This window comes from Duganella fentianensis, from assembly GCF_009857835.1.
GTDB lineage: Bacteria > Pseudomonadota > Gammaproteobacteria > Burkholderiales > Burkholderiaceae_D > Rugamonas > Rugamonas fentianensis.
Genome location: NZ_WWCL01000002.1, coordinates 113,881 through 170,387, shown reverse-complemented (window position 1 = coordinate 170,387; position 56,507 = coordinate 113,881). Strand labels below are relative to the sequence as shown.

The 56,507-nt window shown below is 61.3% G+C and carries 52 protein-coding genes, 4 tRNA genes and 1 pseudogene (2 of these 57 only partly in view); 21 read left to right on the top strand and 36 right to left on the bottom strand.

What is annotated here, in order from left to right; translation table 11 throughout:
- Positions 1-709, bottom strand: the 5' portion of a protein-coding gene (locus GTP23_RS08595) for a fumarylacetoacetate hydrolase family protein (RefSeq protein ID WP_161034814.1). The gene continues 311 nt to the left of window position 1, outside the view; the window shows 709 of its 1,020 coding nt (coding positions 1-709); its start codon is at positions 707-709; the stop codon falls past the left edge of the window.
- On the bottom strand, positions 706-1,242 hold the full coding sequence (locus tag GTP23_RS08590) for a VOC family protein (protein WP_161034813.1): 537 nt from the start codon (positions 1,240-1,242) through the stop codon (positions 706-708). Before GTP23_RS08590 ends, GTP23_RS08595 begins: the two co-directional genes overlap by 4 nt.
- Positions 1,243-1,331: 89 nt before the next feature.
- On the opposite strand from GTP23_RS08590, the gene GTP23_RS08585 reads away from it, so the two are divergent.
- Positions 1,332-2,246 (top strand): LysR family transcriptional regulator, encoded by a 915-nt coding sequence (locus GTP23_RS08585; protein WP_161034812.1) that lies wholly within the window; start codon positions 1,332-1,334, stop codon positions 2,244-2,246.
- A gap of 7 nt (positions 2,247-2,253) precedes the next feature.
- Positions 2,254-2,826 (top strand): gamma-glutamylcyclotransferase, encoded by a 573-nt coding sequence (locus GTP23_RS08580; RefSeq protein WP_161034811.1) that lies wholly within the window; start codon positions 2,254-2,256, stop codon positions 2,824-2,826.
- A 14-nt stretch (positions 2,827-2,840) separates the two neighbouring features.
- Here GTP23_RS08580 and GTP23_RS08575 read toward each other — a convergent pair whose 3' ends face one another.
- Complete coding sequence (locus GTP23_RS08575) at positions 2,841-4,001, bottom strand: PA0069 family radical SAM protein (protein ID WP_161034810.1); 1,161 nt, start codon at positions 3,999-4,001, stop codon at positions 2,841-2,843.
- A 163-nt stretch (positions 4,002-4,164) separates the two neighbouring features.
- Between GTP23_RS08575 and GTP23_RS22735 the strand changes: the two genes are divergently transcribed.
- The 4 genes from GTP23_RS22735 to GTP23_RS08555 all read left to right on the top strand — a co-directional run bounded on the left by GTP23_RS22735 (position 4,165) and on the right by GTP23_RS08555 (position 10,404).
- Complete coding sequence (locus GTP23_RS22735; protein WP_229256013.1) at positions 4,165-4,749, top strand: PEPxxWA-CTERM sorting domain-containing protein; 585 nt, start codon at positions 4,165-4,167, stop codon at positions 4,747-4,749.
- Between the two features lie 290 nt (positions 4,750-5,039).
- A complete protein-coding gene (locus tag GTP23_RS08565; RefSeq protein WP_161034809.1) occupies positions 5,040-5,657 on the top strand; it encodes a DUF2760 domain-containing protein in 618 nt (205 codons plus the stop codon).
- 5 nt (positions 5,658-5,662) lie between these two features.
- Positions 5,663-7,522, top strand: a complete 1,860-nt coding sequence (locus tag GTP23_RS08560) for an Hsp70 family protein (RefSeq protein ID WP_161035546.1) — start codon at positions 5,663-5,665, stop codon at positions 7,520-7,522.
- Positions 7,519-10,404, top strand: coding sequence for an Hsp70 family protein (locus tag GTP23_RS08555; protein ID WP_161034808.1), 2,886 nt, complete (start codon positions 7,519-7,521; stop codon positions 10,402-10,404). The genes GTP23_RS08560 and GTP23_RS08555 overlap by 4 nt, the downstream gene beginning before the upstream one ends.
- A gap of 2 nt (positions 10,405-10,406) precedes the next feature.
- Here the strand turns inward: GTP23_RS08555 and GTP23_RS08550 are convergent, their stop codons facing one another.
- The 8 genes from GTP23_RS08550 to GTP23_RS08515 all read right to left on the bottom strand — a co-directional run bounded on the left by GTP23_RS08550 (position 10,407) and on the right by GTP23_RS08515 (position 19,572).
- Positions 10,407-11,132, bottom strand: a complete 726-nt coding sequence (locus GTP23_RS08550) for a tRNA-uridine aminocarboxypropyltransferase (RefSeq protein WP_161034807.1) — start codon at positions 11,130-11,132, stop codon at positions 10,407-10,409.
- An 11-nt stretch (positions 11,133-11,143) separates the two neighbouring features.
- Entirely contained in the window at positions 11,144-12,733 is a 1,590-nt protein-coding gene (locus GTP23_RS08545) for a methyl-accepting chemotaxis protein (RefSeq protein ID WP_161034806.1), read from the bottom strand.
- 68 nt (positions 12,734-12,801) lie between these two features.
- A complete protein-coding gene (tssA, locus tag GTP23_RS08540) occupies positions 12,802-13,665 on the bottom strand; it encodes a type VI secretion system protein TssA (protein ID WP_161034805.1) in 864 nt (287 codons plus the stop codon).
- Between the two features lie 13 nt (positions 13,666-13,678).
- Complete coding sequence (tssH, locus tag GTP23_RS08535) at positions 13,679-16,315, bottom strand: type VI secretion system ATPase TssH (RefSeq protein ID WP_161034804.1); 2,637 nt, start codon at positions 16,313-16,315, stop codon at positions 13,679-13,681.
- 91 nt (positions 16,316-16,406) lie between these two features.
- On the bottom strand, positions 16,407-16,898 hold the full coding sequence (locus tag GTP23_RS08530; RefSeq protein WP_161034803.1) for an Hcp family type VI secretion system effector: 492 nt from the start codon (positions 16,896-16,898) through the stop codon (positions 16,407-16,409).
- 31 nt (positions 16,899-16,929) lie between these two features.
- Positions 16,930-18,426, bottom strand: a complete 1,497-nt coding sequence (gene tssC, locus GTP23_RS08525) for a type VI secretion system contractile sheath large subunit (protein WP_161035545.1) — start codon at positions 18,424-18,426, stop codon at positions 16,930-16,932.
- Between the two features lie 10 nt (positions 18,427-18,436).
- A complete protein-coding gene (gene tssB, locus GTP23_RS08520) occupies positions 18,437-18,937 on the bottom strand; it encodes a type VI secretion system contractile sheath small subunit (protein ID WP_161034802.1) in 501 nt (166 codons plus the stop codon).
- Positions 18,938-18,969: 32 nt separating this feature from the next.
- Positions 18,970-19,572 (bottom strand): tetratricopeptide repeat protein, encoded by a 603-nt coding sequence (locus tag GTP23_RS08515; RefSeq protein WP_161034801.1) that lies wholly within the window; start codon positions 19,570-19,572, stop codon positions 18,970-18,972.
- Between the two features lie 198 nt (positions 19,573-19,770).
- On the opposite strand from GTP23_RS08515, the gene icmH reads away from it, so the two are divergent.
- Positions 19,771-20,553 carry a type IVB secretion system protein IcmH/DotU gene (gene icmH, locus GTP23_RS08510; RefSeq protein ID WP_161034800.1) on the top strand — a complete coding sequence of 261 codons (783 nt, stop codon included), beginning with the start codon at positions 19,771-19,773 and terminating at the stop codon, positions 20,551-20,553.
- On the opposite strand, the gene GTP23_RS08505 is transcribed toward icmH, so the two are convergent.
- From GTP23_RS08505 to GTP23_RS08490, 4 genes are all read right to left on the bottom strand, one after another.
- Positions 20,554-21,339: an OmpA family protein gene (locus GTP23_RS08505; RefSeq protein ID WP_161034799.1), complete on the bottom strand. Its 786-nt coding sequence runs from the start codon at positions 21,337-21,339 to the stop codon at positions 20,554-20,556.
- A gap of 12 nt (positions 21,340-21,351) precedes the next feature.
- Positions 21,352-22,329, bottom strand: a complete 978-nt coding sequence (gene tagF, locus GTP23_RS08500; protein ID WP_161034798.1) for a type VI secretion system-associated protein TagF — start codon at positions 22,327-22,329, stop codon at positions 21,352-21,354.
- Entirely contained in the window at positions 22,326-26,033 is a 3,708-nt protein-coding gene (tssM, locus tag GTP23_RS08495) for a type VI secretion system membrane subunit TssM (protein WP_229256012.1), read from the bottom strand. Before tssM ends, tagF begins: the two co-directional genes overlap by 4 nt.
- A gap of 106 nt (positions 26,034-26,139) precedes the next feature.
- Positions 26,140-26,976 (bottom strand): M15 family metallopeptidase, encoded by an 837-nt coding sequence (locus tag GTP23_RS08490; RefSeq protein WP_161034797.1) that lies wholly within the window; start codon positions 26,974-26,976, stop codon positions 26,140-26,142.
- An 85-nt stretch (positions 26,977-27,061) separates the two neighbouring features.
- Here GTP23_RS08490 and GTP23_RS08485 point away from each other — a divergent pair, with 85 nt between their 5' ends.
- Positions 27,062-27,883, top strand: a complete 822-nt coding sequence (locus tag GTP23_RS08485) for a hypothetical protein (RefSeq protein WP_161034796.1) — start codon at positions 27,062-27,064, stop codon at positions 27,881-27,883.
- A gap of 4 nt (positions 27,884-27,887) precedes the next feature.
- Here GTP23_RS08485 and GTP23_RS08480 read toward each other — a convergent pair whose 3' ends face one another.
- Together GTP23_RS08480 and GTP23_RS08475 are read right to left on the bottom strand one after the other, a co-directional pair.
- Positions 27,888-28,373: a DUF4188 domain-containing protein gene (locus tag GTP23_RS08480; protein ID WP_161034795.1), complete on the bottom strand. Its 486-nt coding sequence runs from the start codon at positions 28,371-28,373 to the stop codon at positions 27,888-27,890.
- Between the two features lie 56 nt (positions 28,374-28,429).
- Positions 28,430-29,245: an AraC family transcriptional regulator gene (locus GTP23_RS08475; RefSeq protein WP_161034794.1), complete on the bottom strand. Its 816-nt coding sequence runs from the start codon at positions 29,243-29,245 to the stop codon at positions 28,430-28,432.
- A gap of 98 nt (positions 29,246-29,343) precedes the next feature.
- On the opposite strand from GTP23_RS08475, the gene GTP23_RS08470 reads away from it, so the two are divergent.
- The 6 genes from GTP23_RS08470 to GTP23_RS08445 all read left to right on the top strand — a co-directional run bounded on the left by GTP23_RS08470 (position 29,344) and on the right by GTP23_RS08445 (position 34,968).
- Positions 29,344-30,513, top strand: coding sequence for an FAD-dependent oxidoreductase (locus GTP23_RS08470; RefSeq protein ID WP_161034793.1), 1,170 nt, complete (start codon positions 29,344-29,346; stop codon positions 30,511-30,513).
- Positions 30,514-30,657: 144 nt separating this feature from the next.
- Positions 30,658-31,302 (top strand): hypothetical protein, encoded by a 645-nt coding sequence (locus tag GTP23_RS08465; RefSeq protein ID WP_161034792.1) that lies wholly within the window; start codon positions 30,658-30,660, stop codon positions 31,300-31,302.
- On the top strand, positions 31,299-31,997 hold the full coding sequence (locus GTP23_RS08460; RefSeq protein ID WP_371866790.1) for an ABC transporter ATP-binding protein: 699 nt from the start codon (positions 31,299-31,301) through the stop codon (positions 31,995-31,997). Before GTP23_RS08465 ends, GTP23_RS08460 begins: the two co-directional genes overlap by 4 nt.
- Positions 31,987-33,219 carry an ABC transporter permease gene (locus GTP23_RS08455; protein WP_161034791.1) on the top strand — a complete coding sequence of 411 codons (1,233 nt, stop codon included), beginning with the start codon at positions 31,987-31,989 and terminating at the stop codon, positions 33,217-33,219. Before GTP23_RS08460 ends, GTP23_RS08455 begins: the two co-directional genes overlap by 11 nt.
- Positions 33,212-33,946 carry an outer membrane lipoprotein-sorting protein gene (locus tag GTP23_RS08450; RefSeq protein ID WP_161034790.1) on the top strand — a complete coding sequence of 245 codons (735 nt, stop codon included), beginning with the start codon at positions 33,212-33,214 and terminating at the stop codon, positions 33,944-33,946. Before GTP23_RS08455 ends, GTP23_RS08450 begins: the two co-directional genes overlap by 8 nt.
- Entirely contained in the window at positions 33,943-34,968 is a 1,026-nt protein-coding gene (locus tag GTP23_RS08445; RefSeq protein ID WP_161034789.1) for a hypothetical protein, read from the top strand. The genes GTP23_RS08450 and GTP23_RS08445 overlap by 4 nt, the downstream gene beginning before the upstream one ends.
- 15 nt (positions 34,969-34,983) lie before the next feature.
- Here GTP23_RS08445 and GTP23_RS08440 read toward each other — a convergent pair whose 3' ends face one another.
- The 4 genes from GTP23_RS08440 to GTP23_RS08425 all read right to left on the bottom strand — a co-directional run bounded on the left by GTP23_RS08440 (position 34,984) and on the right by GTP23_RS08425 (position 38,710).
- Positions 34,984-35,775, bottom strand: a complete 792-nt coding sequence (locus tag GTP23_RS08440; protein WP_161034788.1) for a LytR/AlgR family response regulator transcription factor — start codon at positions 35,773-35,775, stop codon at positions 34,984-34,986.
- A 3-nt stretch (positions 35,776-35,778) separates the two neighbouring features.
- Positions 35,779-36,849: a sensor histidine kinase gene (locus GTP23_RS08435; RefSeq protein ID WP_161034787.1), complete on the bottom strand. Its 1,071-nt coding sequence runs from the start codon at positions 36,847-36,849 to the stop codon at positions 35,779-35,781.
- Positions 36,850-37,024: 175 nt separating this feature from the next.
- Positions 37,025-37,426, bottom strand: a complete 402-nt coding sequence (gene yiaA / locus GTP23_RS08430) for an inner membrane protein YiaA (protein ID WP_161034786.1) — start codon at positions 37,424-37,426, stop codon at positions 37,025-37,027.
- Positions 37,427-37,474: 48 nt separating this feature from the next.
- Complete coding sequence (locus tag GTP23_RS08425) at positions 37,475-38,710, bottom strand: hypothetical protein (protein ID WP_161034785.1); 1,236 nt, start codon at positions 38,708-38,710, stop codon at positions 37,475-37,477.
- 206 nt (positions 38,711-38,916) lie between these two features.
- Between GTP23_RS08425 and GTP23_RS08420 the strand changes: the two genes are divergently transcribed.
- From GTP23_RS08420 to GTP23_RS08410, 3 genes are all read left to right on the top strand, one after another.
- Positions 38,917-39,741 carry a delta-class carbonic anhydrase gene (locus tag GTP23_RS08420; protein WP_161034784.1) on the top strand — a complete coding sequence of 275 codons (825 nt, stop codon included), beginning with the start codon at positions 38,917-38,919 and terminating at the stop codon, positions 39,739-39,741.
- A gap of 159 nt (positions 39,742-39,900) precedes the next feature.
- A complete protein-coding gene (locus GTP23_RS08415) occupies positions 39,901-40,743 on the top strand; it encodes a substrate-binding periplasmic protein (RefSeq protein WP_161034783.1) in 843 nt (280 codons plus the stop codon).
- A gap of 109 nt (positions 40,744-40,852) precedes the next feature.
- Positions 40,853-41,368, top strand: a complete 516-nt coding sequence (locus GTP23_RS08410; RefSeq protein WP_161034782.1) for a hypothetical protein — start codon at positions 40,853-40,855, stop codon at positions 41,366-41,368.
- A gap of 44 nt (positions 41,369-41,412) precedes the next feature.
- Here GTP23_RS08410 and GTP23_RS08405 read toward each other — a convergent pair.
- The 3 genes from GTP23_RS08405 to GTP23_RS08395 form a co-directional block, all read right to left on the bottom strand.
- A tRNA-Asn gene (locus GTP23_RS08405) sits at positions 41,413-41,488 on the bottom strand.
- Positions 41,489-41,553: 65 nt separating this feature from the next.
- Positions 41,554-43,740, bottom strand: coding sequence for a TonB-dependent receptor (locus GTP23_RS08400; RefSeq protein WP_161034781.1), 2,187 nt, complete (start codon positions 43,738-43,740; stop codon positions 41,554-41,556).
- A gap of 371 nt (positions 43,741-44,111) precedes the next feature.
- Positions 44,112-44,804 carry a DUF3334 family protein gene (locus tag GTP23_RS08395; RefSeq protein WP_161034780.1) on the bottom strand — a complete coding sequence of 231 codons (693 nt, stop codon included), beginning with the start codon at positions 44,802-44,804 and terminating at the stop codon, positions 44,112-44,114.
- Between the two features lie 419 nt (positions 44,805-45,223).
- Between GTP23_RS08395 and GTP23_RS08390 the strand changes: the two genes are divergently transcribed.
- Positions 45,224-46,081, top strand: coding sequence for a substrate-binding periplasmic protein (locus GTP23_RS08390; protein ID WP_161034779.1), 858 nt, complete (start codon positions 45,224-45,226; stop codon positions 46,079-46,081).
- Here the strand turns inward: GTP23_RS08390 and GTP23_RS22585 are convergent.
- Positions 46,064-47,140, bottom strand: a complete 1,077-nt coding sequence (locus tag GTP23_RS22585; RefSeq protein WP_202412100.1) for a DUF6447 family protein — start codon at positions 47,138-47,140, stop codon at positions 46,064-46,066. The genes GTP23_RS08390 and GTP23_RS22585 overlap by 18 nt on opposite strands.
- A gap of 192 nt (positions 47,141-47,332) precedes the next feature.
- Positions 47,333-47,408 (bottom strand) — tRNA-Asn (locus GTP23_RS08380).
- A gap of 107 nt (positions 47,409-47,515) precedes the next feature.
- On the opposite strand from GTP23_RS08380, the pseudogene GTP23_RS23075 reads away from it, so the two are divergent.
- Positions 47,516-47,656: pseudogene (locus GTP23_RS23075) on the top strand (HNH endonuclease); the annotation flags it as partial.
- A gap of 135 nt (positions 47,657-47,791) precedes the next feature.
- The gene (locus GTP23_RS08375; RefSeq protein WP_229256011.1) at positions 47,792-48,424 is read left to right on the top strand and encodes a hypothetical protein; all 633 of its coding nucleotides are present in this window, start codon (positions 47,792-47,794) and stop codon (positions 48,422-48,424) included.
- Between the two features lie 156 nt (positions 48,425-48,580).
- Here the strand turns inward: GTP23_RS08375 and GTP23_RS08370 are convergent.
- From GTP23_RS08370 to GTP23_RS08360, 3 genes are all read right to left on the bottom strand, one after another.
- Positions 48,581-48,656, bottom strand: a tRNA-Asn gene (locus GTP23_RS08370).
- 145 nt (positions 48,657-48,801) lie between these two features.
- Positions 48,802-48,877 (bottom strand) — tRNA-Asn (locus GTP23_RS08365).
- 121 nt (positions 48,878-48,998) lie between these two features.
- Positions 48,999-50,201 carry an amino acid aminotransferase gene (locus GTP23_RS08360; RefSeq protein WP_202412098.1) on the bottom strand — a complete coding sequence of 401 codons (1,203 nt, stop codon included), beginning with the start codon at positions 50,199-50,201 and terminating at the stop codon, positions 48,999-49,001.
- A 114-nt stretch (positions 50,202-50,315) separates the two neighbouring features.
- Between GTP23_RS08360 and uvrB the strand changes: the two genes are divergently transcribed.
- Positions 50,316-52,400, top strand: a complete 2,085-nt coding sequence (gene uvrB, locus GTP23_RS08355; RefSeq protein ID WP_161034777.1) for an excinuclease ABC subunit UvrB — start codon at positions 50,316-50,318, stop codon at positions 52,398-52,400.
- Between the two features lie 18 nt (positions 52,401-52,418).
- On the opposite strand, the gene GTP23_RS08350 is transcribed toward uvrB, so the two are convergent.
- The 7 genes from GTP23_RS08350 to GTP23_RS08325 all read right to left on the bottom strand — a co-directional run.
- Positions 52,419-53,360: an alpha/beta hydrolase gene (locus GTP23_RS08350; protein ID WP_161034776.1), complete on the bottom strand. Its 942-nt coding sequence runs from the start codon at positions 53,358-53,360 to the stop codon at positions 52,419-52,421.
- Between the two features lie 13 nt (positions 53,361-53,373).
- Positions 53,374-53,562, bottom strand: coding sequence for an SdpI family protein (locus tag GTP23_RS22730; protein ID WP_267874501.1), 189 nt, complete (start codon positions 53,560-53,562; stop codon positions 53,374-53,376).
- Between the two features lie 3 nt (positions 53,563-53,565).
- Complete coding sequence (locus GTP23_RS08345; protein ID WP_229256010.1) at positions 53,566-54,009, bottom strand: DUF1648 domain-containing protein; 444 nt, start codon at positions 54,007-54,009, stop codon at positions 53,566-53,568.
- Positions 54,006-54,293, bottom strand: a complete 288-nt coding sequence (locus GTP23_RS08340) for an autorepressor SdpR family transcription factor (RefSeq protein WP_161034775.1) — start codon at positions 54,291-54,293, stop codon at positions 54,006-54,008. Before GTP23_RS08340 ends, GTP23_RS08345 begins: the two co-directional genes overlap by 4 nt.
- Before the next feature lie 75 nt (positions 54,294-54,368).
- The gene (locus GTP23_RS08335) at positions 54,369-54,965 is read right to left on the bottom strand and encodes a MarC family protein (RefSeq protein WP_161034774.1); all 597 of its coding nucleotides are present in this window, start codon (positions 54,963-54,965) and stop codon (positions 54,369-54,371) included.
- 143 nt (positions 54,966-55,108) lie between these two features.
- On the bottom strand, positions 55,109-55,654 hold the full coding sequence (locus GTP23_RS08330) for a phosphoribosyltransferase (protein WP_155434884.1): 546 nt from the start codon (positions 55,652-55,654) through the stop codon (positions 55,109-55,111).
- 14 nt (positions 55,655-55,668) lie between these two features.
- Positions 55,669-56,507: the 3' portion of an adenylosuccinate synthase gene (locus GTP23_RS08325; protein WP_155434883.1), read on the bottom strand. It continues 472 nt past the right edge of the window; 839 of the gene's 1,311 nt are visible here — the last part of the coding sequence; its start codon lies off the right edge, out of view; it ends in the stop codon at positions 55,669-55,671.

Genomic DNA, 56,507 nt, shown 5'->3' with positions numbered 1-56,507 from the left:
CCTCGCCCGCATTCGGCTTGCCGAAAGGCTGGTGATTGAGTTCCACCAGCAGCGGCAGATGCACTTTGCTGTCGGCCCAGTGTGCGCCCAGTTCATCCGGCGTGACGGCCACCGGCGAGAAGGCGCTGGCCGGCTTGGACTGGAAGAAGCCGAAGCCTTTGGCCAGTTCGTTAGGAATCAGGTTACGCAGCGAGACATCATTGACCAGCATGACCAGCCGGATCGCCCTGGCACTATCGTCCAGGCTCGCGCCCATGCGCACATCGCCAGTAATCACGGCCACTTCGGCTTCCAGATCGATGCCCCATTCTTCCGACAGCGCATACACAGGATCACGCGGACCGACGAAGCTATCCGAGCCGCCCTGATACATCAGCGGGTCCGAATAGAACGAGGCTGGCACTTCCGCATTGCGGGCTTTGCGCACCAGTTCCACGTGGTTGATGTAGGCCGAACCATCGGCCCACTGGTAGGCGCGCGGCAGCGGCGAGTGGCAGAAATTCTGGTCAAACGGCTGGGTGTCCAGCAGTTCGCCGGCGTTCAGCGCGGCATATACCTGTTCCAGCCGCGGCGCGACCAGCTCCCAGTTATCCAGTGCGTGCTGCATGGTGGCCGCGATTTTCGGCACATGCTGGTAACGCGACAGATCGCGGCTAACCACTACCAGGCGGCCGTCACGGCTGCCATCTTTCAGTGTTGCGAGTTTCATGCCTTGACCTCCGGTGCGTGCATCCACGCGGCGTGTTTCGGTGCTTTGCGGGTCTGTGCCCATTCCTCCAGCATTTCCCATTTGACGGCGTCGAGGCGCTCCATCATTTCCGGCGTGCCCGTGTTGGCCGCCAGTTCCAGCCGGTGGCCGTTAGGGTCGAAGAAGTAGATCGATTTGAAGATGGTGTGATTGACCGGGCCGATCACATCGATACCGGCCGCCACCAGACGCTCTTTGGCCGCCAGCAGCTCATCCATCGATGCCACTTCCAGCGCCAGATGCTGCACCCAGTTCGGGGTGTTGCGGTCGCGGTCCATGGGCGGCTGGGTCGGCAGTTCGAAGAACGCCAGAATATTGCCATTGCCGGCATCGAGGAACACGTGCATATACGGGTCCGGTGCCTTGGTGGACGGGACTTCGTTCTCGGCGATGGCCAGGACGAAATTCATATTCAGGTGCTTGCCATACCACTCGACAGTCTGTTTAGCGTCGATGCAGCGGTAGGCGACGTGGTGTACTTGCTTGATTTTCATGATTGCCTCCAACTAGGACATACGCCATTAAAAGCCAAATTCAGATATCATACAAACAGTATTTCTCACCTCATTTATCAGATTTTCCGATGAATCCCAATTTACGCCAGATGCGCGCCCTGGTGGCAGTGGCCAAGACAGGCAGCTTCACGCTGGCCGCCGAGCACCTGAACGTGACCCAGTCGGCGCTGAGCGGCCAGATCAAGGAACTGGAACAGCTGCTCGGCGTGCGCGTGGTCGAACGCACCACCCGCAAGGCCCAGCTATCCGAACTGGGACGGGAACTGACGCCCCTGTTCGACAAGATACTGCAGGATCTGGACCGCGCCATGGGCGACATTGCCAAACGGCGGGCGCTCAAGCAGGGCTCGGTGCGCATCGCGGCGCCGCAGATGCTGTCCTGTACTCTACTACCGGAAGTGATCGCTGCCTACCGCGCGCGCTATCCCGATGTGCAGGTGCTGCTGGCCGATAGCCCTGTAGAGCTGGTGGCGGCGCGCGTGTTCAGCGGCGAAACCGACTTCGGCATCGGCCCCGAACGCGATGCGGCCACCGAGATCGAAGCCCAGCAGCTATTCGAAATGCCTTTCGTCGTGGTATTCCCGCCCGACCATCCGCTCGACCAGCTGGAACGCATCACCTGGACCGATGTGATCGACTACCCCATGATCTCGCTGCAGGGCCAGTTCACGGAACGGCTGTTGCGCGACATGCACGCTTCCTTCCGCGAACAGTCCATCACGCCCTACAATGAAGTGACGTTCATGACGACGGCGCTGGCCATGGTACACGCGCGGCTGGGCATCACCGTCTGTCTGCCCTATGCAGAAAAGATGGTACAGCTGTACGGCCTGCGCATGCGCACGCTGGAATCGCCTGCGCTGACGCGCCGCTTCTTTGTCTACACCCGTAATGCCCGGGCACTGTCGCCTGCTGCCGAGAGCTTCGTCAGCTTCCTGCAGGAGTTTGCCGCTGCCCATGAATGGAATGTGCCGCAAGGCTGATCTCGCTATGACTATCAACACCATCGCCATCAACCAGCAGATGGACGACTTCGACGGCTACCACAGCGTCTGGCTGTTCGGCTACGGCTCGCTGATCTACAAGGCCGACTTCCCCTATCTGGAACGGCGCCCTGCCAGCATCAGCGGCTGGACGCGGCGCTTCTGGCAAGGCTCGCATGACCACCGCGGCACGCCCGAAGCACCGGGCCGCGTGGTCACGCTGATCGAACATGCAGGCGCCACCTGCCACGGCATGGCTTACCTGATCACGCCGGAAGTATTCGCCCACCTCGATCACCGCGAAAAAAACGGCTATCTGCGTCTGGCTACCCCGATTACTTTTGCCGATGGCCATAGCGAACTGGGCCTCGTCTACATTGCCATGCCCGATAACGACGCCTACCTCGGCGCGGCCAGCGAGCTGGAAATCGCCCGTCACATCGCCAGCTCGGCCGGCCCCAGCGGCCCGAATGCGGACTACCTCAACCTGCTCGCCCATGCCTTGCGCGATATGGGCCAGAGCGATCCGCATGTGTTCGCCATCGAGCAGCATCTGGCCAGTTTCGACAAAGCCGACTGAACCATCGAGCGCCGTCAGAATAGATCTAGCTGCCCCGTCCCAGCCGGCCGCGCCCGTGCGCCCAGCGGCGGCACCACCAGCGGCCGCGTGAACTGGCTCGTATCCATTTCATGAAAGCGGCTGCTGTGCCCGCCTAAGCCCAGCCGCGCACTGGCAATCTTGAAACGCTGGCGTATCATGTCCGCCCACACACCTTCGCCACGCATGCGGCTGCCAAAGTTGCTATCGTAGTCTTTGCCGCCGCGCAGATCGCGCACGCGGTTCATCACCCGCTGGGCCCGCTCGGGAAAATGCGCCTGCAACCACTGCTGGAACAGGGGCGCCACTTCCCACGGCAGACGCAATACCGTGTAGTGCGCACTCAGCGCGCCCGCCTCGCGCACAGCCTCCAGCAGCTGCTCGATTTCCGGTTCCGTCACAAAGGGAATGATGGGGGCGATGCTCACTGCGACGGGTATGCCCGCTTGCGTCAGCGTACGGATGGTGCGCAAACGTCGGGCCGGTGTGGCCGCACGTGGCTCCAGCGTGCGTGCCAGCGTGGAATCCAGGGTCGTCAGGGTCAGCGCCACGGCTGCCTGCCGTTTGGCTGCCATGGGCGCGAGAATATCGATATCGCGCTCGATCAGGGCGGACTTGGTAATCAGCCCGACAGGATGCTGGCACTCCTGCAGCACTTCCAGCACGCGCCGCGTCAGCTTGCGTTCGCGTTCGCATGGCTGGTAGGCATCCGTATTCACGCCTAGCGCAATCGACTGCGGCACATAGCCAGCCTTGGCCAGTTCGCGCCGCAGCATCTCCGGTGCATTGACCTTGGCAAAAATCTTGCTCTCGAAATCCATGCCGGGCGACAGCCCCAGATAGCTGTGGGTCGGCCGCGCATAGCAGTAGATACAGCCGTGCTCGCAGCCCCGATAGGGATTGAGCGAAACGCTGAATGGCAGATCGGGCGACTGGTTACGGCTCAGAATCGATTTGCAGTACTCGTCCGTCACCTGCGTTTTCCAGGGCGACGCCGGCTCGCCCTCTTGCTCATGTTCCCAGCCATCGTCATACGGCTCGCGTTGCTGCCCCTCGAAGCGCCCCTGCAGATTCGTCACCGCGCCCCGCCCTTTTTGCCCTTTGAGCGAAGGCGGCGGCAGCATCACCTGCGACTGGTTGTTTTCATCATGGGACATATCCCCTCCTGCGTTGTAATAACCCAACCCGATTAATTATCGAAATGGAAACTATAGATTAGCAAGTGACTTTTCGATGATATTATGCAAATTAAGTTGCAATAAAAGAAATTCTATGCAGGATTAGATTTTTATAACGACGTATCAACTCGCGGGGGAAATCATGAACTTCGTAAAAAAAATAGCACTTGCCGCAGCAATTACAGTGACTCTGGCCTGTACAGCCAACGCCACCCCATTGAAATACGAAATTAAAGGTACGGGCTCCGGCAGCCTAGGCGGCACCACCTTCAGCAATCAGGCCTTTGATATCAGCTTCATAGGCGATGCCGCTGGCACTCCAGACCTGATCGATCCGCTCACCAGCGCCCAGATCGCCGTCAGCGGCTTGGGCACAGCCACCCTCAACATCGCCACCCGCGTCGGTCTGGCAGGAACTACCATCGTCTATTTCAGCCACTCCGAAAGCCAAGGCGGTCTCGATCTATTCGACTTCCGCGTACTCACGCCTATCAGCAGCCTCAACTCGGTATTCACTGTGGCTGGTACGGACATCTTTGCACTCGATCAGTTCAAGAACATCAGCAGCACGCTGGGCAATGTCACTCTCGAATCCTCATCAGATGTAGTGTTTTCCAGCTCTGACGTTAGCGCGGTACCAGAACCAGAAACCTATGCCCTCATGCTGGCCGGGATGGGTCTGATCGGTGTAGCGGCACGTCGCAAAGCTAGCAAACAAGCTGCGTAAATACATAGCTCCACCGCGGGACAGTACAGCTTGTGCTGTCCCGCCCCCTGCTGCCAATCCCCACCTCCCGACTCTGCCCTGTATTCCCGCCGTCTAACGATAATAAATAACTGTATTTTTATACAGTATTTTAGACGCTGATTCTTAAGCTAACAAGCGAAAAATCAAAGGTACGGCACCACCTTCTTGGGTGGCCTGAGCCAAGCTGGTATCATGCTCGCCTTCCGGGGGTATGGTTGATCCCTGCGCCCAGCGCGCCCCCACGCCAGACTATCTATGCGAGCCTAACCATGAACACTCAAGCCCAGCCGTCTTTTGCCAGCCGGATTTCCATCGCCATCGGCGCCTTCTTCCGCGCCCTGTCCGATGCTGACTATGCGGCCCGCCTGCGCGATATCGACCGCGCACCGGTCGCTGCACCTGTTGCGCCCCCTGCTCCGGCACCGGTCGCCGCGCCTGCTCCTGCTCCTGCTCCTGCGCCTGCTCCTGCTCCCGCGCCAGCACCCGCCCCTATCGTACTGCGCGAAGCCACGCCAGACGCTGCCCTGCAGTTGCTGACGCTGTTCCAGCGCGAAGCCCGCCTGATCGACTTCACGCAGGAAAATCTGGCTGCCTACTCGGATGCCGACATCGGCGCCGCTGCCCGCGTGGTGCACGAAGGCTGCAACAAAGTGCTGCGCGAGCACTTCAGCATCGAGCCCGTACGCAGCGAAGCGGAAGGCAGCCGCATCGTGCTGGAAACCGGCTTCGACGCCGCCACCGTGCGCCTGACGGGCAACGTCGTCGGCAGCGCCCCATTCCGCGGTGCCCTCAGCCACCGTGGCTGGCGCGCCACCAGTGTGCGTCTGCCTAAACTGGCCGAAGCCCATGACGCCAGCATACTGGCACCGGCCGAGGTGGAACTATGAGCGATATGAACACTGCCCGTTACGCCATCGGCATTGACCTCGGTACCACGCATAGCGCCCTGTCCTACGTCGACCTGCAAGCCAGCGAAGGCGAAAAGACCCGGCAATCCGTGCTGGCCATTCCGCAGGTAACGGCACCGGGTACGGTAGAAGAACTGCCACTGCTGCCCTCCTTCCTGTATCTGCCCCATGCGGAAGAACTGGCTGCCGGCGACACCACCCTGCCGTGGGCAGCACCAGCCCATGAACAGAACAGCGTGGCCGGTGAAATGGCGCGCAGCCGTGGCGCCACCACGCCTATCCGTCTGGTCTCCAGCGCCAAGAGCTGGCTGTGCCACGCCGGCGTGGACCGCCGTGCCGCCATCCTGCCCAACGACGCGCCGGAAGAAGTGCAGCGCGTGTCGCCACTGGAAGCCTCCACCCGCTACCTGTCGCACCTGCGTCAGGCCTGGGAACAGGCCCACCCCGAAGCGCCGTTCGGCGAGCAGGCCGTTACCGTCACCATCCCCGCCTCGTTCGATCCGGGTGCGCGCGAACTGACGGCCGATGCCGCCCGCGCGGCCGGCTACACCAACCTCACCCTGCTGGAAGAACCGCAGGCCGCGCTGTATAGCTGGATACAGGGCAGCGAAGGCCGCTGGCGCAAGGAAGTCAAACCGGGCGACATCATCCTCGTCGTGGACGTGGGCGGCGGCACCAGCGACTTTTCGCTGATCGCCGTACTGGAACGCGACGGCGTGCTGGAACCGCACCGCATCGCCGTGGGCGACCACATACTGCTGGGTGGCGACAACATGGATCTGGCGCTGGCCCATCTGGTCGCGCGCAAGCTGGCCGCCAGCGGCACCCAGCTCGACGCATGGCAGATGCGCGCGCTCACCTATGGCTGCCGCAGCGCCAAGGAAAAGCTGCTGGCCGATGCCAGCGTGGAGAGCTACCCCATCGTCGTGCCTAGCCGTGGCTCGAAGCTGATCGGCGGGTCTATCCGCACCGAACTGACGCGCGCCGAAGTCACCACCTTCATCCTCGACGGTTTCTTCCCGCTGGTGGAAGCCTCGGCCCGCCCTGCCGTGCGTACCCGTGCCGGTCTGACCCAGCTTGGCCTGCCGTATGCGCAGGACGCCGGTATCACCCGTCATCTGGCCGCCTTCCTGGCGCGCCAGCTGGGCGCCACCAGCGAGCTGCAAGGCTATGCCGGCAAACAGCCAGCGGAAGCCAGCTTCCTGCATCCGACCGCCGTGCTGTTCAACGGCGGCGTGTTCAAGTCCGACCTGCTGGCCCAGCGCGTAATGGCCACCATCAACGACTGGCTCTACATGGAAGGCGCCGAAGCAGCACGCATGCTGGCCGGTGCCGATCTCGATCTGGCCGTGGCCCGAGGTGCGGCCTATTACAGCTATGTGCGACGCGGCGCCGGCGTGCGTATCCGTGGCGGCACGGCACGCTCCTACTACGTCGCCATCGAATCCGCCATGCCCGCCATCCCCGGCATGGAGCCGCCAATACAGGCGCTGTGCGTGGCGCCGTTCGGCATGGAAGAAGGCAGCGAAGTGGAACTGCCCGATCAGGAATTCGGCCTCGTCGTGGGCGAACCTGTGCAATTCCGCTTCTTCGGTTCTTCGGTACGCCGTCAGGACCAGATCGGGACTCTGCTGGACTTCTGGGCACCCGACGAACTGCTGGAACTGAACGAGATACAGGCCAATCTGTCGCCGGAAGGCCGTCAGGCCGGCGAAGTGGTGCAGGTACGCCTGCATGCCATGGCCACCGAATCGGGCACGCTGGAACTGCTGGCCGTGGCCAGTGATGGCCAGCGCTGGAAAGTCGAATTCGACGTCCGCTCGGGAGCCTCCGGCGCAGCATGATGTCAGCCACCAAGCCAGCCATCGTCAGCATCGATCTGGGCACCACCAACACGGTGCTGGCGTATGCCTTGGCGGGCAGCAGCGAAATCCGGCTGTTCGAAATCGAACAGCTGACTGCCGCCGGTGAAATCGGCAGCGCCACTTTGCTGCCCTCACTGCGCTACCATCCGGCGCAGGGCGAACTGGCGGACAGCGCACTGCAACTGCCGTGGCCTGCGCACGATGTAGCGGGTCTCGAGCAGGTAGTCATCGGCAGGCTGGCACGCCAGCTCGGCGCCCAAGTGCCGGGCCGCGTGGTGGCCAGTGCCAAAAGCTGGCTGTCGCACCCGCAGGTCGACCGCACGGCCGCCATCCTGCCATGGGGTGCCGAGGCCGATGTCGCCAAAGTCTCGCCCGTTGCCGCCAGCGCCTCCTATCTGGCGCACCTGCGTAGCGCATGGAACACCCGTCATCCCGAGCTGCCGCTGGAACAGCAGCAGCTCGTGCTCACCATCCCCGCCTCGTTCGACGAAGCTGCCCGCGCATTGACCCTGCAGGCCGCCAAACTGGCCGGCCTGCCGCAACTGCGCCTGCTGGAAGAACCGCAGGCTGCCTTCTACGACTGGCTGTACCGCCAGCGCGCCAGCCTTGCCAGCGAACTGGCCAGCACCCGTCTGGTACTGGTGGCCGATGTGGGCGGCGGCACCACCGACTTCAGTCTGATGAAGGTGGCGCTGCAGGATGGCCAGCCCGTGATCGAACGCATAGGCGTGGGCAACCACCTGATCCTCGGTGGCGACAATATGGATCTGGCGCTGGCCCATCTGATCGAAAGCCGCCTTGCCAATACTGATGGCACGCCGGCACCCCGCCTCTCGGCCAGCCGGCTGGCGCAACTGGCAGAACGCTGCCGCGCCGCCAAGGAAATCCTGCTGGCCGACGATGCACCCGAGCAGGTGAGCGTCACCCTGCTGGGCAGTGGTTCCAAGCTCATAGGCGGCAGCCGTTCGGCCCAGCTCACCCGCGCCGAAGTGCAGGAGCTGGTGGTCGATGGCTTCTTCCCGTTCAATCCCGAACGCGAAGCAGCACGACGCGGCCGTGCTGCGCTGACCGAATTCGGCCTGCCTTATGCCAGCGATGCCGCCATCACGCGCCATCTGGCCGGCTTCCTGCGCCAGCACGCCGCTGCAGCGCGTGCCGCACTGGGGCTGGCGCCGGACGACAGCAGCATCCCGGTACCGGACACCCTGCTGCTCAATGGCGGCGTGTTCCGCGCCCCTGCACTGGCGCAGCGGCTGGAACAGGTGCTGGCCGCATGGCGCGGTCAGCCTTTGACGCTGCTCCACAACGATAATCCCGATGTCGCCGTTGCTCGCGGTGGCGTGGCCTATGCACTCGGTCAGGCCGGACAGGCGCCCGTCATCGGTGGCGGTTCGGCGCGCAACTACTATCTGCTGCTGGACGACGGCAGTCGTGCCGACCTGCCGCGCCGCGCCATCTGCCTGCTGCCACAGGGCAGTCCCGAAAACAGCGAGGTGCTGCTGACGGAGCGCAGCTTCGCGCTGCGCCTGGGCCGCCCTGTACGCTTCCACCTCGCCGCCAGCAGCGGTGCAGAGCACATCCCGCAGGCTGGCGAACTGGTGCAACTGGCAGCAGACGAGTATGTGGCCCTGCCGCCCATAGCTACTGTGCTGCGCGATGAACAGGCTGACACCCGCAAGGAAATCGTCGTGCGGCTAGCCACGACGCTGAGCGAAGTGGGCACGCTGGAAATGCACTGCGTGGCACAGGACAGCGCCCAGCGCTGGCTGCTGGAATTCCAGTTGCGCGACGATGGCACCAGCGTCGATGCGGACGACAGTGCTGCAGCGGCGGAGGCGCCCATGCCCGCCGGCTTTGCTGCCGCGATGGAGCGCATAGACCGCATCTTCGGCAGCCGCGCGCAGCAGGTTGAATTGAAAGAAGTGCGCCAGCTGCGCGCCCAGCTGGAACAGCTGCTGGGCAGCCGCGAAAGCTGGCCCACCGCCCTGCTGCGCCGCCTGTTCGACGCCCTGCTGGAACGTGGCAAAGGCCGGCGCCGCTCGGCCGATCACGAGCGCGTCTGGCTCAACCTGAGCGGCTACTGCCTGCGCCCCGGCTTCGGCGCACCGCTCGATGCGTGGCGCATCGAACAGCTATGGGCCATGTACGACACGGGCATCCAGTACCACAAGGATGCGCAAGCCTGTGCCGAATGGTGGACGCTATGGCGCCGCGTGGCCGGTGGCCTCGACGTGCCCATGCAGCTGCGCGTACTCGATGATTTCGCTTTCAACGTGCAGGCCGATGAGGCCGAGCGCGGACGCCGCCCCGTCACGCTGGTCAACGGCAGCGAGGAAGACATGCTGCGCCTTGGTGCTTCGCTGGAGCGCATACCTGGCAATTACAAGGCCGAAATCGGCGCATGGATGATGGGCCGCCTGCAGGCCATGGGACGCAGCGCCGCCAAACGCGCTGCCATCGGCAGCCGGGTTGCCACGCAGGATGCCGCCAAGGCGGAAGCCGTGATGGCACGCTTCCTGTGGGGCTTGAGCCGCGTCGGTGCGCGCCAGCCCTTCCACGGCAGCGCGCACGATGTGGTGGAGACTGCCATCGTCACCGCATGGCTGGCGCAAATACAGCAGCTGGACTGGAAGAAGCTGGAAGCCGCAGCCTATGCCGCCGCCCATCTGGCCCGCATGACGGGCGACCGCACACGCGATATTGACGACGTGCTGCGTGCCGAAATCCTGCGCCGCCTGAGCGGCATCGGCGCGCCCGTCAGCTGGAGCGCCATGGTGCGCGAGGTGGTGCAGCTCGATCAGGCCGACGAAAAGCGCATGCTGGGCGACGCCCTGCCACCCGGCCTGAAATTAATCGCCTGATGTTAATCGCCTGAACCTGACGACAAGGGTGGCATAAACGCGGCCTGCTGCGCCACAAACCCGTCGAAGGCGGCAATCAGTGCATCGTAGCGCCGGGGTGCCTGCTCCAGCTGTGCCAGCGCATACACGGTGGCCTCCAGCGTGGAAAGCTGGTCCGGCAGATGGGCTTTGCGGATCAGATAATGCGATGGTGGCGTGGCCTTCAGGGGCAGGCGCGGCAGGCTTTGCAGCGCAGGATTCAGATACAGCATCTTGCGGCTCTTGCGCCACGTACCATCCAGCACAATCAGACGTAGCTGCTGCGGTTCCTGCAGCCAGGCGGGATCAAGCGGCTGTGCCGGTGCCATCCCCAGCGACTGCTCACCCGGCATTTCCGGATACAGCAGGATATTGCGGCGCGGACCGGCCAGCAGCTGTGCCAGTTGCGCCGCTTCGAACTGTTCGCCCACCACCAGCTGGCTAGCTGCGAGGCTCAGATGCAGCAAACGTGCGCTGCCTTTGGCCTGCTGCACTTCCAGCGGATGCTGCAGGATCAGCACTTCCACTTGCGGCGTATGCGCAGATATCCATTCACAGATACAGCTGCGCTGCGGACGCAGACAGCGCTGGCACTGGCTGCGCACAGGCCGGACGGCGACGGGTGGGGACGTTACGGCAGGGATAGCGCCGGCAGGCGCAGTTACTGCTGCGGCGATGGGGCGCGCCGCATCGCCACTACGGGTATGCATAAGGCGCTATCTTACTGCAAGCGCAAGCTCGGTGTACGTTGCTGGGGTGTGCGCTGCTGGGCAACGTCGAGTTTAAACACGGCCACAAGCTCATTGAGTTTGCCCGATTGTTCCTGCAGCGATTCGGCCGCCGCTGCCGCCTGTTCCACCAGCGCCGCATTCTGCTGCGTCACCTGATCCATCTGGGTAATCGCATCATTCACCTGCGCGATGCCCAGACTCTGCTCTTCGCTGGCGTTGCTAATCTGGCTCATGATGCTGGTGACCTTGCCTATGCTCTCCACAATCTCGTGCATGGTGGAGCCGGCCTTATCGACCAGCTCGGAACCGAGCGCCACATTCTGCACCGAGTCGTCGATAAGAATCTTGATGTCCTTGGCCGCTGCTGCCGAACGCTGTGCCAGCGTGCGGACTTCCGATGCCACCACGGCAAAGCCGCGGCCCTGCTCGCCCGCGCGTGCTGCTTCCACGGCAGCATTCAGTGCCAGAATATTGGTCTGGAAAGCGATGCCGTCGATCACGGAGATAATGTCGACGATCTTGCGCGACGATTCGTTGATGGCGCCCATGGTCTGCACCACCTCGCCCACTACCGCGCCGCCACGGCTGGCAATGTCGGAGGCTACATTGGCCAGCTGGTTGGCTTCGCGTGCATGTTCGGCATTGAAACGCACAGTCGAGGTCAGCTGCTCCATCGACGATGCCGTCTCCTCCAGCGAACTGGCCTGCTGCTCGGTGCGCGACGACAGATCGAGATTGCCATGGGCGATTTCGCTCGATGCGCTGGCGATCAGTTCCGTGCCATTCCGCACTTGCCCGACGATGTTGACCAGATTGCCGTTCATGGTCTTCAGCGCGTGCATCAGTTTGCCCGCCTCGTCTTCGCTATGCACTTGTATGTCGCTGGTCAGATCACCCGAGGACACCGTTTCCGCCACTTTCACGGCATAGTTGATTGGTCCGGTAATCGATTGCGATATCCACCATGCGGCCGTCACGCCGAGCACGATGGCGGCAACGCCCAGCGTAATCAGCAGCATGCGGCCACTGGTGTACTGGCTCTTGATTTCGGTCGCCGCCTCATCCAGCTCTTCGCTCTGGCGGTCGGCAAATTTTTTCAGCGCATCCAGATAGACCGTACGGCTACGCGTCATTTCCGTTTCGTGCAGTTTCTTCGCGCCTTCCAGATCGCCAGCAGCCTTGGCCGCAAACACGGCTTTGCGGATATCCGTGTAAGTCTTGCGGGCGACCTGCAACTGATCGAACAGAGTCTTCAGTTCCACATCTTCGATATTTTTCCCGATCTCGTCCTGTATCTTGGTTGCAGCCGTGGACGAAGCGGCCATCAGCCCTTCCAGCGTTTTCTGGTCAGCCGGATCGGTGGCCATCACGGCCCCCATGGTCCGCGCCGCGTTCACTTCGATGATCTTGCCCCACTCGGCAATCATGCGCTCGTCGCGTATGCGCACGTTAATCATGTCTTCCGTCAAAGCACTGGCATTACTCAGTCGCAGCAGGCCCACCACCGTCATCGCCACCAGCAGCAACAGCACCAGCGCGAAACCTATCCCCAGACGTGTCCCGATTTTAAAATTATTCATTCGTGCCTCACTGAAATAATCTGTGTTTAAATCCTAGCATTATTTCTTGGCAACTTCGAATGATTTCGTTAATTCGTGCTAGCCACTCCCAGCATGGTTTCCAGCTGGGCTAGCTGGCCGCTATCCCTGACGACCTCCCGCAGCCAGTCATGCAAAGGCATCTCGCCCCAGCTTGCGGCCTTCTCCGCCAGATAGGCCACGGGGCTATGGGGCTCTGCCGCCCGAAAATAGGCCGCCACTCGGCGTAATTCGCCCAGCGCCTGCTGGCGATTGCGTATCGGCCCGTCACCACAGGCTTGCATTCCGATAGGCGTTGTTTCTGACACAATCGGCAGCAGCGTTGATGCGCTCTCATCCTCGGCGTGCAGTTCCAGTGCCTGCACACTTTCGTGTGCCGCAGCAAAGCTAGGTCCCTCGCTGCCGAGGCGCCGGTCGCACACCTGTTCCAGTTGCTGCAGCATGGCCGCGCAATGGCCGGCATCGCTGCGCGCCACCGCGCCATGTTCTTGCTGCCATACGCGCATGAGCGCCGGAATACGGCTCACCAGCCAGCGCAGATTGCCGATGCGCTGATCGAAATCGCCGTCCTCCCCGAGTGGATACACGGAGTCCCAGAACTGCTCGCACAATCCTGCCAGCACGGCCAGGCCATCACCCAGTCCGCGTGGCCCTTCCGTCTGGGCCAGCGCCTCGGCCAGCCACGCCGCCAGACGCATATCCTTGCTACGGCTTTCGATCAATTCGGCACAGCGGCTGGCCACCAGCGGCCAGTCGGCCTGCCTGAGAGTCGTCACCCAGACACCCTGATCCAGCGCCGGATCGTCTTCCAGCCGCGCACGGGCTATCCGGTCCATGTCTTCGCTATAGGTCAGATCGTCGCCACAGGGACGCTCGTCACTGATCGCCTGTAATAGCCGGGAGAGATTCAACATAGGCGCCTCCACTTTATTTGAAGGTATATCTGAACTGCCCCTGCCGGTTGATACCGACCTTGATGCGCTCTATCGCAACGGCCTCGCTCATGCGCTGCAAAATGGCACCGGCAATTTCCGGCAACAGCGTGCCATTGAGGATGTGGTCCACGTTGCGGGCGCCGGCATCCACCTCGGTGCAACGCTGCAGCACGGCCTCGATGACGGCTGGCTCGTAGCTGAATTCGGCGCCGTGCTGCTCCTGCAGGCGCCGGGCAATCTGCCCCAGTTTCAGGGCGATGATCTGCGCCAGCACCTGATCGGCGATGGGATAGAACGGAATCACCTTCAGGCGGCCGATAAACGCCGGCTTGAAATGGCGCACCAGATGCGGCAGCAGCAGCTGTTCCAGTTGCGCCATCGCCGGTGGGGTCTGGTTCAAACAGGCCTGCATGACCGCTGCCGAGCCCAGATTCGAGGTTGCGATGATGAGGCAGTTACGGAAGTCGATCTCGCGGCCTTCGGCATCTTCCATTACGCCTTTATCGAACACCTGATAGAACAGCTCGATCACATCGGCATGGGCTTTTTCGATTTCATCGAGCAGCACCACGCTGTAGGGATTGCGCCGCACAGCCTCGGTCAGCACCCCGCCCTGCCCGTAGCCGACATAACCGGGCGGCGCACCTTTCAGACCAGCCACGCTATGGCCTTCCTGATACTCGCTCATATTGATGGTGATGAGTTTGCGCTCGCCGCCATAAAGCAGATCAGCCAGCGCCAGCGCCGTCTCGGTCTTGCCGACGCCGGAAGGACCGGCAAACAGAAACACGCCCTGCGGCTTGACCGGATCATCGAGCCGCGCACGGGCCGTACGCACGCGCTGGGCCACTGCTGCCATCGCGTCGGACTGGCCCAGCACGCGCTGTTCCAGCGCTTCCTGCAAATGTAGCACCGTGCGCAATTCATCCTGCACCATGCGTCCCAGCGGTATCCCGGTCCAGCCTGAAATGATGGCAGCAACGGCAGAACCATCGACTTCCAGCGGCACCAGCGGCGCATCCCCCTGTAACTGCTGCAGCTCGGTGCGCAGGCGGGCGGCTTCGGCCGCGCTGCCGGCACTGCTGCTGGCTTCCGGACCGCTAGCACCGGCCCGCTCGCGCAGCAGCGCCGCCACCAGCGTCTGCTCCTGCTGCCAGCGCAGTTCCAGCGCGTCCGCCTCTGTCTGCAAAGTGGCTAGTTGCTGCTCCAGTCGAGCGATGCGGCTAGCGCTGACAGCCAGCTCGACGTCGGCCCGTGCTGCCGCCAGCTCGGCCACACGACGCTCTATCTCTGCCCGCACGTCTTCCAGCCGGGCGGGTGCCACGCTTTGTGCCAGGGCCACGCGTGCACAGGCTGTATCGAGCACGCTGACCGCCTTATCCGGCAGTTGCCGGCCGATGATGTAGCGATGCGACAGACGCACAGCTTCCGTCACCGCCTCATCGCGCACGCGCACGCCAAAGTGCTGTTCCATCAGCGGAGTCATGGCGCGCAGCATGGCTGCCGCCACCACTTCGTCCGGCTCCTCCACTTTGACCACCTGAAAGCGGCGCGCCAGCGCCGCATCCTTTTCGAAATATTTTTTGTACTCGCCCCAAGTCGTCGCGGCGATGGTCCGCAATTCACCCCGTGCCAGCGCCGGCTTGAGAAGGTTGGCGGCATCGTTCTGCCCCGCCGCACCACCCGCCCCTATCATGGTGTGGGCTTCATCAATGAAAAGGATGATGCCGTGGGGGCTGGCCTTGACTTCATCGATCACGTTCTGAAGACGGCTTTCGAACTCGCCTTTCACACTTGCCCCGGCCTGCAGCAGGCCGAGATCCAGCGTATGGATAGCGACTTTGCGCAAGACTTCAGGCACGGCCCCCGCCACGACGCGCAGCGCCAGGCCTTCCACTACAGCGGTCTTGCCGACGCCCGCATCGCCCGTCAGGATGGGATTATTCTGGCGCCGCCGCATCAGGATATCGATCAGCTGGCGGATCTCCTTCTCGCGCCCGATCACCGGATCAAGCTGCCCAGCGCCAGCCTGCCCGGTCAGGCAGACGGTGTATTGCGCGAGTGCTGGTGTAGGCTGGCATGGCACTGCGCTCGCCGCCACTGATGCAGCGTCGCGGTCAGGCAGGGCTGGCACACTCTCCGCTATTTGCGCCTCCTCCGAATCCTGCGTGTAGCGTTCCAGCTGGTGCTTGATTTCATGGATGGGCAACCGTGCGAACAGGGGGGAAGCCCGCTGCGCCAGTTGGGCCAGCTGGCTATCCGTGAGCAAGGCTACCAGCATATGGCCGCTACGGATCGCACCTGTCTGCGTTATGGCCAGCGACGCGATCATCCACGCATGCTCGAGCAGCCGTAGCAAGTCGGCCGAGAATACCGGTGTGCGGGTACTGCCCGCCTTCAGCTGGCTGATCGTCGCTTGCAGGTCGGCCATCAGCGCATCGCTGCTGATATCCACACGCTGCAGGATCAGGCATACATCATTGCGTGGCTGTTCCAGCAAGGCCAGCATCAGATGTTCGACCTCCACTTCGAACTGCCCCATGCCCACGCAGATACCTGCCGCCCGGTTGAAGGCCTGACGGGTGGCGGGATTGAGCTTGCCGACCAGCGTCTTCAGATTGAATTCCATGCTTGCGCCTCCGCTAATTTAGACGATGGATAGGCTGGCCGGCAGGCTGGCCGCAGCAAAGCCTGCCCGGCCTCGCTGCGGATGCTGCGCTTTAGACGATGCGATTGGCCGACAGATCCCAGCCACCGGAAGTATTGCCGCCGGCACCGCCGCCTATCTTCTGCTGGGTGTACTTCCATTTCACCTTGGAGAATTTGAGTGCTACTTCTTCCGACAGAATGTCTCCCTCATCCACGGCCGGCGAGACCGCGCCGATCAGCACATTTTCCAGTTCGATTTCAAAATATTTGACGCGCTCACCCTGCCCGTCCGCGCGCATGAATTCCAGCTTTGCCTTGGGTATGGTGCGGCCGGCGGCGCAAGTCTGCAGCAGTACCGGCGTGGCCAGATCGGCCAGCTTGGAGATCACGATGTCGCGGTGTTCGCAGCGCTCTGCCGTGTGGCCGCCGCCGGTGGATGCGGTTGCCGACTTGGGCTGCTCCACGCCGAAGCTGACCGAACGGCATTCGATCCAGTCCTTGTGGCGATCATCGCTCGATTCGCCTTTTATCCCGTCAATGCTCAGATAGACATCAATTGCCATGGCACGCTCCGTTTTCAGGTTGGGGGAAGAATCACTTACTGGTCGATTGCGGCAGCTCCGCGACCAGACGGAGAGAAACCGATAATTCATCGAGCTGGAAATGCGGCCGCAGGAAAGAGACGGCGCGATACACGCCGGGCCGGCCGGCCACTTCATGCACCTGCACCGACGCTTCGCGCAGCGGGAACTGGGCCTTCTGCTCCTGACTGGCGCCATCGTCGAGCAGCACGTATTTCATCAGCCAGCGATTCAGGTAATCCTCGACATTCGACGCGGCGGCAAAGCTGCCGATCTTGTCGCGCATCATGGCCTTCATGTAGTGCGCAATGCGCGAGACGGCAAAGATGTATTGCAGCTGCGAGGACAGCACGGCATTTGCATTGGCCGCATCGGAGCTATAGCGCCTGGCCTTCTGCGCGGATTGCGCGCCGAAGAAAGCGGCATAGGCCGTGTTCTTGCAGTGCACCAGCGAGATGAAACCCAGATCGCTGAGTTCTTTTTCGCGCCGGTCGGTAATCGCCACTTCGGTGGGGCACTTCAGCGCCACCTCGCCCTGATCCGTCTTGAAGGTGTGGGTGGGCAGATCGTCCACCAGCCCGCCCCCTTCCACTCCGCGTATGGCGGCACACCAGCCGAAATCGTCGAACGCCTGCGTCAGGCGCGCGCCGAAAGCATAGGCTGCGTTACACCACAGGTATTTCTGGTGATCGCTGCCATCTACCTCCTCGACAAAGCTGAAGCCTTCCACAGTGGTGCCATCGAGCGGGTTGTAGGGCAGCCGGCCGAGAAAACGGGGCAGCGTCAGGCCCACGTAGCGGGCATCTTCCGATTCGCGGAAGGCCTTCCACTTGGCATATTCCACCGTGTCGAATACTTTGGCCAGATCATGCGGACGGGCCAGATCGCCATAGCTTTCCAGTCCGAACAGCTCCGGCGAGGCCGCCGTAATGAAGGGCGCGTGGGCCGCTGCCGCCACATGCGACATCTGCTCGATGAAATACATGTCTTCGGGCTGGCGGCTGATTTCAAAGTCGCCGATCAGCGCACCATATGGCGCACCGCCGAAGGTGCCGAATTCCTCTTCATAGACTTTGCGGAACATGGCACTCTGATCGAATTCCAGCGCGCTCTGGAAGTCCTTGACCAGCTCGCGCTTGCTGGCATTGAGCATGCGCACCCTGACGCCCTGCCCCGAGCTGGCGTTCCTGACCAGATAATGCAGGCCGGTCCAGCTCTGTTCCAGTTTCTTGAAGGCCGGCGCATGCATGATGGCGCTGACCTGACTCGAAATCAGCTGGTCGATTTCGGCCAGCCGCGCATCGATGGTGGCCGACAGATTATTCGACACCACCACGGTGCCGGCAAGCACCTGCTGCACCAGTTCCGCAATGATGTCCTTGGCGCGCTGATGCTCCGCACCCGACTGGGCCACCTTGCTCTGCTCCACGATCTGGTCGAGCAGGCTGACGGCTTGCGCCAGATTCTCGCTCGGCTCCGCTGCTTGCGCTACTGCTAGCTGGGCTGGCATGGTCGTCATCTCACTTCCCCTGTGGTTGCGCCAAGCTGTGCAGCTTGTCGGTGTTGTTCAGCACATCGCTAAGCAGGTCTTCCAGCTTGTCGTTACCGGCCAGCTTGTTGCGCAGATCGGCCAGCTTGTTGCGCGCCTCCAGCAACTGGCTCAACGGCTGGACCTGCCGCACCACCGACTCGGGACGGAAATCTGCCATCGCCTTGAAGCGCAGATCGACGCGAAAACTGCTGTCGTCACCCGCCAGCTGATTCGGCACAGCGAATTCCGCGGCCGGTTCGATCGCGGCCAGCACTTCATCGAAGTTGCTGCTGTCGATGCTGACGAACTGCCGGTCCTTGAGCCGTCTGGCTTCCTGCACCGAATTGCCGCCGAAGTCGCCCACTACGCCCAGCACGAAGGGCAGCTCCTTGTTCTCGATCGCATCGCCGATTTCCACGTCATAGGTCATCTGCACTCTCGGTGGCCTGACCTTGGTCAGGCGCTTCTGCACACTGTCGCGATTTGCCATACCAGCCTCCCGTCTGTGATTACTGCGATGGATTACTTCAAGCCGCTGAACGGATCGGTATTGCTGTTCTGGGTCGCAGCTTTGGCGGCAGGCGGGCTGGAAGTGGCCTTGCGTACGGGCGCGCCGCCCACTACGGTTTTGCGCGCAGCGGTGCCGCCCGCCGGCACCAGCACTTCCTCACCCAGACTGGCACGCAGCAGCCTGGCCAGATCGCTGGCTTCCGAGCGCAGCGAGCCGTTCAGATTGTTCTGCTGGCTCAGATCGGCCAGCGCCTTGGTCGACAGGCGCAGACCACTGACGGCCACGATGCTGTTGCCTAGCTTGTCGGCCGGATCGCGCGCCAGGGCTTCCTGCGCGTAGGTGATCGCTTCGCCATAGCTGGCGCGGTCGAACTTGAGCTGGGCCAGACGCAGCCAAGGGGCTTTATCGGCCGGATAGGCTGCGCCCGCGCCCTTCAGCAGCTCCTGCGCCTGCTCGTTGCGGCCGGCGGCCAGCGCCGTATCGGCCTCCGCCATGCTGCGTTCCAGCGTGGCCGCCTGCAGTTTTTCATTACGCACCATTGCGCCATCTGTCACGCAGGCCGATAGCAGCGCGGCCATCGTCAGCAGTGGCAATCCCTTATGCAAGATAGACATGAAGCTCTCCTTTCGCGTCATCAGACAGGAAGGAAGCCATTATTCATGAATGCCCAGATGAACTATTGTGCGGGCGCAAGTAGATACTCATACGAAAAATGATTGCGTATCCACAAGCCACTGTGCGCCCCGATGGACTTTAATGCTGCAGGCAACGGCCGTTTGCGGCGCCCCCGACCACCCGCTGGAGACCACCACATGAACGCCCAGATCGAACGCCGCGCCATCCCCACCCTGATGGGCGGACAGCGCCGCCAGCAGCAGCCCGGCTATGGCCATATCCAGACGCTGGTGGATTTGCTGGGCGATGGCTTTTACCTGCTGTTCATGCTGAAGAACGGCAGCACCCCGCCCGAGGAAACCCAATTCTTCAACAGCATCACAGCGCTGCTCGCCGACTTCGATCGCGACGCCGCCAAGCTGCGCGCCGCCAGCACCGACATCGAAGCGGCCAAATACGCCTTCTGCGCGGCGCTGGACGAAATCATCCTGTCATCGAATTTCAGCTTGCGTACAGCCTGGGAGCGCCGGCCTTTGCAGCTGACCATCTTCGGCGACCAGCTGGCCGGCGAACACTTTTTCGACCGGCTGGAAGTGCTGCGCTCGGGCGGTGCGGCACGGCTGGCAGCCTTGCAGGTATTCCAGATGTGCCTGTTAATCGGCTTCAAGGGCCGCTACGCGCTCGAACCACAGGACAAGCTGGCCTATCTGATCGCCCGTCTGGGCGAGGAAATCGCCAGCATGCAGGGCAAGAGCAAAGGCTTTGCGCCGCAGGCGCAGCGCCCCGACCAGATCGTCAACAAGCTGCGCAGCCATACGCCGGTGTGGGCCGCCTGCGCCATCTTCGCGCTGGTGGCGCTGGGCACTTATGGCTGGCTATCTTCGGCCTTGAAGCACAGCACGCAGGACACGCTGGCCGGCTACCATGAGCTGATCAAGCTGGCGCCGCGCCCGGCCTACGTCACCATTACCCTGCCCTAGCTAAGGCAGGACACGGAATTCGATGCGGCGGTTGCGCGCCCGCCCGTCCGCGCTGGTATTCTCCGCGACCGGATGGTCCGGGCCCTGCCCGGACACCTGTATCTGCGCTGGTGCGATGCCCTTTTCGCCCAGATACCGGCGCACCGCTTCGGCCCGCGCAAGGCTCAAGGCCAGATTGCTCTCGCGCGCACCGACATTATCGGTGTGGCCTATCACTGCCACTTTTTTGCCATTTACCTTGAGCAGCGCAGCCGCCATTTCATCGAGTATGCGCTGGCCGGATGGCGCCAGTGCAGCCTTGCCGCTTTCGAATTCGATGATGCGGTGCGCCAGCGTTTCATCGAGCAGCGTCTGCTCCGCCGCGCTGACGCGCAAGCCATTGCTGACCGTGTAGCTGGAATTCAGGCTGGTCGCCATATCGCTGGCCAGCTGCTGCCGCTGGGCTTCGTTCGCCACCTCGCCGCGCACGCTGACACGGGTGCCATCGACCTTCAGTTCCCCTTTGCTGATCAGTTTCAGATTGGGCTGTATCAGCTTGAGCAGATAGCTGTTCCAGCCGGCCGGCATGGAAACGGCAGCGATGCTGAGCTGGTCCACCACCCGCTCTGCGCCATACAGTTCGCGCAGGCGCGCCATCAGGGCGGCCTTGCTGGCTTCATCCGGCAGTGCGCCCTGCACCACGATCTGCCCCGCTACGGGAATAGTGCTGGCGGGCGTTTGCGCCTGTAGCGGCAAGGCGAATAGCAGCACTGCGCCCGGCAGCAAGGCGCTACGGCGTAGCAGCATGATGGACTCCCTTCAGTGAAAGGTTTCTTGAAACAGTGAGATCACCGAGCGCAATGAAAGCTGGCCCTGATCGAGATAGGCGGACAGCTTCTGCACCTCGGCATCACCGGTGATCAGTTCATCCACCCAGCCCGTATATTCGAAGCTGATCTGCTGCTCCGCGGCGCATTGCGGGTCTATGATGGCTTGCAGAGTCTCCGGCGCCGCACCGCCAAAGCCCAGCACCAGCACGTAGCGCCCGCGTTGCTGGCCGATGAACAGGCAAAGTTCGAAATCTGCCGGAAGAAGAAACGGCATGATCAGCGTCAGCCAGAAGGTGGCTACGGCCATCCGGTGCACTGGGGGCTGCGGCAGTGGTAGCACCAGACTCTTATCGAGCCGCTCGGCGCCGCTGCGGCGCACCGGCTGCAGCAGCAAGCCCAGCGCCAGTATCAGCTGACGCACCTGCCGGCTATCGAGCATGGCTTCCAGCGCCGCGATAGTCTGCTGCTCGACGAAGACCGCGAAGCATTGCTCCTGCCGCTCGGTACTGCGTTCGATTTCAACGCTGGCGGCAGTGAGCAGCTGGAGCGGCAAAGCCGGATCATGCGCTGCGCAGACACTGCTGGCCAATGGCGATAGCTGCTGCCACAGCGGCGCCAGCAGCATGGGACTCAGGGGCAGAAAACTGCGCGCCTGCGCCACCTCGATCAGGCTGGCGCAGAGAAACGGGAAGCGCCGTTGCGACCGGTCACCGCTGGCGCGCAGCTGTCCGGCAATGGCATGCCGGCGCCGCGTGCCGAGAAAGACGAAATCCAGCGGCAGCAAGGCATCGTAGTGCAGCTTCCAGCGCGGATCGCTGCTGAGCGCATTCATGACTTCCGCCAGCCAGCTATCCAGCAGCTTCAGTACGGCCGGATGGTCAGCCGCCTTGATGAAATCGGCGCGCGCTGGCAGCTTGCCGAAATAGGCGATGCGGGCCAGCTGCACGCCCGGTTCCGCGCTACTCATGGTAATGGCCCCACGATAGTGTCGGGCAACTGCAGGCCACGCCAGCCCGTTTCCGCGCTGCGGCTGGCGCCACTATCCGGACTGCTGATGATTTTCAGCGCTACCGGTATGCTCAGCGGGCCGGCCTGCCAGCGCAGCTCGAAGACGCCGCCATCGCGCTTCTGTTTGCTCGCCGCTTCGATCATGCTCTTGAGACCCGCCTCGCCGCTTTCGTTAAAGACGACGACATTGCGGCCATCCAGTGCGACCGCCGTGATGCGTGCACCGGACACGCCCTGCCCCGCCGGATGCACCATGCTCGCCCACTGCGGCGCTGTATTGCGGTAGCGTAGCTGCTGACCATCGATGTCGATGGTGTATTCGGTAGCGCCCTGCGCCGGCATGGGCTGCAGCTGGAACAGCGTCTGCGCTGCGCTGGCCGGGCTGGTCTGGCTGGCGCTGCCCGCTGCGCCCAGAGGCGCCATCCAGCCGGCCAGACGTGCCGCCATGGCTGGCGTCAGGTGTATGCCCATCTCGGCCCATGTGCGGGCCGCCAGCAGATCGCCGCGCCGGATCACCAGTGCCCCCATGGCGCTGGTGCTGAAACGGGCGATGGCACCCTCGGGGCCGAAAATCCGCCCTATCTCCGCTTCGCTCGCCTGTTCGCGCGCTGCTGGCGTAAAAGGAAATTTCTGCGCCAGCGTCTGGCGGAACGGTTCCAGCACTTGCGCCAGCCAGGTCTTGTTCAGTTCCTGCTCCACCGGCGCCACCAGCACGGCAAAGGTCTGCATCAGCGGACGCACCAGCAGAGGACGCACCAGCTGCTTGTGGACGTCGCTCAGGCCAGTGAGCATCTGCTCGTCGACCAGCCGCAGCGTATCGGCGAGTTCGGAGCCGGAACCTTCCAGTGTCTGCTGCATCAGCTGGCGTGCTCCGGGGCCGGGGTCACCCTGATTCTTCAGCTGATTGAGCCGGCCACGTATGCGCGACAGCCCCTCCAGATAGGTGCGCAGCAGCGTAGCGTCCTTCTCATTACCAGCCAGCAGACGGGCAAACGCAGCGAATTCACGCGCGATCACACCCGCCGGTTTCTGCGCCTGCCCCCCATCGGCAGCCACCGTCAGATTCACCTGCGCAGGCGCGCGCCGTAGCACCACACTGGTGAACCAGTTCAGCAGGCCGCTTTTCGCTTCGGCCACTTCGACTCGCGCCGCCACCGGATTATCCCAGCTGGTCTGCTGGGCGATGGCCGAGAACAGTTTCAGCAGCGGCGACGCGAGCGGATCACCGAGCCGGTTCATGGCCAGCAGCGCGCCTTCAAAACCGTTCAGCGGCGCGATGCTCACGCCCTGCACGAACTTCTGCCACTCGCGCACATAGTCCGCCTTGTACAGCTCCAGCAGCCCTTTCTGGATCTGCTCCGGACTACCTTCCAGCGTCAGGTCATCGCGTGCGGCCGACTTCAGCACCCAGTCGGCACTTTGCAGTTCGTGCGTGGCCGCTTCCCGTATCGCCGGCTGTATGAATTTTTCCCACGCCTCGCGCGTGTAAGCCCCGTTGACCACATGGCTACCCGTGATCAGGGCCTGATCGGCCTCGCCCACCATGCGCGCGACCGTCAGCGCCGGATAGCGGGTATTGGCCCGTGCCCGTATTTCGCCATACACCCGCTCGCGCGCCGGCATGCCGCGCACCACGCGCCGCAGGTTCTCTCTGGCCTGATCGACCAGCGCCAGCCTGGCTTCTATGCGTGGCCACGCGGGATCGGCCAGCTGGGCCAGATAGAAGGTCATCATCCGTTCTGCGCTACGGATCATCTGCTCGCGCGGCATATTGCCGCGGTTACTTTCCAGCCAGTTGCGCCAGTAGCGCGTAAGCTGATCATTGAGGTGTCCGGCCTCGGCATGGGCCGGATCGGCCAGCATCAGATAACTTTTCAGGGCGTTATAGCCATCGTCCACATTTAGTGGCGAGGCTTCCTGGAACTGCCGCCCTGCCGGCCCAGTTGCCGGAGCGGCCGCTGGTGCGGCAGCCAGCTGTAACTGGTCGGCATGAGCATTCATCTCGGCCAGCAAGGCTTCCAGATTCGTCACCACGGGCGCCAGCATCACCTGGCGGACACCGGCAAAATACTCGGCCCGCAATTTCGCTTCCAGCGCGTCGCCCTGATACAGGCCGAATCCCAGCTTCCACGGCCGCTCGCTACGGTAGCGTTCCAGCTGTTCCAGCCTGTCCTGCAGTATCTCCAGAGCTTCCAGCCTAGCCTGCAGATCGGACCTCTGGCCCTGCAGACGCACCACTTTATCCAGATCGGCCTGCACATTGCTGACCAGCTGACGGTTCGCCAGATACGACCAGCTCCAGCCGCCCAGCGCCACCCCCAGCAGCAGCGCCGCAGCGAAGAACCCGCCGTACATCAGGCGCATGCGCTGGCGGCTGGCGTAATGCGTCACCAGATCCTTGTCGGCAAAGATCACCTGACGGAATAGCTGCAGCAGGAAGAAGCCGGCCTGTCCGCCTTCCTGCGCAACCTTGACGGGCGTGGAGGCTAGCGCAAAGCGCTGCGCCAGCCGGCTAGCCTGCGCACTGTCGCTGCCGCCTTCCTGCAGTGCGCTGGTGAAGTAATAGCCGCGAAACACGGGCTTGAACTGGTAGGGATTTTCTTCGAACAGCGTAGCCAGAAACGCCCGCAACGGCGCCCTGATGGTGGCAAATTCCTGCGGAAAGGTGAAGACGCCGGGCGCCATCCGTTCGCGCCGCTGCTGGCTCATATTGGCCACGCTCAGGTCCTTCAGTCCTGCGCACAGTTCATCAAAGCTGCTGTCGAAGAAGGCCATGATCTGCTGGCTGGCCATCTTGCGCTTGTAGGGCATGGTGGCGCCCCACACCCGCTCGCGTTCGCTGCGCTCGCTACTGGCAAAGAATTCGCTGAAGCCCGCTATCAGATCAGCCTTGGTGAATACCACGTAGACGGGGGCAAACACTTGCAGGCGCTCGATCAGATCCTGCACCCGCTTGCGCAGGCTACGTGCCAGCAAGATGCCCGCTTCGGGATCGGCGGTACGCAACTCGGCAATGCTGACGGCGATCAGTATGCCGTTAATCGGCGCGCGCTGGCGATGCTTGCGCAGTAAATCCAGAAAGCCATACCACTCCGGCCTGTGCTCATCCTGCACGGAATAGCGCCCCGCCGTATCGAGCAGTATGCCCTCGCTGGTAAAGAACCAGTCGCACTGGCGGGTACCGCCTACGCCTTGCAGCACCTTGCCGTCGGCAACGGGAAACTGTAGACCGGAATTGGCAATCGCCGTACTTTTTCCCGCAGCCGGATTGCCGATCACCATATACCACGGCAGCTCGTACAGCGCACGGTGACCCGCCACGGCCCCGAGCCGCGAACTGCGGATGGTGGCAATCGCCTTGAGCAGGGCTTCGCGCAGCTGGCGCACTTCCGCGCCCGTCTGTTCCTGCTGCGCCGTCTCCGGCGCAGCACCGGTATCGCCGATCGCGCTGGCCAGCTGGCTCGCCTCGCGCCCGGCACGGCGGCGGCGCCACAGCCAGATTCCGCCCGCCAGCAGCAACAGCAGCAGCGTTGCCAGCAGCGCCCAGAACAGCGCCAGCTCCAGCAACTGCGCACCGAGAAAGCACACGGCGATGCTCGCCGCCAGACCGATCAGGGCAAGGTGGCGAGGTTCAGTCAGGGCATACCATAGGCGTCGCATCATGAAGTTTGCCAGCAAAAAGTGGCGCCATCGCAGCAGGCGGACCGGACCATGTTGCCACCACCCACGCCAGCTTTTCTTGCGTCAAAACAATGAATGACCAGCAGCACTATTTGTGCAACACCCCCGCCTGCTGCAGCTCCACATGGCCAAAGTCCATCATGGTCCAGCGGCCGCCCCAGCGCAGTCCCGCCGCTTCGGCCACTTCGTCATACAGGCGGTAGCCACGCATGGCCCATGGGTCTTTCTCGGAAATCTGCAGCTTGCCATCGCGCAGGAAAGCGCAGTCCGCCGCCAGACCGAACTGGTGATAACTCTGGAAGGCACGTGCATTGGTCACATTGCTGCCAGCCTGAGCCAGCAGATTCTGCCGTTCGGGGCTGCGATAGCCTTCCAGTATCGCCATCTCGTAGCCGTACTGTTCGCGCATCACGCGAAACACCCGCAGCAGGCGCTGGGAAAAACCCGGATGCAGCAATTGCCAGTTGCGGTCGGCGCTGGCCAGCATGGGACGGACCTGCAGTACTTCGGCCGTGGTAAATGCCAGCGGCGGCAAGGCCACCGGTGCGGTCAGCTGTTCGCCCTGCAGCAAGGCCAGTACCTGTTCGTTGCTGTCGCGCTCAGCGCCCTGGAATCCGTCCAGCATGGTTCGTCCGGCCAGCATCAGTGCCAGCAGCACCGGCACTGTGACCAGCACCAGCGCCGCCAGCACCAGCAACCAGCGCCGCCGCAGTAGCTGCTGCAGTTGGCGCCAGCTGCGACTGCACGCGGCCACCCCGCCCTGCAAGGCCAGTGGTGATAGCGGCGCCGGCCAGCGCCAGCGGCGCATGCGCTGGCGCAGCATCTGCCAATGCACCAGCAGCGCTTCCCGTACGGGTGAAAACAGCAAGATCGAACAGGCAAAACAGGCCGCCAGAAAAGCGGCCGGCACAAAGAAAAGCAACATGGTGCGCTCCATCAAAGCTGGCCGGCTTAAGTCGCCGGAAACTGCCAGACGTCAGCATCACAGCCTAAGCCCTGAGGAAAAACGCATGAAAGACCAGATCAACATTGCAGAAAATAGGCAGGCGAGTCCGGATATCCGCCCCAGCCTGCAGGGTGCGGCGGGCCAGCCGCGCGACGACAACTGGCGCATCCTGCAGCAGCTCGAGCATGGGCATGGGCAAGGTGGCACCGTAACGCCAGCAGCCAGTAGGCCCCAGCACTGGAGCATCGATCAATGGATCATCCGGCTAGGCCTGCTGATAGCACTCATCTGTGCCAGCGCATGGTATTTGCATCCGCGCCCGGCGCGCAGCATGGTGCAGGCCACGGCGCCTGCCGCAGCGCTGACGCCCACCACCAGACCGGCGGCAGTTTCGGCAGCGCCAGCAGCGCAGATCCCGCTGACGCCGGCGCGTACGCTGGCCTCCGCCGTCAGCCAGAATAATCAGGTCGCGGAGATCATCAATTCTCCGACCAGCGCGGAAGCAGCAGACATGACGCAGCCTGCCGTGGCCGCCGTTATGCCTGCGCATCCGCAACGCCATGAAAAGGGACTGCTACATAAGAACCCACGTCCGGCATCTCCACCTGATCAGGTGGCTGCCAGGGTGGCGACCAGAGTGCCAGCCGAAGCTGGCGCCGACCGCGACGCTGCCTTACTAGCCGCGCTGGTGGCGCATGGCAGTTCCAGCCGTGATAGCGCCGCCCTGGTCAATCGCGATATCGTCGAACGTCAGGCCAGCGATAGCACCCGGCATTTGCTGCAGCGCTGCCAGCAACTGGGCATGATAGAGGGCATGCTATGCCGTAGCAGGATCTGTGCAGGACGCTGGGACAGCGATCAGGCCTGCCGCCAACCGGTCCCCTAGCGCGTTATGGCTGGCTATGCTGCCGCTGCGCTGCCATCCGTCCGGCCGCGGACTGCCTGCCGCCGCTGACAGGCTCCAGCGTGCCGGCCCGGCCTAGCCCGAACGGAGGCATATTCACGTAGATGTTTTCGTAGCTGCCCGGCGAGGCAGCATAGGTTTCATGCCAGATGCCGACGCTGCCATCCGTGCCTATGGCTTTGTTAAAGGCCTGCCATGCCGGCAGGTGCTCGGCCTCGCGGTCCTTGGCATAGGCCAGCAGCTGCTCCATGGAACGCCAGTACTGCACCAGTATGATGGTGCGGGAGAACCACATTTCCGCATGCAGAAATCCGCGCTCGGGCTGGCGCGATAGCTCGTCTATCATGCGCGGCATGGCGCGCGCCACCGGCATCCACTTGTGCAGCATCAACGGTTTGTTGATGCGCATCCCGATCAGAAAGACGACAAAATCACCGTCCAGTTGTGCTGTCAGCCGCTCGCGTCGAATCATAGTGCCTCGCATAATGATATCAAAAAGACCACATAACCCGACGCATCATAACATGTCTAGTCATCTATGCCTGCGGCCATTTCCGGCGCCAGCGTGCGGAAGTAGCGCCCCGGCGCACGGCCGAAATGGCGCTTGAACATGACGATGAAATTACTGGGACAGGCATAGCCCAGCGCATCGGCCACCGCCGCCACGGCAGCGCCGCGCGCCAGCTGTTCCAGCGCCACGGCCAGCCGGAGCTGCTCGCGCCACTGGCCATAGCTGCAGCCTGTTTCGTGGCGGAAGAGCCGGTTCAGATTACGCGGCGAAATACCGGCCCAGATCGCCATCTCCGTCATGCTGCGCGTATCCAGCGGCTCGGCCATGAGCGCATGGGCGATGCGCTGCAGGCGCCGGTCCTGCGGCATGGGCAGGTGCAAGGCTGTCTGCGCGGGCTGCTGCAATTCATCGAGCAGCACGGCCGTGAGGCGCTGCTGCGCCGCTGTCAGCCCGGCATCTGGATTCCAGCCGGCCGCCTGCGCGGCCAGCGCACGCAGCACGGGCGTCACCGTGACGATGGCCGGCTGCTGCGGCAGCTGCGCGCACCAGTCCGGCGCCAGCAGCACGCTCCAGCCACGCAGGGCGCCTGTCACCCTGACCTTGTGCGCCGTGCCCGGCGGTATCCAGCCGGCCCGCCACGGCGGCAGCAGCCAGCTGCCGGCTGCCGTCTCCACATGCAGCAGCCCGTGCTCGACGCAGAATACCTGGCCGCGCACGTGGCTGTGCCAGTCCACTTCGCGCGTGCCGAGCTGGAACTGCCCCGCTGCCTCGGCGCCGCCGCGCAGCACGATCATGGCAGGGCCATCGTGGCGTTCGCTGTAGTCATTGCTCATGGCCAGAATTCACTATTTTTTGACCAAACCAGCTTACCACTGCAGAACCGTTTGCACCAATACTGACAGCCTCACTCATCCTCATGGAGTTAGCGGACATGTCAGACCACCCATTACACGTAGCCATCCTCGGTGCCGGCCTGGGCGGCCTGTGCCTCGCTCAGGGCTTGCAGGCACTAGGCTGCCGCGTCAGCGTGTTCGAGCGCGATGCCGCGCTCGACAGCCGCCCGCAGGGCTACCGCATCCGTATCAACCAGAGCGGACAGGCGGCACTGGCCGCCTGCCTCGGCACCGCCGCCACTGCGGCGCTAGCATCGGCGCGGGCCAGTACCACGCCCTTGCGCTCTTTCGACGCGGGCCTGCAAGCGCTCGACAAGCATCTGCCCGCATGGTCGGACCGGCTGGTGCAGGGCCGCGTTGATCACGACTGGAAAATGGACCGTCAGGCCATGCGCCGCGCCATGCTGCAGGGACTGGAATCCTGCGTGCAATTCGGTATGCAGCTAGCCAGCGTACAGAGCGATGGGGCTAGCGTCACGCTGAATTTTGCCCACGGCCCCAGCCAGCGTTGCGATCTGCTGGTGGGCGCAGACGGCGTCAATTCATGGCTGGCCAGCCATTATCTGGCCAGTGCACCGGCGCAGGACACGGGCGCGCTGTGCCTGTACGGCCGATTGTCGCTGGCACAGGCGCAGCAGGCAGGGCTGGCTGCACCGCTGCTGCAGGCCACCCACGCCATCTTCGAGCGCCAGCTCGCACTGATCATCGATCCCATGCAGTTCGACGCCACCGGGCTTATGCCCTCACCGGAGAATTATCTGTACTGGGCGCTGATAGGCCAGCGCCACCGCTTCGGCCTGGCCCCGGGCGCCCCGCTGCCGCAGGGCGGGGCTACCCTCAGCCTATGCTGCGCAGCCATCGCCGCAGACTGGGCACCCGAGCTACGCGCACTGTTTGCAGCCACGCCAGTGCAATCGCAAGCGCTGATGACGGTGCGCCAGACGGCGCGCATCGCCAGCTGGCCGACGGGGCGCATCACGGCACTGGGCGACGCCGTACACGCCATGAGTCCCGCCAGCGGCCTCGGTTGCAATACGGCGCTGCGCGATGCCCAGCTGCTGTGCCAGCAGCTGCAACAGGTGCTGGCCGGGCAGTGCTCGCTGGAGACAGCCATACAGCACTATGAAAGCGCGATGCGGGTCCACGCGGGCGCCGCGCTGCAGTCCTCGCTGGAAGGCAGCACGGCGCTCTACGCCATGCCTGCCTAGGTCCATCCGTCCCGCCCGAGCGCAGTTTTCGCGCCATGGCGGGGCGGTTTCGGCGCCGCAAAAGCCGTTTTCATCGCATGGGTCTGGAACCATGCCGTTGCCATCGATAGTCTGCAGCCTATCGATCACCCAACGGAGAAGCCCATGAAACACACTGCCATCGCCCTGTTTATCAGCCTGCTGTGCGCCAGCGCCGGTGCCGCGCCACAGGAACTCTCTACCGCCAGCTTCGTGCAGGCACGCCAGCACTTCCTCGCCGCCGTCGAAGGCAAGAGCAACGCCAGCGATAGCGCCATCGAAGCCTTCCACGTACTCGCCACCCGCCAGCCCGACCACCCCCTGCTGATGGCCTACGAAGGCGCAGCCTACACGCTCAAGGGGCGCGATGCCAGCATGCCCTGGGACAAAATGAAATACACGGAAAAAGGCGCCGATCTGCTGGAGAAAGCTCTGGCCCTGCTCACGCCCGCCCATGACGAAGCACTCTTCAACGGCACGCCGGAAAGTCTGGAAACGCGGCTGGTCGCTGCCAATACCCTGACGGCGCTGCCTGAGTTCATGAACCGTCGCAATCAGGGCAAGCGTGCGCTGGAAGCAGCGCTGGCCTCGCCCGCACTGGCTCAGGCCAGCGACCAGTTCCGCGCCAATCTGTACGCTGCGGCAGCCCGTCTGGCCAGCAAGGAGCAGCGCAGCAAGGATGAAATCAGCTGGTTGCAGAAAGTAACAGCCCTGCCAGAAACCAGCCAGCACGCGCGCGCTGCGGCACGCCTGAAGGAGCTGGGCCTGTGAACCACACCACCGCATTGCTTACGCTGCGCGGCGTGCGCAAAAGCTATACGCTGGGCAGCGACACCATCCACGCCTTGCGCGGTATCGATCTGGACATCGCCCGTGGCGAAATCGCCGCTATCACCGGCCCTTCCGGCAGTGGCAAGAGCACGCTGCTCAATCTGTGCGGCCTGCTCGACAGCGCCGATGCAGGCGAAGTGCGCTACGACGGCGCCACCGTCGCTGCCGGCAACGAGCAGGAACGCACGGCACTGCGCCGCCAGACCATAGGCTTTGTGTTCCAGAGCTTTAATCTGGTGCCCGTGATGAGTGCGCACGACAACGTCGACTTCCCGCTCTACCTGCTCGGCATAGCGGCCAGCGAACGGCAGCGCCGCGTGGCTGCGGCACTGGAAGCTGTCGGCCTGGCCGCGTTCGGCCAGCACCGCCCCGACCAGCTGTCCGGCGGCCAGCGCCAGCGCGTGGCCATCGCCCGTGCCATCGTCAAGCATCCGCGCCTGGTCATCGCCGATGAGCCCAGCGCCAATCTGGATGCCGTCACGGCAGCCCAGATCGTCGCCCTGATGCAGCGGCTGGCGCACGAACATGGCACCACCTTCCTCATCGCCACCCACGACGAGAGGCTGCTGCCCCACTGCGACCGCGCCCTGAATCTCGATGATGGTGTACTGGCAGGAGGCTCTTATGCACATTGAATTTCCCTGGCTGGCGATGGCGCTGAAAAACGCCCTGCGCAACCGCCGCCGCTCGCTCGTCACGCTGGCCATTGCCGCCACCGGCACGGCAGCCGCTCTGTTGGGTGGCGGCTTTGCCCTGTACACCTACCAGTCGCTGGCCGAAGCTTCGGCACGCGATACCGGCCATGTGGTGGTCGCAGCACCGCACTACTTCGACGGCGCCGAAAACACGCCGCTGGAATTCGGTCTGGAGCACAGCGCTGCACTGGCGCAGCGCCTGCTGGCGCGTCCGGAAGTCAAGCGGGTACTGCCACGCCTGCAATTCTCCGGCCTGATCGGCAATGGCGAACGCAGCGAAATTTTCCTCGGCACCGGCGTCGATCCGCAGCAGGAGTTCCTCGTCAAAGGCCCGTTCATGCACACCGTAGCGGGCGACATGCTGGATGCCCAGCCGGCCGATAAAGGCCCCGGCATCGTGCTGGGCAAGACGCTGGCACGCACGCTGAACGCCCGTCCCGGCAGTGGCCTCACGCTGATGTCGTCCACGGTGACGGGCAGCCTGAGCGCAGTCGATGTCACGGTCACCGGCATCGTCTCCACCGGCATCGCCGACATCGACAAGCGGCTGGCCATGGTGGATATAGGCACCGCCCAGACCCTGCTGGCTACCGACAAGGTCAGTTCGCTGCACGTCTACCTGAACGAAATGGACGATACCGGCACCGTTGCGGCGCAACTGCGGCAGGACGCCAGCGGCAAGCTGGAAGTGCGCGACTGGCTGCAGATGGCGCAGTTCTACCAGAGCGTCAAAGACCTGTACAACCGCATCTTCGGCTTCCTCGGCATCATCGTGCTGGTGATCGTGCTGTTCGCCGTGGGGAACACGCTGGCCATGGCCGTGATGGAGCGCACGCGCGAAATCGGCACCCTGCGTGCCATGGGTGCTACCCCCGCCGAAGTCACCCGCGTCTTTACGCTGGAAGGCATGGCGCTGGGTGCCGGCGGCGCCATCAGCGGCATGCTGCTGGCCGCGCTGATCGCCTATCTGCTGCTGGCTCTCAAGGTACAGATGCCGCCACCACCGGGCCGCAGCCAGGGTTATCCGCTGGTGATCGAACTGTCGTCGCAGCTATTCATCGTTGCTGGTGTCGCCGTCACGCTGCTGTCGGCACTGGCATCCCTGCTGGTCAGCCGCAAAGCGGCACAGCAACCCGTTGTGGAGGCTTTAGCCCATGTTTAAATCAACTGCTTTGGCAGCCGCGCTGCTGTCCCTGTCCGCGCTGGCGCAGGCCAGCGATGTAGCCACGATTCTAAAAAAAGCCGACGCCTTCCGCCAGACCGACAGCTCGGCCCAGATCGAAACGCTGGTACAGACCTACAAGAACGGCGAACCGGATAAAGAGAAGCGCTATCAGGTGCTGATCCGTCCCGGCGGTAAAAGCCTGATTCTGTTCCGCTCCCCCGGTGAGGTGGGCCAGAAGGTACTGATGTCGGGTGACGACTTCTGGATGCTGCTGCCGGGTAGCGCCCGCCCCATGCGCATCACGCCCCTGCAGAAACTGCTGGGCGATGCGTCCACCGGCGATATCGCCACCATGACGTGGTCGGGTGACTACGACGGCAGCATCAAAAGCGAAAGCAGTTGCGATGGCCAGCCCTGTCTGGAACTGGAGCTGACGGCTACGCGCAAGACCTTGAGCTACCAGCGCGTAGTGCTGCACGTGGCCAAGCAGGATTACCGTCCGCTGCATGCCGACCTGTATGCCGCCTCAGGGCGCAAGCTCAAACAGGCGCGCTACTTCATCGAACAGCGTGAGGGCCGCCCTACCGTGACCCGCATCAGCCTGCGCGACGAAGTGCAGACGGCGCGCGAAACCGTGGTGACTACCCTGAGCAGCAAGCCGCGCCAGTTCGGCGATGAGCTGTTCAATGCCATGTACCTGAGCCGCAACGACATCACATTATGAAGCCTCCCTTACTCGCACTGGCCTGCCTGTCCCTGAGCGCCACACAGGCGCTGGCCAGCAACGAATTCTCGGCCAGCGTGCTGGCCCAGAGCGAAGCCCGTCAGGCCAGCCATGGCAATCCGCTCGGTCTGGGTGACAGCCAGCACCACTTCCAGCAGGCCGACCTGCGCTGGCAGGTCGATGGGCCGTGGCAGCAGGCGCTGCGCGGTAATGTGAGTGCGCGCCATGATCATGATGACAGTACGCTGCTGCAGGTAAATGAGCTGACGCTGGAAAGCCCGCTGGCAGGCGGCTTTCTGACGGCCGGCAAAAAGATCATGAGCTGGGATGTGGGCTATGCCTTCCGTCCGCTCGATGTGGTGCAGCAGGAAGACCGGCGCGCGCTCAATCCCGCCACGCTGCAAGGCATCCCCATGCTGGCGCAGGAAGCGTTTGACGAGGACCACGCGCTGACCATGGTACTGAGTAATCCGGGCCGGGGCAAAGCCGCCCAGCCGCGTGACGATGAAGCGCTGGCGATGCGGCTATACCGCCATCGTGGTGAACGCGACGAATATGCCGTGCTGCGCGTATCGCAGCGTAATGGGCTGGAAGCAGGTGCGTCGTTTTCGCATGTGCTCAATGAAGGCACGGAGCTGCATGCTTCGCTGCTGTGGCAGCAGAAGCATGAGGAATGGCGCCAGCAGCGCTGGCTGGCGGCCGGACGGGGCGGCAAGGCGCTGGCCGGTTTCACCTGGACCACTGAAAACCAGTTTTCGCTGATCGGCGAAGCGTGGCTGGATCGCAGCGTGGCATCGCCACAGCAGCGCAATGTGTTCCTGCGTGCAGCGCAGAACTGGGATAACTTCGATCTCGCCGCCGATGTGCTATGGCAGCCTGCCAGCCAGAGCAAGGTGGGCACCATCGCCGCCTCGTGGAAGCAGGGACCATGGCTATTTTCCGCCAGTCTGCGCCAGTACTATGGCATGGCCGGCATACTCACCCGCCGGCTCGCGATCGCCAGTATCCAGCGCAGTTTCTAGTTCAAGCAGAGGCGCTTACATCTGGCGGAACAGGTGCGCATATAGAGGACTGACGCGTACTTTCTCGTTACGGTGCCTGAGGTTGAGCGAGATTTTTCCGGCCTCGTCACGCACGGCACTGAGCACGCAGGAGGCATTGACGATGGTGCCGCGATGGACCTGCCAGAACTGCTTGTCGTCCAGTTGCGGCAGCAGTTCGCGCAAGCTGGTGCGGATCAGTGCTTCGCTATCGGCCGTCACCACATTGACGTATTTATCCATCGCTTCCATGTACACCACCTCGGCCACCGGTATCATGCGCACAGTATTGCCGACTGCCGCGCGGATGATGCTCAAGCGCTCTAGCGGCGCTGCTGCCGTAGGTGCCAGCGCGCGCAACTGGGCGATCAGCGCATCCATGCCGCCCTGCCCGCCCTGCACCGTTTGCTGCTGCAGCCTGTCCTTGAGCCGCTGCACGGTACGCGCCAGCCGCTCGGCACTGACGGGCTTCAGCATGTAGTCGGCCGCCGAGCGGTCGAAAGCCTGCACCGCATATTCGTCATACGCCGTGACGAATACAATCTGCGGAAACGGCCGCGGGCCAGTCCACAGCTCGGCCAGTTCCTCCGCCGCTTCCAGTCCCGTTTTGCCCGGCATTTTAATGTCGAGGAAAAGCACCTCGGGGCGTAGCGCCAGGCTCTGTTCCAGCGCGTTCACCCCGTTGGGGCACGTGGCAACGATCTGTAGCTCGGGCCACAGCGATTGCAGCGTGTGGGCCAGCGTAGCAGCCAGTATCGGTTCGTCTTCAGCGATCAGTGCAGTAGTCATGGTTCAGAGAGGTAGAGTGAGACGGGCGATGGCGCCACCATAGCTGGCGGCGTCCAGTGTAACGCTGGCAGCATCGCCATACAGGGCTTTGATGCGTTCGCGCGTGTTGTGCAAGCCCAGCCCCGTACCGGGCTTGCCGGCACCGGCATGGGGGCCACGGCCGGTATCGCTGACGCTCAGCGCCAGCATGCCATCCTGCCGTGCCGCGCTGATGGTGATGGTGCCGCCCTCGATATTCGGTTCGATGCCGTGGGCAATGGCATTCTCCACCAGCGGCTGCAGCAACATGGGCGGCACGCGCACGCTGCGTAGATCGGCCGGCAGTTCGAAAGCATAGCGCAGCCGTTCGCCCATGCGCACTGCCATCAGACCCAGATAGGCCTCCAGCAGGGCGAATTCCTCGGCCAGCGTGGTGCTCTCGGTACGCGAAGAACTGAGGGTGGCACGCAGAAACTGGATCAGCTGGTCCAGCATCTGCTGCGCCCGCGCCGGATCGATGGCGATCAGCCCTTGCAGATTGGCCAGCGTGTTGAACAGCATATGCGGTTCGATCTGGGCGCGCAGCAGCTGCAGCTCCGCCTGCAGCGCCTGACGCTGGATCGATTCAGCTCTGACCTTTTCCAGCGCGGCCGCCATTTCGGCACGGCGGGCGCGGTCACGATTGTTGAACAGCGTGCTGGCGACCACAGTGGCCACCAGCGTAATCAGCAGCAGGCCATTCAGCCTGCCGCTACCGAAAGCCGACAGCGACACGGGATCTGTCCCCACCAGCCAGTTGGAAATATGCGAACCGACCAGCGTGCCGAACGGCACACCCGTTACCACGACAGGAAGAAACACCAGCCAGTTCATTCTCTCCGGCTGCTTGCGGCACAGCAGCAGACGCAGGCCATCAATGTAGAAGAACGAACACAGACCTATGCAGTTGGTGGCCACCAGCGTCAGCCAGAAGTAGCGGCCATGGCTGAAGAAAAAGGTCAGCACGACGGCAAGGACCAGATTGAACCCCAGCATGTACAGGGTATCGGCGCCGAAGCGGCGCCACGGGAACGGCGTTTGGATCTCGGATGGCATGCAACACTTTCCAGTTGGGCTTGCCATATTGTCACCGAGCGACTGCCCTGCTGGCAACCGTCAAGCGACCAAACCGCTTTTAAATGGCGTGAAACCGCCATCCCGTGCCGCCAAAAGAGGACAAGGGCGCGGCCGCCCCACCATCAGGCGTGTCGCCTTGCTCAGCCACGGCGCATCAGGAAGCACTCTGGGCCAGCGTATCGCGCACATTCTTCTGGACGGCGACCGCTGCAAACAGGCTCAAGACGAAGGACATCGCATAAAAGCCTTTTTCGCTCGCTGCAAGGCTGGCATGCCAGAGGCCTATCGTCAGCAGCAGAATGGCCGAGCCCAGCGACAGCCAGCACAGACCAAAATAGATGCCCGTGACGGGTGTGCCCTCGAGCCGGTCGCGCACGGTTTTCTGCAGTGAGACGGCGGCAAACAGACCATACATCAGCAAGGTCAGGTAATAACCTTTTTCGTTGAGGGCCATGGTGGCGTTCCACAGCCCTATCAAATAGGTCAGCATGCCGGCGAACAAAGCTGCCCATGAAGCGCCTACAAATGCGGACGATGGACCATTTCTCTGACTCATATATCCTCCTTGATGATGGTGGGCCTGACGAATTATTCGGAAGCCAGCTCAATCCCGCGCCGTTCCACAATGCTGGCAATAGAATGCGAGCGCTCGGCTTCTCAGTCCGCAATGGCGGCAGATTCCCAGCTGTTCGCTACCACACACTTCACAACATGCTTGCTCGCTGGAGGCGAGTTTTTCACCGCAGCCCAGACATTGGACCTTGCGCAAGCGCAGCACGCGCTGCCGGGCCGGTTTAAAGTAAGTCCGTTGCGCTATGAAGATGAGCAATAAACCGCCACCTAGTCCGGCAAGGATCACGCCATAATTCAGCAGGAACATCAGATTCGTTTGTTCGAGTTGAATCAGGATGGTTTCCATCAGATAGTTCGGCAGCAGCTCGTAAACAAACTGGAGAACACGTATAAAGATGGGAATCATACAAACCAGCATGAAATGCGAGGAGACCAGTATTTTGTTGTCGTCCTGACGCCGGATTGCCCGCACATTCCAGAATACGGCCAGCAGCAGCAAGGGCAGCATAAATCCGATCTGGATCGCCATCACCCTGAACGGGTAGGTAAATACCTCGTGTTCAAACTTCCGCTGCGCCTGCTGTAGCTCGCCCACTGCCAGCAGAGCCTTAACTTTTTCGAGATAGCCAAGCAAAACAGGATGCGACTCCAGCGCCGCTTTCGTGCTGGCTTGCTGCGCCTGCAAGGCGCCCAGTTCATTTTCAAACCGGGCTATATGGTTCTTGGTATCGCTGGCACTCGCGGGCAATATGGAATCTGTTCTACTCTGACGGGCGACCTTCTCCAGTAAAGCTGCCTGATAGCTTTTCTTCAGATCCGCAATTTTCTCTTCTGTTGCCCGGATTGCGGCTGACCTGCCCTGGAAATCCCCATATAGCGCTATGAGTTCCTCATTATTGATCGTCGCCAGAAAGAGGCTGTATAAAGTCTGACAAGTTTTCAGCGGTGAAGGAAGCAGGCCAAAGTCACGCTCAAGCCGCGCTCTCTCCTCAGAATGCGGCGCCAAGTATGTCCCTATACTTTTAAGGCGAGCACTGGCGTCTAGTTGCACAAACTCCAAGGACACCTCTGCGCATTCAAGCGTAATCTGGTTGCGGGGCCGCTCGATTAATCTGACCGCATTAGTCAGGCCATCCATCATCTCCACCAGAACAAAAATATCCAGTGCAAATAACACGATGAGCGCGAAACGCGACAGCGGTTGCGCGCTATTGCGGCGCGACAGACGGCTCCATAAGCGGGGAAAAAAACCACGGATAGCATTCATCACAATAGGCGCTCCTGTTGACGACAGAACAGCAGCGATTGTCATCAAAGTGTGCCTGCGGCGTATTGCCATCACTCAAACTCTGATTGCTAGCCCCGGCTTGCAAGTTCGGACCAAGTTTCTGTCCCCACAAAAACCACCAATCGACGAGGCTAAACAAAGGGACTAGAATCAGAATCCCACCATCACCTACCGGAGAGCGCTCGATGAAAACGCCATACGCCTTGACCATATTAGCCCTTGCAGTGAGCGCGCAGGTCCACGCGCAGGATGCCCACCATGGCGGCAGCGACACGGTAGCTGCCCAGAATGCAGCACTCTCCAGGAACACGGAAGGCAAAGGCTACGGCCCGCAGGCGCCGCGCGACCTGAGCACGCGAGCGGGCAGCAATCTGCGCGTGTTCACGACGGCACCGGCTGCATCAAAAATGAATCTTTGCAATATCCACTTCCACAAGAATGCCGAGCACAAAGGTGGTGAATTCACCACACCGGCAGACAGCGGCTTTAAATATGCGGGCAAGCTGACGCCTGCCGAGGCCGCGCCGCTCAGCGCCGAAGTCTGCCCGAATGAACACGGCGGCCTGCAAGCTGGTGACACCATCGAGCTGCACTACGTTCACAGCACGGCACAGGTAAGCCCCGGCCCTACGTTGAACTCCTGCCTCAGCGAAGCGGACAGCAATCCCCAGTTGCGCGTGGAAGCGCAGGTCATGGTACTGGTCAACGATGCCAAGGCAGCCGATTTTGCCGAACTCACCAAGCTAGGCGAAGTGGGCGGCTACCAGCAGGCGCTGCACATCCCTAAACACACGGGCAAGCCTATCCAGTACGCCGGTTCGACCACTGGCCCTAGCTACAACGAAAAAGGTTCGCCCCTGCAGGTTTCGTGGAGCGTGCGGCCCAAGGTGCTGAAAGTGAATGCCGAATCCGTGGGCGCATGGTGCAAGGCCAATGTGTTCAAAGAAGACCACGGCCACGGTGTGCGCAACCTCGTCACGGATGCCAAACTGCTCGCGCCTATGAATTAAAGCCATCGCGCGCAACAGCAGACGAGCAGGTCGCGCGGCCTACCGCCGCCCTGCTCCCCCTGCCACGACAGACGCAGCATCACAGCTGCCGTGGCACCGTCTGGCCTGAATAATCTGGTTATAATACAGGCAACATAACGGACTAATTGGGGGACGCCTATGTGGTTTGCCGCCGTTGCGCTGGCAGCTATCGCCGTCACGGCCACTGCTGCGGAATCTGCGACACCCGTCAAGATGGGACTGCAAAGCGTAGTTGCACCATTTGTCCTGCCCGACAATACCTCCGGTCTGCTGATCGACGTGGTGCGCGCAGCCTTCGCCACGCAGCAGATGCCCGTCGAATTCCGTTACCTGCCCAATGCCCGCTTCAACGATCAGATGCGCCAGGGTCTGCTGGATATCACGCCCGCTACCGGCAGCGACGCCACGCAGGAAGGCTACCTGAGCCACTGGCCAGTGACGTATTTTCATAATGTAGCGATTACCCTGCGCAGCAAGATCCCCACCCTGTCCCGCCTCGACGATCTGAAGAAATACCGCGTCACCGCCTTTCGCGGTGCACGCAATGTGCTGGGGCCGGCGTATGCGACCGTGGTAGCTGCCAATCCGGCCTACCGTGAAGTGGTGACCATGCCCTCCGGCACCCTGCTACTGGGCCGCACCGACATCATCATTTCCCAGCCCGATATTTTTCAATACTACCTGCGCCAGCAACTGCCACGTCAGCGTGTCGGGGAAGAGGTGCTGGCCTATCATGACGTGCTGGGGCCGGGACGCTTCTACTGGATGCGCTTCCGCACCGAGACGCTGCGCGATGCATTCGAGCGCGGCATAGCGCAACTATATGCGTCCGGCGAAATCGACCGCATCCAGCAGCGCTATGCGCGCGACTACGGCCTGACGCGGGATTTTTTCGTCGCACTCGACTGCCAGTTCCGGCCCGAGCAAGCGCCGCAAAAATGCAAGAAGATCAGAGAGTGGAGCAGACCACTGCAGGAATGAGAAGTATCCGGCCGATGCCCTCCTCAGGTCGAGCATGCGCTTTGTGCTCACTCAAGACGTCAGGCAACAACGACGCAACAATCAATGGCTCATCCACCGGAGCCAGCACATGGAACCCACAGCAAACGAATTACCGCCCCAACCAGCGTATGATGATCCCGAGCCTCGTCTGACCAAGTTGGAGAAAGCAGTGACAGCTCTGCAATGCGACCATGCCTTATTAGGGCTTAGAGTAAGCAGCGGTTTTGAAGCTGCGCAGGCACAGCTTGCGCTGACGGAAGAAAAACTGCGGCGGGAATTTCACGATGGTCTGCACAATCTAGAGAAAGTGCTCAGCAAAAAGATCGAAGATGAGGCCCAACGTCTGGAAAACCGTATCGTCAACGAAGTACAGATCTTGACCGCCAGACTGGATCATCAGGATATTCGGCTAGATCGACAAGATTCCAGGTTGGATCGAATGGAAGCAAGGCTGGATCGAATGGAAGCGCGGCTGGATCGAATGGAGGCAAGAATGGATCAACTGGATGCCAAGATTGACCAGCTTGCCAAATGGATGATCGCCACCCAGCTGACCACGATAGCGCTCATCGTCGGCATCGCCGCCCAGCTATTCCTGCGCTGAAAAGCAAAAAGCCCAGCCGGTAAGGGCTGGGCTTTTCAGTGTTCTGGCTCCCCGACCTGGACTCGAACCAGGGACCTGCGGATTAACAGTCCGTCGCTCTACCGACTGAGCTATCAGGGAAAAGAGGCCGCATTATATACGGCCAATTTCTAGCTGTCTAGGCTAGAGGGTAATTTTCTGAAAAATCAGAAGCTGCCCTTGAACTGCACACCGAACTGACGTGGTTCGTTGACGAAGCCGGTCAGGTTATTGAAGTCGATGGCGCCGATAATGCGCTCGGTGTTGGTGATGTTACGTGCATAGCCAGCCACCTCATACTTGCCGCCGGCCCAGTTATAACCGACGCGCAGACCACCTTCCACCATAGGCTTGCCGGTGAACTCTTTGGCTTCGTACAGGAAGAAGTTAATCTTGCTGCGGTAGGACCAGTCGGTCAGCACGAACAGGTTGCCGTTTTCCAGCGCCCAGTTGTAGCGCGCGGTGGCGTTCAGGATGTACTTCGGTGCCTGTGGCAGCGGGTTGCCATCGATGATCACGCGACCTGCAGCATTCAGCGGATCGGTGACGGTGCACGAACCGCACTTGGCCACGGACAGCGATGGGTCCTTGATTTCGGTGAAGTTGTACGAACCGCCAGCCGTCACTTTGAAGTCCGGCGTCACGAAAGCTTCGAAGTCGGCTTCCAGACCGCGACCGGTGGTCTTGGCAGCGTTGATCAGTTTGGTGACGTTGGAGTTACCGCCCACTACGGTCAGCTGCTGGTTCTTCACATCGTAGTTGTACACGCTCAGCGATGCACGGGCACGGCGGTTGAACAGGTCAGCCTTCACACCGGCTTCGTAGGAAGTGATGGTTTCCGCATCGGCCACGGTAATCGGCACGGAAGCGCTGGCGGCAGCGATACTTGGTGCACGGAAGCCGGTGGCAACGCGGGCGTAGGTGCTGATGTCTTGGCTCAGTTTGTAGGTGGCGCTCAGATCCCAGTTGGTCTTGTGCTTGCTCTCATCGACCGACTTAGGACCGATCTGGGTGACGTTGATGGCTTCTACAGTACGGAAGTCCTTCTTGTCCTGGGTATAACGCAGGCCGCCGCGCAGCACCACGCTATCCGACAGATCGTAGGTCACCGAACCGAACAGCGCGGAAGCGGTGTTGTTCTGGTGGCTCTGCAGGTGCGAGGTTTGCGCCTGGGTATTGCTGTCGTAGTTGTTGCTATAGCCTTCGCCGCTTTCCTTGAAGAAGTACACGCCGCTCTGCCAGTTCAGCGGGCCAGCATTCTTCGATTCGACGCGGAATTCCTGGCTGTACTGGTGCAGCCAGCTCAGGCCTCCACCGGTCTGTACCTGGAACGGAATGAAGCCCGGACCGGTCGGCGTGCCGCCGTCGATATCGCCGCGGCTGTAGTACTCGTCCACACCTTCGTAGCCGGTGACGGAGAACAGTTTGACCGAGCCCAGGTCCCAGGTCAGGCGGGCATTGGCGCCATTGGTGCGCAGGTTCTGGCCGTTCAGACCATTGGTATTGAGCTTGGTGAAGTCGTAACCATCAGCGAAGTCGTTGGTACCCTTCTTGATGATGTTGGCACGGAACAGACGGGCACTACCAGTGGTGCTACGGGCGTGCACGTTGAACAACGCGCTGAAGGTGGTGCTCGGCGTGTACAGGAACTGCACGCGCTCGGCGTGTTCGTTGTAGCCTTCCAGCACGTCGTCCTGCTTGGTAAAGGTATTGTCGACGAAGTTGTCGCGGTGCTGGCGCAGGGTCGATACGCGCATGGCCCACTCGTTCGACAGCGGCACGTTGGCAGCGCCTTCCAGATTCACAGTATTGTGGGTCGCCCACGACACGTTGTAATAGCCTTCGACTTTCTTGGTGTTCGGCTTTTCCGATTCAAACTTGACCACGCCGGCCGGGGTGTTGCGGCCGAACAGGGTGCCTTGCGGGCCGCGCAGAACTTCTACACCAGCCACGTCGAAGATAGGGAAGCCTTTCAGAATGCCGTTTTCCTGCACCACGTCGTCATACACCAGCGATACTGGCTGCGAAGCGAAGGTGGAGAAGTCGGTGTTGCCGTAGCCGCGGATGTAGAAACGCGGGAAGGTACGGCCGTTGGACGATTCCACGTTCAGCGATGGTACTTTACCGGCCAGCAGACGGATATCCTGACCGCCGGAAACCAGCACGTCGAGTTTTTCATCTTTCAGCAGGGTGACGGAAACCGGCACATCCTTGATGTTTTCGGCGCGGCGCTGCGCCGTCACGGTTACGGTTTCCAGTTGTGGTTCGCTAGCGTTCTGGGCCAGGGCGGAACCGATAGGCATAACGGCGCTCAGCGCCAGCAGGCGCTTGTGCATCTTCGACAGTTTGATCATTCAATTTCCCGATGAGTGGTAATGCAAAGAGTTAAAAACAGTGTCTCCTGTTCTCTCTTTATTTGACTCTGTCCAGTCATCTGACGTGACCGTGGCAGCACAAGCGGAGGCTGAACCGTACAACGTTGGCTAGAATGCACCGGCTTGCGGAAGGGCAGTATTTTCTTTCATTGATACCGTGTATTGCAAGCGCAATATGACAGCAATGTCATTTACTGTTAGAAATTTGGCCTAACCTGCCGGAGTGCTGAATAATCGCGGGTCACCCTGGCTTAGGCTGCGTAGAAATAGCGCCGGCGCGCCCGATATAAAAAAAGCAGCTGTGACATAAATGCCACAGCTGCTTTGCTGTTTTTGATAAATGCGGGCAGTTACATGCCTAAAGAGCGCAGTAGCTCCTCGTTCGCGGCCTCTTCATCAGACTGGCCAGGCGCGCTGCTGGCCGCATGATTGTCGCGCTCCTGCTCCATCAGCGCATCGGGATCGGCTACTTCACTGGAATCGAAATCATGCAGGCGGATAAATTCGGTGCGGTCTATGGCCAGCTCCAGATAGAAGATATTGCTCTTCTCCGTGTAGAAGGTGACACGGCGCATTTCCGGCCGGTCCAGCGGCGTATCCACGCTCAGCATCACCTGCTTGTTCAGCACCAGCATTTTCGGCTGGTTCTGGGTGATATTGGTCTGCAGCTCGCGCCGCACCTTGCCGGTAAAGTCGCCGACGATCTGGTTCATCAGCTCGCCCATGATGTTGGACACCTCGTCCGAGGTATGCGATACCGCCAGCTCCGATTTAGGCATCCCCATGTGCAGCATATAGCGCTCATAGATCTCCATCGCCGTATCGGCAGCAAAATTCAGCACAACCAGCCCGGTAAACCCGCCATCAAACAGCACAAAGCAACCGATATCGGGTTTCAGGCCGATTTTGGTAATCCGTTGCACCATGCCCGAGTAATTCACTTTGCTCTGGGTAGCGACATTCAAGACACGGATCACCGAATTGCACAGACTCATCAACAAGTCTTCGGTGCCGTACACAACATCCTTGTTTTCCCCAATCATGTTCTACCTCTATTTATTTTCTACAAAATCTCGCTGGCAGCAGTCTCTACTGTTCAGAAATAGGTTTCAGAATACCCACGCGCAAGATTTCCGTCTACCTGAATCGCGCAAAACCGTGCGTTTATGGTGCGAAACCGGGGCAACAGGGGCATGAAGGCAACGTCCGCAACGCATTTTAAAAAATTTTCATTGCGCCATTGTGATTTCCAGCAGGACAATTAAAGCTATCGTCAGCAAACCCGCGACACCATGCGACCGCCCTGCTTCGTTCTCGTCCTCTCGCCCGTCACAGCCATGCGCAGACAGGCGCTGGACGTGGTTTGCCCGGCCTGACGCCCCTCTGATCCCGTCCCTGCATGCACATACACCTGTACAAATTGCTCTCGCTAATCCTATGCATCAGCCTGCTTGGCCTGCATATGCCTGCCGGCGCGGAAGACATCTACATCCCCCGCTCCAACGACCGCGAACCATGGGCGCCGTATATCGTGGAACTGCTGCAAGCAGCGCTGGCCAGATCGCCAGGCACTACGCCGGACCATCTGCACTGGCTGGAAACGCATATGACGCAGGACCGGGCGTTCACCCAGCTGCGCAACAATCAGAAGCTCGATGTCTACTGGAGCATGACCTCGAAGACGCGCGAACAGGGCGTCATCGTGATCCGCATTCCCCTGCTCAAAGGCTTGCTAGGACAGCGCCTGCTCGCCATCCGCCCCGAATCGGCCAGCCGCTTCGCGCGGGTACGTACGCTGGATGATCTGCGCCGTGATTTCCGCTTCGGACAAGGGCACGACTGGCCCGACACCACCATTCAGCAAGCGGCCGGACTGAATACGGTAACGTCCTCGTCCTACGATACGCTTTACCCCATGCTGCAGGCCCACCGCTTTGACGCCATACCGCTCGGCATCAATGAAATCGATGACGAGTTACGCAAGCACAGCGATGTTGATTTGATGGTCGAAAAGAACCTGGCACTGGTGTATCCGGCGCCCGTATTTTTCTTTGTCGCACCGAACAAGACGGCACTGGCCGCACGCATAGAAAGCGGCCTGAACCGCATGCTGGCCGATGGCAGCTTCGACGCCATGTTCGACAGGCGCTGGAGCAAGACCCTGCTTTCCAAGAACATGAAAAATCGCCTGATCTTCCAGCTCGCCAATCCCCTGCTCTCGCCCGAAACGGCGGAGATGATACGGCGCCACCCCGAGTACTTCCTGTTTCCGCCCAGAGTGGATGGCAACCCGGCACCCGCTTCAGGGCTGCGGCAGTAGTTCTTTCAGCGCTTGCAGATAAGCATTGCGGGCAGTCTGGGTAATGGCCAGATCGCGCTGCAGCTCCTGCAGGCGCTGCTCGCTCATCTGCAGCATCTGCAATTGCTGGCGCGCCGGCTCGGAGAGTGCCGCCAATGCATACTGTACTCCGTCGACTGCAATAAATTCTGCACTGCTCAAGTTGCTAACTCCTTCAGTATGTTGATTCTTCATGCGAGTTACACTGCCCCTGGTAGCAAGCTCCAGCTGCTGATTCACGCGCGTCCCGGTCAGTACGATCTGATTTACATGACGGAGTTGCGTCGCCACGTCTTTGCGGCGCAATCGCCGGCAGGTCTGCAAGGCCAATAAACGCCCTCGCTCGGGATTCTCCGCCAGATCCCAGACCTTGCTCCCGAATAACGCCTCTCTCGCCCGCTGAAATATGGTCACAGGCATGGCAGGAGCTGCCAACACCTGTTCGCTGGGATATAGACGATTAGTCTGCGTCAGCGACACCATATATGCCGTCGCCACCCCCAACATCAACTGGCCATCTCGATAGCAGCAGAGCAAAGGCATATAGGGTGCCAATTCCGGCAGTACGTGATTCGGATAGACTTCTACGTCCCAGTATTTTCGAGCGATTTGACTAAAATGCTCAAAATCACGTATCGCCACAAAGCGAGCGTCGGCAAATGGAATTAATTCGACTTTAGGCTTAGTCGGAGTAACCGTATCGTTCGATACGTCCAGATACAGACTACCCAGCTGAAAAGCGTTTTGAAAGAACTCGCCACGTAAATCGCCCCATACCTGTCGCATATCGCCGCCCGCCCGACGGAACGCCCGATAGGCGGAGTAGCCTGTCTTGGCTTGCGGACTTTTGAGTGTAACTGGGTCAAATGTACTAAGCAGCTGCTGAACTGCGACGGTTATTTCCAAACATTGCCCCAAGGGATAAGGCTTACCTTTTTTAGGTGCTAGCGTAGTAGCTAGTTGACAATCAATTGCGGCACGTAGCTCGAGAAAGAAAATCTCCAGTTCAGACAGGAACGGTAGTAAATAGGTGTCCGTCAACAGATTCTGCCGATCTCCGTCAACGACACGCGGTTCATTGGGCAATAAGGAATGACGGATAACGGACCAACTAGGCGGCATAATCACAACTCGACAAAACAAATACGAAACTGGACGAAACAGCAAAAAGCCCCATGCAGCACTACAACGCAATGAAGCGATGCATGGCACACATGGGACTTTGGGATATTCTGGCTCCCCGACCTGGACTCGAACCAGGGACCTGCGGATTAACAGTCCGTCGCTCTACCGACTGAGCTATCAGGGAAATGCGGCCGCAACTATAGCTGTAAAATACAATTTCACCAAATTTATTTTCGACAGTCGCGACCACACTTGCCCTTCCCCACAAAATAGACCCGCATACAAACAACGATGGTTCACGGCCCCGCAAAGTACCCACCCAAAACGTGCTGTATATATTGCGGCAACAGCGCTGTCGCGCTGACCGATGAGCATGTTGTCCCGTATTCGCTTGGCGGCAAGCACGTACTTCAGAACGCTAGCTGCAATAAGTGTGCGGACATAACCAAGCTGTTCGAGCAAGACGTGACAAGGGATTTATGGGGCGATGCGAGGGCTAGTTACGGAGCCCCCACCAGAAGAAAAAAAGAGCGCAAAACCCGTCAGTTGCTCAAAGACCCCAGCGGGATGGCGCCTGACCTGCCGATTCCCATGGGCCGCTACCCCGGCGTCTTCATTTTTTACCAGATGGGACGCGCGGGCCTTCTGCTGGGCCAGTCCAACGCCGTCGATAGCTCGGCAGCCTGGTCTCTACAAGCCGTAGTTGATGACGCCCGACTGACCGCACTTCATCGCGAGCATCCGGGGCGGGTGACTGCGCAATTCAGGCACCTTCCCACCAGCTTTGCCAGGATGCTGGCGAAGATCGGTTATTGCCAAATATTGACCTCACTTGACCCAGGCGACTTTGATGCACTCTGCCTGCCGTACATACTCGGCGCGGAAAAGAACCTGTCACACATAATTGGCGCGCGAGCCAGCATCGAAGCGCCAGAACCTGGCATCGGATACTCGCTCAGGAGCAACCTGTTCGGCGACGACGAGCTGTGCTTCGTGGTCGCCGAAATACGGTTGTTCTCGGCGGCCCATACGCCCACCTACCACGTCGTCGTCGGCCAAGCTAGCGGACCAGCGAACGTCGAACTTGTTTCCCAAAAGCTGGAGGTCACATATCGCGCACAATTACCCAAGCCTTCCGCGTTCGAGATACCTCCGGACGAGTTCCATTGGATGCCGGCCTCGTGGCCAATCGCAGGCTAACGCTGGGAAAGGCTCCGCGTGTTGAGCTGGCAAAGCGGAGACGAAAGGGAGACACTGCTCTTCGTGGCGTAAGCGAATCGGGGGGGGGATATTTCCCAACTGGGTAATACGCAAACGAAAACGGCCCCGCGATTGCTCGCGGGGCCGCTTGTATTCTGGCTCCCCGACCTGGACTCGAACCAGGGACCTGCGGATTAACAGTCCGTCGCTCTACCGACTGAGCTATCAGGGAATTGAGGGCAGAATTATAACTGCCTATTCGGATTTTGCCTAATTTTTTTATCGCGCGCTCGGAGCGGAACGCAGTCACCACGACACCAGTCCACTATGAAAAAAGCCCATGTAGCACGCGTGCATACATGGGCTTTTCAATATTCTGGCTCCCCGACCTGGACTCGAACCAGGGACCTGCGGATTAACAGTCCGTCGCTCTACCGACTGAGCTATCAGGGAATTGCGGCAACATTCTATACTGTTTAGATCATTTCGACAAGCTTGCTATCGAAGTAATTTTTAACACTACAATCTGCTGCTCATCGGCTGCATCGTGCGACGCAACCGAAGAAGCAAGATCTTAAAGCACTTTTGCGATGGCGTCAATCACGATATCGATGTTGCGCGAGTTCAGTGCTGCAACACAGATACGGCCGGTATCCACGGCGTAGATCGAGGAAGCGCGCAGCTGCTCGACTTGTGCCTTGCTCAGGCCCGAGTACGAGAACATGCCAACCTGATCGCGCACGAAAGCGAAATCATGGGCCGGCGCTTTGGCTTTCAGTTTGGCCACAAACGCTTCACGCATTTCCTTGATACGTACGCGCATCCCAGCCAGCTCGTCTTCCCACATCTGGCGCAGTTCCGGTGTGGTCAGCACGGTCGCCACCACTTTACCGCCGTGCACAGGCGGGTTGGAGTAGTTGGTACGCACCACGCGCTTCAGTTGCGACATCAGGCGGGCCGCTTCTTCGCTGCTGGCGGCAACTACGCTCAGGGCACCCACGCGCTCGCCGTACAGCGAGAACGATTTGGAGAAGGAGTTCGATACCAGCAGCGGACCGCCGGCGGCAGCGAAACGGCGTACTACAGCGCCGTCTTCAGCGATACCGGCGCCAAAGCCCTGATAGGCCATGTCGAGGAACGGTACCAGACCGCCAGCAGTCACGGCGGCGATCACTTCATCCCACTGGGTCGAGCTCAGATCGGCGCCGGTCGGGTTGTGGCAGCAGGCGTGCAGCAGCACGATGGAACCGCGCGGCATGGCTTTCAGTGCAGCCAGCATGCCGGCGAAGTTCACACCGTGGGTGGCTGCGTCATAGTAAGCGTAGTTGTTGACAGTGAAACCGGCGCTCTCGAACAGCGCGCGGTGGTTTTCCCAGCTAGGATCGCTGATGTAGACCTGCGCATCCGGAGCGAAGCGCTTGAGGAAGTCGGCACCGATTTTCAGTGCGCCGGTGCCGCCGATGGCCTGCACGGTAACCGCACGTTTTTCCTGCACCACGGCGCTGTCGGCACCGAATACCAGCTCCTGCACAGCCTTGTCGTAAGCTGCCAGACCTTCGATCGGCAGGTAGGTACGCGGCGCTGGTGCAGCGATCAGAATTTCCTCGGCTTTCTGCACGCACGACAGCAGCGGCACTTTGCCATTGTCGTCATAATAGACACCCACACCCAGATTGATTTTGGCTGGATTTTGGTCGGCGTTAAATGCTTCGGTGATACCCAGAATTGGGTCACGTGGGGCCATGTCGATGGCGCTGAACAAGCTAGGATTCGTCATGATAAGATTCGATTCGATTGGAAGCGGTTCACTGCGGTTGAAGGTAGACAGCGCGCCCCAAAAAACTGCTTCAGGCCGCTGGCAGGCCATTATTTTAACAAAGGTCGGTACACGATGGCTGATTTACCCGCAGAAAACGCGACAGATAACTCCACAAAGGCAACGGTTGTTACTTTTCCGGACTCGCCGTTCCGCCTGCACCAACCCTTCCCGCCTGCGGGCGACCAGCCCACGGCCATAGACCAGCTATGCGAAGGCATTAACGACGGCCTGTTCTATCAGACCCTGCTGGGCGTTACGGGTTCCGGCAAAACCTACACCATGGCCAATGTGATCGCCCGTATGGGACGACCGGCCATCGTGTTTGCACCCAACAAAACGCTGGCGGCCCAGCTGTATTCGGAGTTCCGCGAATTCTTCCCCGAAAATGCGGTCGAGTATTTCGTTTCTTACTACGATTACTACCAGCCGGAAGCCTATGTGCCCCAGCGCGACCTGTTCATCGAGAAGGATTCCTCGATCAACGAACACATCGAGCAAATGCGGCTATCCTGCACCAAGTCGCTGATGGAGCGGCGCGATGTGGTGATCGTGGCGACGGTTTCGGCCATCTACGGTATCGGTAACCCCACCGAATACCACCAGATGATCCTGACGCTGCGCGCCAAGGACCGCGTCTCGCAGCGCGACATCATCGCCCGCCTGATCCAGATGCAGTACACCCGCAACGAAGTCGATTTCGGCCGCGGCACCTTCCGCGTACGGGGCGACACGCTGGACATTTTCCCGGCAGAGAATGCGGAACTGGCCGTGCGGCTGGACCTGTTCGACGATGAACTGGAATCGATCCAGCTGTTCGACCCGCTGACGGGGCGCGTCAAGCAGAAGATTCCACGCTTTACCGTGTATCCCGGTTCGCACTACGTTACGCCGCGCTCCACCGTGCTGCGCGCGATCGAAACCATCAAGGATGAGCTGCGCGAACGGCTGGACTTCTTCCGCCGCGAGAACAAGCTGATCGAAGAACAGCGGCTGGAACAGCGCACCCGCTTCGATCTGGAAATGATGGCCGAGATCGGCTTCACCAAGGGCATCGAAAACTATTCGCGCCACCTGAGCGGCGCCCTGCCGGGCGAACCGCCGCCTACGCTGGTCGATTACCTGCCCAAGGATGCGCTGATGTTCCTCGACGAATCGCACGTGCTGGTGGGCCAGCTCAGCGCCATGTACAACGGCGACCGCTCGCGCAAGACCAATCTGGTGGACTACGGTTTCCGCCTGCCCTCGGCGCTGGACAACCGCCCGCTCAAGTTCGAGGAATTCGAGCAGAAGATGCGTCAGACCATCTTCGTTTCCGCCACCCCGGCCGACTACGAAAAGACTCACGCCGATCAGGTAGTGGAACAGGTGGTGCGCCCTACCGGTCTGGTCGATCCGCAAGTGATCGTGCGCCCTGCCCTGTCGCAGGTGGATGATCTGATGTCGGAGATCACCCTGCGGGTGGAGCGTAACGAACGCGTGCTGGTGACGACCCTGACCAAGCGCATGTCGGAGCAGCTGACCGAATATCTGGGCGACCACGGCATCAAGGTGCGCTATCTGCACAGCGATATCGAAACGGTGGAGCGGGTGGAGCTGCTGCGCGACCTGCGCATCGGCACCTTCGATGTGCTGGTGGGGATCAACCTGCTGCGCGAAGGGCTGGACTTGCCGGAAGTATCGCTGGTGGCCATCCTCGACGCCGACAAGGAAGGCTTCCTGCGTTCCGAGCGTTCGCTGATCCAGACCATAGGCCGCGCCGCCCGTAACCTCAATGGTGTAGCCCTGCTGTATGCCGACCGCATGACGGATTCGATGGAACGCGCCATCGGCGAAACGGAACGGCGCCGCGCCAAGCAGATCGCCTTCAACCAAGCCAACGGCATCGTGCCGCGCGGCGTACACAAAGTCATCAAGGACATGATAGACGGCGTGTACAGCCCTGAGCAGGTCACGGAAGAACTGGAAGTGGCGCAGCAGACGGCCAAGTACGAGGCGATGAGCGAGAAGCAGATCAGCAAGGAAATCAAGCGGCTGGAAAAAGCCATGCTCGATCACGCCAAGAATCTGGAATTCGAAAAAGCCGCGCAGGTGCGCGACCAGCTGCATGTGCTCAAGCAGCAGCTGTTCGGCGCACCGGGCGCCGATACGCCGGGCTAGGCCGGCGTATCCCCTGCCCTAGCGCGCCAGCTGGTCGATAAAGCTGTACACGCTGTCGAGCAACTGGGGCGCCACCGGCAAGTCCGGGCTGCCATAGGATTTGCGCTGTAACTCGGCATCCGTGCCGACCATCTTCAGCAGATGGTTCATGCCGTCGATGACTTGCAGGCGGGCGCGCGGCGCGGCTGCCGCCAGCGCCTGCGCCTCGCTGACGGGCACCTGCACATCGGACGTACCCTGCACGATCAGTACGGGCATGTTCAAGCCTGCCACCGCCTTGCGCGGATCGTGCTGCAGCCACGAGATCAGATATGGCTGCACCGAGGCGTGGTACAAGGCCTGCAACGGCGCCGGCACATCGGCCACGGCCTGCCCCTGTTTCAAGGCCGCCAGTATGCGCTCGTTTTCTGCCAGCAGTGGCGGCGGCAACTGCTTGGCCAGTTGTTCGCGCAGCAGTTCATCGGCCGGATGGCCGGCACCAGCCAGCAGCACGCAGCCATCGGCCTTGGCAATGGCACAGGCTTCCGCCACGATCTGCGCCCCTTCGCTGTGACCGATCAGGATCACGCGCGAGAAGCGCGCATCGGCACGCAAACGGGCGGCCCATGCGGCCGCGTCGGCAATATAGTCATCGAAGCGTAGCTCCTGTTCGCGCCAGCGCGGATTGGCACTGGCGGCGATGCCGCGCTTGTCATAGCGCACCGAAGCGATGCCGTGTCTTGCCAGACCTTCGGCCAGTAATTTCAGCGCGTCATTCGGTCCCGGTAGCAAATGGTTATTGCCATCGCGGTCAGTCGGCCCCGAGCCCGCATGCAGCAACACGACCGGCACCTTGCCCTGCACGCCGTCCGGCGTCAGTTCGGTGCCATACACGGCCGCGCCGCCCACTTCCAGCGCCACCGGCACCGAGGCCGCCAGAGCGGAGGACGATAACAACAGCAAGGACAGCAATAGCTTCATGGTGCGCTCCGTATCAATGAGGAAGACGTTTGTAGTACAACAGCGAATACAGCACTGCCAGCGGCACCCAGGCCACCAGTGCCAGCAGCAACAGCCAGTGCGGTGCGCCCGCTGCCAGCAGCAGCAAGCCCAGTACGCCACTCCCCACCATCAGGCGGCCCGCCAGCCGGTGGGTGGCATACCACACGCGCTCGCTGGCCAGCGTCTACGGCGTGCGTATGCCCATGTAGAAATTGCGCCGGACCTTGCCCATAGGGTTGCCGGTCAGGATGAGTGCAACACAGCCCAGTGCCGGTGCGATGCGGCCGATTTCCAGCGGCACGCCCAGTGCAGCACCGAGTACCAGTGCCTCGACGCAGGCCATCAGCGCTACCGGCAGCGTCATCAGATAGCCATAGGTGGCGCCTGATGCCTGCACTTCAAACTGGCGCGGCGACAGCCACGGTAACGCCACACCCAGCAGCAGCAAGGCGCCCATGGCGCCCGGCCCCAGCAGCCAGATCTGCCAGCGCGGCCCGTAACCATCCACCTGCCCGGCAGCATTCCAGTGCATGGGCAGCGTCGCTGGCAGGCGCGGATACAGGTAGGCGGTGACGACGCTCATGACAACAATCATCAGCAAACACAGCAGAACGGCACGTGGCTTCATGGTTTCCTCTCGCTAGGCAGATCACCCGCCAGATCCAGCATCCATGCCAGCACATCCTGCAATACGGTGGTATTCAAACCGTACCAGATGGTCTGGCCTTCGCGCCGGCGCGTAATCAGGTCCGCATCCGCCAGCACGGCGAAATGGTGCGACATGGTGGGCTTGCTCATGTCGAAGTGGCAGGCCAGATCGCCAGCCGTCATCTCGCCCTGGCGCAGCAGACGCAGAATCTCGCGGCGTGCAGGGTCGGCGATGGCTTTGAAGGCACTGTTGGCGGAATTCATTAGATACCAATCTAATTAGATAGTTATCTAAATATAGAAGTAAAAAAGACAGGCGTCAAGCACCTGTCTCGCCGCCTAGAGCGACTTAACGAATTCGCGTATGCCGCCCAACAGCATTTCTATCGACATCGCCGTCAGAATCAGGCCCATCAACCGCTCGAACGCCGTCATCACCTGCGGCCCCAGCACCTTCTGCAGCTTTTCTGCGCTGAGGAAGACCGCCAGCCAGACCAGCCCGACAGCGGCCAGCGCTGCCACGTGCACCAGCACCTCGCCCGTGCTTTCGCGCGAAAACAGCAGCACCGTGGCCAGCGCCGACGGTCCGGCCAGCGCCGGTATCGCCAGCGGCACAATGAAGGGCTCGCCGCCTTCGGTGCGGCCCAGCACCCCATCGGGATGAGGAAAGATCATGCGGATAGAAATCAGCAGCAGAATCACGCTCCCGCCTATGCGCAAGGAGACTTCGGACAGCTGCAAGGCCGTCAGGAAGTGGCGGCCGAAGAACATAAAGATCAGCAGCAGCACAAAGGCGATGGCACATTCACGGATCACGATGCGGGGACGGCGCGCCACCGGTACCGGATTGAGCACACTGGCGAACAGCGGCACATTGCCGAAAGGATCGGTAACCAGCAACAACAGGATAAAGGTCTGGAAAAAATTCTGGGTCATGGTGGCGGTCGCATAGGTCGTGCATGTGGCGGATATCCCTGATACGCTTCGGATTGTATCAGCGCAATAGCGCAAGTTAACATGGTGCAATAACAAAAAAACGACCCGCAGGTCGTTTTTTTGCCTAGAGCGCAAGGCTGCTATTACTCGGCGCTCTCGCCCTTTTTGATCCACGCTGCCAGCTGGTGCGGACGCAGGCCATCGTAGTCTTCGAACGGCTGATGGATCCACGGATTGTGCGGCAGTTCTTCCATCTGGTAGTCCGGCTTGAACACCGAGCAACCCTTGGTCCAGATCACGGCCGAACGCACTTCGGTCACGCCGGGGAAGTTTTCCTGCAGGTGCTTCATGACTTTTACCAGCGTTACGCCGGAATCGGCCAGATCGTCCACCAGCAGGATGCGGCCGCTCAGCGGGCCCTTGGTCATCGTCATGTATTTGGCGATGTCCAGATCACCGCGCACGGTGCCCGCTTCTTCACGGTAGGAGCTGGTCGACAGGATGGCCAGCGGCACATCAAAAATACGCGAGAACACATCGCCCGGACGCACGCCGCCGCGCGCCAGACACAGCACCTGGTCAAACTTCCAGCCCGATTCATGGACTTTCAGTGCCAGACGCTCGATCAGACGGTGGTATTCATCCCAGCTGACCCAGAGGTGTTTTTCATTCGATTGTGGGTTGTTCATAAGGTCTTCCTTGATTACTCGAACGGATGACGCAGTACGATCGTTTCTTCACGATCAGGACCGGTCGATACCATGTCGACCGGCACGCCGACCAACTCTTCGATACGTTTGATGTAGGCACGGGCGGTGGCTGGCAGCGCTTCGAGGGTCTTGGCGCCCACGGTGCTTTCCTTCCAGCCCGGCATTTCTTCGTACACTGGCACGCAACGCGCTGCCTCTTCCGCGCCGGACGGGAAGATATCCACGGCCACGCCGTCGATGGTGTAGCCGGTGCACAGCTTCAGGGTTTCCAGACCATCCAGCACGTCCAGCTTGGTCAGGCACATGCCCGTCACGCCGTTGATCTGTACCGAGCGACGCAGCAGCGCGGCATCGAACCAGCCGCAGCGGCGGGCACGGCCCGTCACGGTGCCGAACTCGTGGCCCACTTGCGCCAGATGGTGGCCCACGCCGGCATCGGTAGGCAGTTCCGAAGGGAACGGACCGGAACCCACGCGGGTGGTGTAGGCCTTGGTGATACCCATGATGTAGTGCAGCATGTTCGGACCCACGCCGGCACCGGCAGCGGCATTACCGGCTACGCAGTTGGACGAGGTAACGAACGGATAGGTGCCGTGGTCGACGTCCAGCAGCGAGCCTTGCGCGCCTTCGAACAGCAGGTTGGAACCGGCTTTGTGGGCAGCGTACAGGGCGCTCGACACGTCGGTCACCATAGGACGCAGACGCGGCACATAGGCCAGCGCGTCGTCCAGAGTTTTCTGGTACTCGACCTTCGGTGCTTTCAGATAGTTTTCCAGCACGAAGTTGTGGTAGTCCAGATTTTCCGCCAGCTTTTCAGCGAAGCGTTTTTCGT

What these genes read in the sequence shown, in the direction of transcription:
- GTP23_RS08445 (WP_161034789.1), top strand. Translation starts at nt 33,943, where the DNA reads ATGAAGCCTCCCTTACTCGCACTGGCCTGCCTGTCCCTGAGCGCCACA.
- tagF (WP_161034798.1), bottom strand. Translation starts at nt 22,329, where the DNA reads ATGAGTAGCGCGGAACCGGGCGTGCAGCTGGCCCGCATCGCCTATTTC.
- GTP23_RS08550 (WP_161034807.1), bottom strand. Translation starts at nt 11,132, where the DNA reads ATGCATACCCGTAGTGGCGATGCGGCGCGCCCCATCGCCGCAGCAGTA.
- uvrB (WP_161034777.1), top strand. Translation starts at nt 50,316, where the DNA reads ATGGCTGATTTACCCGCAGAAAACGCGACAGATAACTCCACAAAGGCA.
- GTP23_RS08395 (WP_161034780.1), bottom strand. Translation starts at nt 44,804, where the DNA reads ATGATTGGGGAAAACAAGGATGTTGTGTACGGCACCGAAGACTTGTTG.
- GTP23_RS08515 (WP_161034801.1), bottom strand. Translation starts at nt 19,572, where the DNA reads ATGTCTATCTTGCATAAGGGATTGCCACTGCTGACGATGGCCGCGCTG.
- tssC (WP_161035545.1), bottom strand. Translation starts at nt 18,426, where the DNA reads ATGCCAGCCCAGCTAGCAGTAGCGCAAGCAGCGGAGCCGAGCGAGAAT.
- tssM (WP_229256012.1), bottom strand. Translation starts at nt 26,033, where the DNA reads ATGATGCGACGCCTATGGTATGCCCTGACTGAACCTCGCCACCTTGCC.
- GTP23_RS08400 (WP_161034781.1), bottom strand. Translation starts at nt 43,740, where the DNA reads ATGATCAAACTGTCGAAGATGCACAAGCGCCTGCTGGCGCTGAGCGCC.
- tssA (WP_161034805.1), bottom strand. Translation starts at nt 13,665, where the DNA reads ATGTTGAATCTCTCCCGGCTATTACAGGCGATCAGTGACGAGCGTCCC.
- tssH (WP_161034804.1), bottom strand. Translation starts at nt 16,315, where the DNA reads ATGGAATTCAATCTGAAGACGCTGGTCGGCAAGCTCAATCCCGCCACC.
- GTP23_RS08335 (WP_161034774.1), bottom strand. Translation starts at nt 54,965, where the DNA reads ATGACCCAGAATTTTTTCCAGACCTTTATCCTGTTGTTGCTGGTTACC.
- GTP23_RS08565 (WP_161034809.1), top strand. Translation starts at nt 5,040, where the DNA reads ATGAACACTCAAGCCCAGCCGTCTTTTGCCAGCCGGATTTCCATCGCC.
- GTP23_RS08470 (WP_161034793.1), top strand. Translation starts at nt 29,344, where the DNA reads ATGTCAGACCACCCATTACACGTAGCCATCCTCGGTGCCGGCCTGGGC.
- GTP23_RS08555 (WP_161034808.1), top strand. Translation starts at nt 7,519, where the DNA reads ATGATGTCAGCCACCAAGCCAGCCATCGTCAGCATCGATCTGGGCACC.
- GTP23_RS08410 (WP_161034782.1), top strand. Translation starts at nt 40,853, where the DNA reads ATGGAACCCACAGCAAACGAATTACCGCCCCAACCAGCGTATGATGAT.
- GTP23_RS08390 (WP_161034779.1), top strand. Translation starts at nt 45,224, where the DNA reads ATGCCTGCCGGCGCGGAAGACATCTACATCCCCCGCTCCAACGACCGC.
- GTP23_RS08575 (WP_161034810.1), bottom strand. Translation starts at nt 4,001, where the DNA reads ATGTCCCATGATGAAAACAACCAGTCGCAGGTGATGCTGCCGCCGCCT.
- GTP23_RS08490 (WP_161034797.1), bottom strand. Translation starts at nt 26,976, where the DNA reads ATGTTGCTTTTCTTTGTGCCGGCCGCTTTTCTGGCGGCCTGTTTTGCC.
- GTP23_RS22735 (WP_229256013.1), top strand. Translation starts at nt 4,165, where the DNA reads ATGAACTTCGTAAAAAAAATAGCACTTGCCGCAGCAATTACAGTGACT.
- GTP23_RS08375 (WP_229256011.1), top strand. Translation starts at nt 47,792, where the DNA reads ATGGCGCCTGACCTGCCGATTCCCATGGGCCGCTACCCCGGCGTCTTC.
- GTP23_RS08330 (WP_155434884.1), bottom strand. Translation starts at nt 55,654, where the DNA reads ATGAACAACCCACAATCGAATGAAAAACACCTCTGGGTCAGCTGGGAT.
- GTP23_RS08480 (WP_161034795.1), bottom strand. Translation starts at nt 28,373, where the DNA reads ATGATTCGACGCGAGCGGCTGACAGCACAACTGGACGGTGATTTTGTC.
- GTP23_RS08545 (WP_161034806.1), bottom strand. Translation starts at nt 12,733, where the DNA reads ATGAATAATTTTAAAATCGGGACACGTCTGGGGATAGGTTTCGCGCTG.
- GTP23_RS08415 (WP_161034783.1), top strand. Translation starts at nt 39,901, where the DNA reads ATGTGGTTTGCCGCCGTTGCGCTGGCAGCTATCGCCGTCACGGCCACT.
- GTP23_RS08560 (WP_161035546.1), top strand. Translation starts at nt 5,663, where the DNA reads ATGAACACTGCCCGTTACGCCATCGGCATTGACCTCGGTACCACGCAT.
- GTP23_RS08345 (WP_229256010.1), bottom strand. Translation starts at nt 54,009, where the DNA reads ATGAAGCCACGTGCCGTTCTGCTGTGTTTGCTGATGATTGTTGTCATG.
- tssB (WP_161034802.1), bottom strand. Translation starts at nt 18,937, where the DNA reads ATGGCAAATCGCGACAGTGTGCAGAAGCGCCTGACCAAGGTCAGGCCA.
- GTP23_RS08530 (WP_161034803.1), bottom strand. Translation starts at nt 16,898, where the DNA reads ATGGCAATTGATGTCTATCTGAGCATTGACGGGATAAAAGGCGAATCG.
- GTP23_RS08340 (WP_161034775.1), bottom strand. Translation starts at nt 54,293, where the DNA reads ATGAATTCCGCCAACAGTGCCTTCAAAGCCATCGCCGACCCTGCACGC.
- GTP23_RS08585 (WP_161034812.1), top strand. Translation starts at nt 1,332, where the DNA reads ATGAATCCCAATTTACGCCAGATGCGCGCCCTGGTGGCAGTGGCCAAG.
- GTP23_RS08350 (WP_161034776.1), bottom strand. Translation starts at nt 53,360, where the DNA reads ATGAAGCTATTGCTGTCCTTGCTGTTGTTATCGTCCTCCGCTCTGGCG.
- GTP23_RS08475 (WP_161034794.1), bottom strand. Translation starts at nt 29,245, where the DNA reads ATGAGCAATGACTACAGCGAACGCCACGATGGCCCTGCCATGATCGTG.
- GTP23_RS08360 (WP_202412098.1), bottom strand. Translation starts at nt 50,201, where the DNA reads ATGACGAATCCTAGCTTGTTCAGCGCCATCGACATGGCCCCACGTGAC.
- GTP23_RS08590 (WP_161034813.1), bottom strand. Translation starts at nt 1,242, where the DNA reads ATGAAAATCAAGCAAGTACACCACGTCGCCTACCGCTGCATCGACGCT.
- GTP23_RS08455 (WP_161034791.1), top strand. Translation starts at nt 31,987, where the DNA reads ATGCACATTGAATTTCCCTGGCTGGCGATGGCGCTGAAAAACGCCCTG.
- yiaA (WP_161034786.1), bottom strand. Translation starts at nt 37,426, where the DNA reads ATGAGTCAGAGAAATGGTCCATCGTCCGCATTTGTAGGCGCTTCATGG.
- GTP23_RS08485 (WP_161034796.1), top strand. Translation starts at nt 27,062, where the DNA reads ATGAAAGACCAGATCAACATTGCAGAAAATAGGCAGGCGAGTCCGGAT.
- GTP23_RS08435 (WP_161034787.1), bottom strand. Translation starts at nt 36,849, where the DNA reads ATGCCATCCGAGATCCAAACGCCGTTCCCGTGGCGCCGCTTCGGCGCC.
- GTP23_RS08440 (WP_161034788.1), bottom strand. Translation starts at nt 35,775, where the DNA reads ATGACTACTGCACTGATCGCTGAAGACGAACCGATACTGGCTGCTACG.
- icmH (WP_161034800.1), top strand. Translation starts at nt 19,771, where the DNA reads ATGAACGCCCAGATCGAACGCCGCGCCATCCCCACCCTGATGGGCGGA.
- GTP23_RS08580 (WP_161034811.1), top strand. Translation starts at nt 2,254, where the DNA reads ATGACTATCAACACCATCGCCATCAACCAGCAGATGGACGACTTCGAC.
- GTP23_RS08425 (WP_161034785.1), bottom strand. Translation starts at nt 38,710, where the DNA reads ATGAATGCTATCCGTGGTTTTTTTCCCCGCTTATGGAGCCGTCTGTCG.
- GTP23_RS08420 (WP_161034784.1), top strand. Translation starts at nt 38,917, where the DNA reads ATGAAAACGCCATACGCCTTGACCATATTAGCCCTTGCAGTGAGCGCG.
- GTP23_RS08505 (WP_161034799.1), bottom strand. Translation starts at nt 21,339, where the DNA reads ATGCTGCTACGCCGTAGCGCCTTGCTGCCGGGCGCAGTGCTGCTATTC.
- GTP23_RS08465 (WP_161034792.1), top strand. Translation starts at nt 30,658, where the DNA reads ATGAAACACACTGCCATCGCCCTGTTTATCAGCCTGCTGTGCGCCAGC.
- GTP23_RS08450 (WP_161034790.1), top strand. Translation starts at nt 33,212, where the DNA reads ATGTTTAAATCAACTGCTTTGGCAGCCGCGCTGCTGTCCCTGTCCGCG.